At 71.4% G+C, this 54,941-nt stretch carries 55 protein-coding genes and 2 pseudogenes (1 of these 57 running past the window's edge); 32 read left to right on the forward strand and 25 right to left on the reverse strand.

All coding sequences use genetic code 11. The annotated features are described in order from the left end of the window. Positions 1-92: 92 nt before the first annotated feature. Positions 93-632, forward strand: a pseudogene (locus ACYVOO_RS18740) (HYD1 signature containing ADP-ribosyltransferase family protein); the annotation flags it as partial. Between the two features lie 2 nt (positions 633-634). Continuing rightward, complete coding sequence (locus ACYVOO_RS18745) at positions 635-925, forward strand: DUF6881 domain-containing protein (protein WP_461016780.1); 291 nt, start codon at positions 635-637, stop codon at positions 923-925. Positions 926-1,008: 83 nt separating this feature from the next. Here the strand turns inward: ACYVOO_RS18745 and ACYVOO_RS18750 are convergent, their stop codons facing one another. Together ACYVOO_RS18750 and ACYVOO_RS18755 are read right to left on the reverse strand one after the other, a co-directional pair. Next, positions 1,009-1,257: an acyl-CoA carboxylase subunit epsilon gene (locus ACYVOO_RS18750; protein WP_461016781.1), complete on the reverse strand. Its 249-nt coding sequence runs from the start codon at positions 1,255-1,257 to the stop codon at positions 1,009-1,011. 76 nt (positions 1,258-1,333) lie between these two features. Further along, positions 1,334-2,935, reverse strand: a complete 1,602-nt coding sequence (locus tag ACYVOO_RS18755; RefSeq protein WP_461016782.1) for an acyl-CoA carboxylase subunit beta — start codon at positions 2,933-2,935, stop codon at positions 1,334-1,336. Between the two features lie 204 nt (positions 2,936-3,139). On the opposite strand from ACYVOO_RS18755, the gene ACYVOO_RS18760 reads away from it, so the two are divergent. The 5 genes from ACYVOO_RS18760 to hutH all read left to right on the forward strand — a co-directional run bounded on the left by ACYVOO_RS18760 (position 3,140) and on the right by hutH (position 9,298). Beyond that, positions 3,140-4,045, forward strand: a complete 906-nt coding sequence (locus ACYVOO_RS18760) for a biotin--[acetyl-CoA-carboxylase] ligase (protein ID WP_461016783.1) — start codon at positions 3,140-3,142, stop codon at positions 4,043-4,045. A 260-nt stretch (positions 4,046-4,305) separates the two neighbouring features. Continuing rightward, entirely contained in the window at positions 4,306-5,397 is a 1,092-nt protein-coding gene (locus tag ACYVOO_RS18765; RefSeq protein WP_461016784.1) for an adenylate/guanylate cyclase domain-containing protein, read from the forward strand. Between the two features lie 65 nt (positions 5,398-5,462). Then, a complete protein-coding gene (locus ACYVOO_RS18770; RefSeq protein ID WP_461016785.1) occupies positions 5,463-6,269 on the forward strand; it encodes an enoyl-CoA hydratase/isomerase family protein in 807 nt (268 codons plus the stop codon). A gap of 101 nt (positions 6,270-6,370) precedes the next feature. Further along, positions 6,371-7,654, forward strand: coding sequence for a GGDEF domain-containing protein (locus ACYVOO_RS18775; protein WP_461016786.1), 1,284 nt, complete (start codon positions 6,371-6,373; stop codon positions 7,652-7,654). 99 nt (positions 7,655-7,753) lie between these two features. Continuing rightward, positions 7,754-9,298, forward strand: coding sequence for a histidine ammonia-lyase (hutH, locus tag ACYVOO_RS18780; protein WP_461016907.1), 1,545 nt, complete (start codon positions 7,754-7,756; stop codon positions 9,296-9,298). A gap of 54 nt (positions 9,299-9,352) precedes the next feature. Here the strand turns inward: hutH and ACYVOO_RS18785 are convergent, their stop codons facing one another. Continuing rightward, positions 9,353-9,658: a hypothetical protein gene (locus tag ACYVOO_RS18785; protein WP_461016787.1), complete on the reverse strand. Its 306-nt coding sequence runs from the start codon at positions 9,656-9,658 to the stop codon at positions 9,353-9,355. A gap of 150 nt (positions 9,659-9,808) precedes the next feature. On the opposite strand from ACYVOO_RS18785, the gene ACYVOO_RS18790 reads away from it, so the two are divergent. Both ACYVOO_RS18790 and ACYVOO_RS18795 read left to right on the forward strand, forming a co-directional pair. After that, positions 9,809-10,192, forward strand: a complete 384-nt coding sequence (locus tag ACYVOO_RS18790) for a hypothetical protein (RefSeq protein ID WP_461016788.1) — start codon at positions 9,809-9,811, stop codon at positions 10,190-10,192. A gap of 508 nt (positions 10,193-10,700) precedes the next feature. Then, the gene (locus ACYVOO_RS18795; RefSeq protein ID WP_461016789.1) at positions 10,701-11,951 is read left to right on the forward strand and encodes a L,D-transpeptidase; all 1,251 of its coding nucleotides are present in this window, start codon (positions 10,701-10,703) and stop codon (positions 11,949-11,951) included. Positions 11,952-12,075: 124 nt separating this feature from the next. On the opposite strand, the gene ACYVOO_RS18800 is transcribed toward ACYVOO_RS18795, so the two are convergent. The 7 genes from ACYVOO_RS18800 to mca form a co-directional block, all read right to left on the reverse strand. Next, entirely contained in the window at positions 12,076-12,609 is a 534-nt protein-coding gene (locus ACYVOO_RS18800) for a type 1 glutamine amidotransferase domain-containing protein (protein WP_461016790.1), read from the reverse strand. 137 nt (positions 12,610-12,746) lie between these two features. Beyond that, positions 12,747-13,115, reverse strand: a complete 369-nt coding sequence (locus ACYVOO_RS18805) for a hypothetical protein (RefSeq protein ID WP_461016791.1) — start codon at positions 13,113-13,115, stop codon at positions 12,747-12,749. A 246-nt stretch (positions 13,116-13,361) separates the two neighbouring features. Continuing rightward, the gene (locus tag ACYVOO_RS18810) at positions 13,362-13,634 is read right to left on the reverse strand and encodes a hypothetical protein (protein ID WP_461016792.1); all 273 of its coding nucleotides are present in this window, start codon (positions 13,632-13,634) and stop codon (positions 13,362-13,364) included. After that, positions 13,631-13,984 carry a DUF6247 family protein gene (locus ACYVOO_RS18815; protein ID WP_461016793.1) on the reverse strand — a complete coding sequence of 118 codons (354 nt, stop codon included), beginning with the start codon at positions 13,982-13,984 and terminating at the stop codon, positions 13,631-13,633. The genes ACYVOO_RS18810 and ACYVOO_RS18815 overlap by 4 nt, the downstream gene beginning before the upstream one ends. Before the next feature lie 116 nt (positions 13,985-14,100). Next, complete coding sequence (gene msrA / locus ACYVOO_RS18820; protein ID WP_461016794.1) at positions 14,101-14,766, reverse strand: peptide-methionine (S)-S-oxide reductase MsrA; 666 nt, start codon at positions 14,764-14,766, stop codon at positions 14,101-14,103. Between the two features lie 53 nt (positions 14,767-14,819). Next, positions 14,820-15,191, reverse strand: a complete 372-nt coding sequence (locus ACYVOO_RS18825) for a hypothetical protein (RefSeq protein ID WP_461016795.1) — start codon at positions 15,189-15,191, stop codon at positions 14,820-14,822. Positions 15,192-15,195: 4 nt separating this feature from the next. Beyond that, complete coding sequence (mca, locus tag ACYVOO_RS18830; RefSeq protein ID WP_461016796.1) at positions 15,196-16,065, reverse strand: mycothiol conjugate amidase Mca; 870 nt, start codon at positions 16,063-16,065, stop codon at positions 15,196-15,198. A 116-nt stretch (positions 16,066-16,181) separates the two neighbouring features. Here mca and ACYVOO_RS18835 point away from each other — a divergent pair, with 116 nt between their 5' ends. Continuing rightward, complete coding sequence (locus ACYVOO_RS18835; protein WP_461016797.1) at positions 16,182-16,604, forward strand: DUF4307 domain-containing protein; 423 nt, start codon at positions 16,182-16,184, stop codon at positions 16,602-16,604. Between the two features lie 133 nt (positions 16,605-16,737). Then, the gene (greA, locus tag ACYVOO_RS18840) at positions 16,738-17,235 is read left to right on the forward strand and encodes a transcription elongation factor GreA (protein ID WP_461016798.1); all 498 of its coding nucleotides are present in this window, start codon (positions 16,738-16,740) and stop codon (positions 17,233-17,235) included. Between the two features lie 159 nt (positions 17,236-17,394). On the opposite strand, the gene ACYVOO_RS18845 is transcribed toward greA, so the two are convergent. The 3 genes from ACYVOO_RS18845 to ilvA form a co-directional block, all read right to left on the reverse strand. Beyond that, the gene (locus ACYVOO_RS18845; RefSeq protein WP_461016799.1) at positions 17,395-18,195 is read right to left on the reverse strand and encodes an ABC transporter permease; all 801 of its coding nucleotides are present in this window, start codon (positions 18,193-18,195) and stop codon (positions 17,395-17,397) included. Continuing rightward, positions 18,192-19,280, reverse strand: a complete 1,089-nt coding sequence (locus ACYVOO_RS18850) for an ATP-binding cassette domain-containing protein (RefSeq protein ID WP_461016800.1) — start codon at positions 19,278-19,280, stop codon at positions 18,192-18,194. Before ACYVOO_RS18850 ends, ACYVOO_RS18845 begins: the two co-directional genes overlap by 4 nt. A 241-nt stretch (positions 19,281-19,521) precedes the next feature. Then, positions 19,522-20,814 carry a threonine ammonia-lyase gene (gene ilvA, locus ACYVOO_RS18855; protein WP_461016801.1) on the reverse strand — a complete coding sequence of 431 codons (1,293 nt, stop codon included), beginning with the start codon at positions 20,812-20,814 and terminating at the stop codon, positions 19,522-19,524. 364 nt (positions 20,815-21,178) lie between these two features. Here ilvA and ACYVOO_RS18860 point away from each other — a divergent pair, with 364 nt between their 5' ends. The 3 genes from ACYVOO_RS18860 to ACYVOO_RS18870 are packed head-to-tail and all read left to right on the forward strand — an operon-like array spanning position 21,179 to position 22,487. Continuing rightward, entirely contained in the window at positions 21,179-21,625 is a 447-nt protein-coding gene (locus ACYVOO_RS18860; RefSeq protein WP_461016908.1) for a MarR family transcriptional regulator, read from the forward strand. Positions 21,626-21,669: 44 nt separating this feature from the next. Continuing rightward, positions 21,670-22,242, forward strand: coding sequence for a sigma factor-like helix-turn-helix DNA-binding protein (locus tag ACYVOO_RS18865; protein WP_461016802.1), 573 nt, complete (start codon positions 21,670-21,672; stop codon positions 22,240-22,242). Beyond that, positions 22,239-22,487 (forward strand): hypothetical protein, encoded by a 249-nt coding sequence (locus ACYVOO_RS18870; protein ID WP_461016803.1) that lies wholly within the window; start codon positions 22,239-22,241, stop codon positions 22,485-22,487. Before ACYVOO_RS18865 ends, ACYVOO_RS18870 begins: the two co-directional genes overlap by 4 nt. A gap of 95 nt (positions 22,488-22,582) precedes the next feature. On the opposite strand, the gene ACYVOO_RS18875 is transcribed toward ACYVOO_RS18870, so the two are convergent. Continuing rightward, positions 22,583-23,734, reverse strand: a complete 1,152-nt coding sequence (locus tag ACYVOO_RS18875) for a cystathionine gamma-synthase (RefSeq protein ID WP_453347941.1) — start codon at positions 23,732-23,734, stop codon at positions 22,583-22,585. 198 nt (positions 23,735-23,932) lie between these two features. On the opposite strand from ACYVOO_RS18875, the gene ACYVOO_RS18880 reads away from it, so the two are divergent. From ACYVOO_RS18880 to ACYVOO_RS18920, 9 genes are all read left to right on the forward strand, one after another. Beyond that, a complete protein-coding gene (locus tag ACYVOO_RS18880; protein WP_461016804.1) occupies positions 23,933-25,105 on the forward strand; it encodes a hypothetical protein in 1,173 nt (390 codons plus the stop codon). A 288-nt stretch (positions 25,106-25,393) separates the two neighbouring features. Next, positions 25,394-26,791 (forward strand): hypothetical protein, encoded by a 1,398-nt coding sequence (locus tag ACYVOO_RS18885; RefSeq protein ID WP_461016805.1) that lies wholly within the window; start codon positions 25,394-25,396, stop codon positions 26,789-26,791. Between the two features lie 150 nt (positions 26,792-26,941). Then, entirely contained in the window at positions 26,942-28,003 is a 1,062-nt protein-coding gene (locus tag ACYVOO_RS18890; RefSeq protein WP_461016806.1) for a methyltransferase, read from the forward strand. Between the two features lie 127 nt (positions 28,004-28,130). Further along, positions 28,131-29,261: a methyltransferase gene (locus ACYVOO_RS18895; protein ID WP_461016807.1), complete on the forward strand. Its 1,131-nt coding sequence runs from the start codon at positions 28,131-28,133 to the stop codon at positions 29,259-29,261. Positions 29,262-29,356: 95 nt separating this feature from the next. Continuing rightward, complete coding sequence (locus ACYVOO_RS18900; RefSeq protein WP_461016808.1) at positions 29,357-30,376, forward strand: prenyltransferase; 1,020 nt, start codon at positions 29,357-29,359, stop codon at positions 30,374-30,376. Then, positions 30,373-31,545, forward strand: a complete 1,173-nt coding sequence (locus ACYVOO_RS18905) for a tocopherol cyclase family protein (RefSeq protein ID WP_461016809.1) — start codon at positions 30,373-30,375, stop codon at positions 31,543-31,545. The genes ACYVOO_RS18900 and ACYVOO_RS18905 overlap by 4 nt, the downstream gene beginning before the upstream one ends. Further along, positions 31,542-32,885 (forward strand): cytochrome P450, encoded by a 1,344-nt coding sequence (locus ACYVOO_RS18910; RefSeq protein WP_461016810.1) that lies wholly within the window; start codon positions 31,542-31,544, stop codon positions 32,883-32,885. Before ACYVOO_RS18905 ends, ACYVOO_RS18910 begins: the two co-directional genes overlap by 4 nt. A gap of 21 nt (positions 32,886-32,906) precedes the next feature. After that, complete coding sequence (hppD, locus tag ACYVOO_RS18915) at positions 32,907-34,076, forward strand: 4-hydroxyphenylpyruvate dioxygenase (RefSeq protein WP_461016811.1); 1,170 nt, start codon at positions 32,907-32,909, stop codon at positions 34,074-34,076. Positions 34,077-34,117: 41 nt separating this feature from the next. Beyond that, positions 34,118-35,449, forward strand: coding sequence for an NAD(P)/FAD-dependent oxidoreductase (locus ACYVOO_RS18920; RefSeq protein ID WP_461016812.1), 1,332 nt, complete (start codon positions 34,118-34,120; stop codon positions 35,447-35,449). Positions 35,450-35,488: 39 nt separating this feature from the next. On the opposite strand, the gene ACYVOO_RS18925 is transcribed toward ACYVOO_RS18920, so the two are convergent. The 9 genes from ACYVOO_RS18925 to ACYVOO_RS18965 all read right to left on the reverse strand — a co-directional run bounded on the left by ACYVOO_RS18925 (position 35,489) and on the right by ACYVOO_RS18965 (position 44,202). Beyond that, entirely contained in the window at positions 35,489-36,055 is a 567-nt protein-coding gene (locus tag ACYVOO_RS18925; protein ID WP_461016813.1) for a Uma2 family endonuclease, read from the reverse strand. Between the two features lie 110 nt (positions 36,056-36,165). After that, positions 36,166-37,608, reverse strand: coding sequence for a glycosyltransferase (locus ACYVOO_RS18930; protein ID WP_461016814.1), 1,443 nt, complete (start codon positions 37,606-37,608; stop codon positions 36,166-36,168). 71 nt (positions 37,609-37,679) lie between these two features. Then, the gene (locus ACYVOO_RS18935) at positions 37,680-37,841 is read right to left on the reverse strand and encodes a hypothetical protein (protein WP_461016815.1); all 162 of its coding nucleotides are present in this window, start codon (positions 37,839-37,841) and stop codon (positions 37,680-37,682) included. 148 nt (positions 37,842-37,989) lie between these two features. Beyond that, positions 37,990-38,793 carry an alpha/beta fold hydrolase gene (locus ACYVOO_RS18940; RefSeq protein WP_461016816.1) on the reverse strand — a complete coding sequence of 268 codons (804 nt, stop codon included), beginning with the start codon at positions 38,791-38,793 and terminating at the stop codon, positions 37,990-37,992. Positions 38,794-38,880: 87 nt separating this feature from the next. Then, positions 38,881-40,401, reverse strand: a complete 1,521-nt coding sequence (gene mhpA / locus ACYVOO_RS18945; protein WP_461016817.1) for a bifunctional 3-(3-hydroxy-phenyl)propionate/3-hydroxycinnamic acid hydroxylase MhpA — start codon at positions 40,399-40,401, stop codon at positions 38,881-38,883. A 34-nt stretch (positions 40,402-40,435) separates the two neighbouring features. Beyond that, on the reverse strand, positions 40,436-41,368 hold the full coding sequence (locus tag ACYVOO_RS18950) for an NADP-dependent oxidoreductase (protein WP_461016818.1): 933 nt from the start codon (positions 41,366-41,368) through the stop codon (positions 40,436-40,438). A gap of 58 nt (positions 41,369-41,426) precedes the next feature. Beyond that, positions 41,427-42,626, reverse strand: coding sequence for an alpha/beta hydrolase (locus ACYVOO_RS18955; RefSeq protein ID WP_461016819.1), 1,200 nt, complete (start codon positions 42,624-42,626; stop codon positions 41,427-41,429). Beyond that, complete coding sequence (locus tag ACYVOO_RS18960; protein WP_461016820.1) at positions 42,626-43,609, reverse strand: fumarylacetoacetate hydrolase family protein; 984 nt, start codon at positions 43,607-43,609, stop codon at positions 42,626-42,628. Before ACYVOO_RS18960 ends, ACYVOO_RS18955 begins: the two co-directional genes overlap by 1 nt. Next, positions 43,606-44,202, reverse strand: a complete 597-nt coding sequence (locus ACYVOO_RS18965; protein WP_461016821.1) for a VOC family protein — start codon at positions 44,200-44,202, stop codon at positions 43,606-43,608. Before ACYVOO_RS18965 ends, ACYVOO_RS18960 begins: the two co-directional genes overlap by 4 nt. Before the next feature lie 238 nt (positions 44,203-44,440). On the opposite strand from ACYVOO_RS18965, the gene ACYVOO_RS18970 reads away from it, so the two are divergent. The 7 genes and pseudogenes from ACYVOO_RS18970 (at position 44,441) to ACYVOO_RS19000 (ending at position 51,021) form a co-directional block, all read left to right on the forward strand. After that, positions 44,441-45,199: an IclR family transcriptional regulator gene (locus tag ACYVOO_RS18970; RefSeq protein WP_461016822.1), complete on the forward strand. Its 759-nt coding sequence runs from the start codon at positions 44,441-44,443 to the stop codon at positions 45,197-45,199. Positions 45,200-45,300: 101 nt separating this feature from the next. Then, positions 45,301-45,820, forward strand: a pseudogene (locus ACYVOO_RS18975) (ATP-binding cassette domain-containing protein); the annotation flags it as partial. Positions 45,821-46,018: 198 nt separating this feature from the next. Then, the gene (locus ACYVOO_RS18980; protein WP_461016823.1) at positions 46,019-46,162 is read left to right on the forward strand and encodes a hypothetical protein; all 144 of its coding nucleotides are present in this window, start codon (positions 46,019-46,021) and stop codon (positions 46,160-46,162) included. A gap of 172 nt (positions 46,163-46,334) precedes the next feature. Then, entirely contained in the window at positions 46,335-47,984 is a 1,650-nt protein-coding gene (locus tag ACYVOO_RS18985; RefSeq protein ID WP_461016824.1) for an asparagine synthase-related protein, read from the forward strand. Then, a complete protein-coding gene (locus tag ACYVOO_RS18990) occupies positions 47,962-48,240 on the forward strand; it encodes a PqqD family protein (protein ID WP_461016825.1) in 279 nt (92 codons plus the stop codon). The genes ACYVOO_RS18985 and ACYVOO_RS18990 overlap by 23 nt, the downstream gene beginning before the upstream one ends. Continuing rightward, positions 48,237-48,752, forward strand: a complete 516-nt coding sequence (locus ACYVOO_RS18995) for a lasso peptide biosynthesis protein (RefSeq protein ID WP_461016826.1) — start codon at positions 48,237-48,239, stop codon at positions 48,750-48,752. Before ACYVOO_RS18990 ends, ACYVOO_RS18995 begins: the two co-directional genes overlap by 4 nt. Before the next feature lie 190 nt (positions 48,753-48,942). Further along, the gene (locus ACYVOO_RS19000; RefSeq protein ID WP_461016827.1) at positions 48,943-51,021 is read left to right on the forward strand and encodes a thioredoxin domain-containing protein; all 2,079 of its coding nucleotides are present in this window, start codon (positions 48,943-48,945) and stop codon (positions 51,019-51,021) included. On the opposite strand, the gene ACYVOO_RS19005 is transcribed toward ACYVOO_RS19000, so the two are convergent. Both ACYVOO_RS19005 and ACYVOO_RS19010 read right to left on the reverse strand, forming a co-directional pair. Beyond that, positions 50,963-51,706, reverse strand: a complete 744-nt coding sequence (locus ACYVOO_RS19005) for a TetR/AcrR family transcriptional regulator (RefSeq protein WP_461016828.1) — start codon at positions 51,704-51,706, stop codon at positions 50,963-50,965. The two genes, ACYVOO_RS19000 and ACYVOO_RS19005, sit on opposite strands and share 59 nt — an antisense overlap. A gap of 5 nt (positions 51,707-51,711) precedes the next feature. Continuing rightward, positions 51,712-53,271 carry an MFS transporter gene (locus ACYVOO_RS19010; protein ID WP_461016829.1) on the reverse strand — a complete coding sequence of 520 codons (1,560 nt, stop codon included), beginning with the start codon at positions 53,269-53,271 and terminating at the stop codon, positions 51,712-51,714. A gap of 147 nt (positions 53,272-53,418) precedes the next feature. Between ACYVOO_RS19010 and ACYVOO_RS19015 the strand changes: the two genes are divergently transcribed. Further along, the gene (locus ACYVOO_RS19015) at positions 53,419-54,630 is read left to right on the forward strand and encodes a pyridoxal phosphate-dependent aminotransferase (RefSeq protein ID WP_453347968.1); all 1,212 of its coding nucleotides are present in this window, start codon (positions 53,419-53,421) and stop codon (positions 54,628-54,630) included. 152 nt (positions 54,631-54,782) lie between these two features. Then, positions 54,783-54,941 carry the start of an SCO4983 family protein gene (locus ACYVOO_RS19020; RefSeq protein WP_461016830.1) on the forward strand. The gene runs 258 nt beyond the window's last position, so the window shows 159 of its 417 coding nt (coding positions 1-159); its start codon is at positions 54,783-54,785; its stop codon lies beyond the right edge, outside the window.

Genomic DNA, 54,941 nt, shown 5'->3' on the forward strand with positions numbered 1-54,941 from the left:
GGAGCGAGGCGGGCACGGTGGAACCTGCACTGACTGTCTGACCTGTGGTTATGTCCATGCCTCCACAGTCCGCCGACCTTCCTCGGTTGGCAAAGCATTTGGATCCAGAATCGGGCCTCCACTACAACCTCCACCGCTACTACGACCCATCGACGGGCCGTTACGCGAGCCCGGACCCCCTGGGCCTCGAACCCGCGCCGAACCCGGCCACGTACGTTCACAACCCGCTGACGTGGACCGATTACCTCGGTTTGGCTCCTGAATGCGAGGAGACTCAGGTACCTCCTCTGAAGCCCAGCACGCTTCACCACTACACAAACGAAGCTGGTTATCAGGGAATCCTCGAAAGCGGGGAACTGCGGGCTTCCCTAAAGGCTGAAAACCCCAAGGATGCTCGCTTCGGAGACGGTCAGTACCTCTCCGATATTGAACCTGGGACGCGAACAGGAGGGCAACTTTCGCGAGCTTTCCTAGGTGTCCCTTGGGCAGGGGGAAAGTTCACGCACTTCATCGAGATCGACGTTAGTGACCTGCCTGTGCTGCAAGGAAAGGGGCGGCCTGATGTATTCTTGGTGCCCAATGATGGGCCTCTTGATATCGCAGGCCGAATAATCAGTCACGGGAAGAACTGAGCATGGAATATTGGAAGGTTATCTGGCATCACGAATTCGCCGATGAGCCTGTCGCCATCTACTCCGAGATCGGCGAAGACGGGTATGAAACCCGCAAGGTGGAAGAATTTCGCGACGGTTCTCTTGCGTGGGCTCGCGAAGGAGAGTCTCAAGGTGGGTCCGTGCTCAGTGAGATCCCGGTGGGTTCCATCGAGGATGTTCAGCAGCAGCCGGAATTTTCGGCGTTCGTGATTGATGAGAGGCGTTTCCAGGAGGTGTGGAGCAAAACCGGCGGCGTCAATGGTGCATGGTAAGCAAAGGGCCCGCGGCCACACGCCGCGAGCCCTTTCACACCGTCACATGTCCCGATCCCCCTCAAGGAACCGGGACCGCCCCGTCACCCCGGCCAGAATGCCGTGCGCCAGGCCTTCGGGCCAGCCACCGGGACGCGGCGGGGGATCGTGCGGGCAGGGTCGGACCACTCCGGGGGTTCGGAGGGGGGCGGGGACGTGTCCGCCGTCGCGGCGGTGCGGGCGCGGACCACCGCGAGGGCCGCGGCCAGTTCCTCCGGGGTGGGGTTGCCCCGGACGACCTTGATCGGCGGGAACGGCGGGTGTTCCCCTGTCGGCTCCATGGAGTCGAGCATCGTCGAGCGCCTCCTTAAGCCCTCGGCCCGTCCGGAACAGTCGCCCCGGACGGGCACCGGCATGGTCGTTGCAGCGTTACAGCGGGATGTTGCCGTGCTTCTTGGGCGGCAACTGCTCGCGCTTCGAGTGCAGCGTCCGCAGCCCCCGCGTGATGTGCCGCCGCGTCTCGGACGGCCTGATCACAGCGTCCACATACCCGCGCTCGGCCGCGGTATACGGGTTCAGCAGCGCGTCCTCGTACTCCTGCGTCAGCTCGACGCGCAGTTCCTCGCGCCGTCCCTCGTCCTCCTCGGCCGCCAGCGTCCTGCGGTGCAGGATGTTGACCGCGCCCTGCGCGCCCATGACGGCGATCTGGGCCGTCGGCCAGGCGAAGTTGAGGTCGGCGCCCAGGTGCTTGGAGCCCATGACGTCGTACGCGCCGCCGAACGCCTTCCGCGTGATCACCGTGATCAGCGGAACCGTCGCCTCCGCGTACGCGTAGATCAGCTTCGCGCCGCGCCGGATGATCCCGTCGTACTCCTGGTCCGTGCCCGGCAGGAACCCGGGGACGTCCACGAAGGTCACCACGGGGATGTTGTACGCGTCGCAGGTGCGGACGAAGCGCGCCGCCTTCTCGCTCGCGTCGATGTTCAGGCACCCGGCGAACTGCATCGGCTGGTTGGCGACGACGCCCACCGAGTGCCCCTCGACGCGCCCGAAGCCCGTGATGATGTTCGGCGCGAACAGCGGCTGCGTCTCCAGGAACTCGCCGTCGTCCAGGACGTGTTCGATGACGCTGTGCATCTCGTACGGCTGGTTCGCGGAGTCCGGGATCAGCGTGTCCAGCTCGCGGTCCTCGTCCGAGGTCTCCAGGTCCGCCTCCTCGGGGAAGGCGGGCGGCTCGGAGAGGTTGTTGCTCGGCAGGTAGGACAGCAGCGACTTGACGTAGTCGATCGCGTCCTTCTCGTCCCCGGCCATGTGGTGCGCCACGCCCGAGGTCGAGTTGTGCGTACGGGCGCCGCCCAGCTCCTCGAAGCCGACGTCCTCACCGGTGACGGTCTTGATGACGTCGGGACCCGTGATGAACATGTGCGAGGTCTGGTCGACCATCACGGTGAAGTCGGTGATCGCCGGTGAGTAGACCGCGCCGCCCGCGCAGGGCCCCACCACGAGACTGATCTGCGGGATCACCCCGGAGGCGTGCGTGTTGCGGCGGAAGATCTCGCCGTACATGCCCAGGGCGCTGACGCCCTCCTGGATGCGGGCGCCGCCGGAGTCGTTGATGCCCACGACCGGGCAGCCGGTTTTCAGCGCGAAGTCCATGACCTTGACGATCTTCTGCCCGAAGACCTCGCCGAGCGCGCCGCCGAAGACCGTGAAGTCCTGCGAGAAGACGGCGACGGGGCGGCCGTCGACCGTGCCGTAGCCGGTCACGACGCCGTCCCCGTACGGCCGGTTCTTCTCCAGGCCGAAGTTGGTGGAACGGTGGCGGGCGAACTCGTCCAGTTCCGTGAAGGATCCCTCGTCGAGCAGCAGCTCCACGCGCTCGCGCGCGGTCAGCTTCCCCTTCGCGTGCTGCTTCTCCACCGCGCGTTCCGAACCCGCGTGCGTCGCCTCCAAGGTGCGGCGCTCAAAGTCCGCGATCTTGCCCGCGGTGGTGTGGATGTCAGGGCTGTGCTCGTCACGCGGCTCGGACATCAGCGTGCGGCTCCTACTCGTCAGCGGGTGGCTACCGGCTCGTAGGTTATCGGCGCCACGGCGTTTTGCGGGTGCGGCGTTGGTCACCCTCAACCTTCCGTTTACCCGCCTCGGGCCCGCGAATGGCGCCCGTTCCCGCCGGGTACGGGCGGGTTCCGGATACGCCGCTCCACGCCCCGCCACCCCCGTCCTAGGGTGGGACGCATGACGCCGAACTCGTCCGACACCCCGGGCAATCGCTGGTCCGACCTCGACCGCCCCCCGCTCAACGCCGCCTCGCTGCGCCGTGCGCTGGTGCGGCCCGACGGCCTGTGGACGGGTCTCGACGTCGTGGAACGCACCGGCTCCACCAACACCGACCTCGCCGAACGCGCCCGCGCGGGCACGGCGGAGGAGGGTGCCGTACTCGTCGCGGAGGAGCAGACCGCGGGGCGCGGGCGGCTCGACCGCGCCTGGAGCGCGCCGCCCCGCTCCGGGCTCTTCTTCTCCGTACTGCTCAAGCCGGACGTCCCCCAGGAGCGCTGGGGCTGGCTGCCGCTGCTCGCCGGGGTCGCCGCGGCGAGCGCCCTCGCGCGCACGGCGGGGGTGGACACGGTGCTGAAGTGGCCGAACGACCTCCTCATCGACGTCGAAGGGGACGAGCGCAAGCTCGGCGGCATCCTCGCCGAGCGCACGGGCGAGGACGGGGTCGTCCTCGGCATGGGCATCAACGTCTCCCTGCGCGCCGGCGAACTGCCCGTCCCCACCGCGGGCTCCCTCACCCTCGCGGGTGCCCAGGGCAGCGACCGCGACCCGGTGCTGCGCGCCGTGCTGCGCTCACTGGAGGACTGGTACGGGCGCTGGTGCGCGGCGGACGGCGACCCGTCGGAGAGCCGCCTGCTGGAGGCGTACGCGGCGGGCTGCGCGACCCTCGGCCGTACGGTGCGGGCCGAGCTGCCGGGCGGGGAGGCGCTCGTCGGCGAGGCCGTCGCCGTGGACGGCGACGGGCGGCTCGTCCTCGCCACGGCCGAGGGCGTGCAGCGGCCCGTCGCGGCGGGCGACATCGTCCATCTGCGCCCGGCCGCGCCCGGCGAGTCCGGCGGCGGTACGAGCGGCGGTTCCGGCGGCTGACGGGGCGGCGGTACGAGCGGCGGACCGGGCGCCGGTCCGGGTGCCTAGAAGGCGCGCGCAGGCCCTTTCGGGCAGGTGGCGCGCTGATGACGGGGGCACCCTTCCGGGCAGGTGAGGAGTGAGCTAGCCCACAGCTGCCGTATTGTGGGCAACCGGCGGATGCGAGGGAGCCGTGGGTGACCCGGCATCCCCGGGACGGCTCGGCAATAGAACGGAAGGGCAGTGCGCAGGGACGACCGGACCTGGCGAGGGGCGGGGCAGTGACCGAGGACGAACCGGGCACTCCCGCGCGTGCGACAGAGTCCGAGGGCGTACAGGGCGGCGGTGGCCGTAAGGGCACCGAGGACGACCCCAGTGCGCTCCGGATCGAAGAACTGATCCTGGGCTCCGAGCGCCAGTACACGCCGTTCCAGGCGGCGCGCGCCGCCGGGGTCTCCATGGAGCTGGCGTCGCGCTTCTGGCGCGCGATGGGCTTCGCCGACGTCGGCCAGGCGCGGGCGCTCACGGAGGCGGACGTGCTGGCGCTGCGGCGGCTCGCGGGCCTCGTCGAGGCGGGGCTGCTCAGCGAGACGATGGCGGTGCAGGTCGCCCGTTCGACGGGGCAGACCACGGCCCGGCTCGCCGACTGGCAGATCGACTCCTTCCTGATGGGCCTCACGGAGCCGCCCGAGCCCGGCATGACCCGCAACGAGGTCACCTATCCGCTGGTGCAGCTCCTCCTCCCCGAGCTGGAGGAGTTCCTCGTCTACGTGTGGCGGCGCCAGCTCGCCGCCTCCACGGGCCGGGTCGTGCAGGCGATGGACGACGAGGACACCGTCGACCGCCGCCAGGCCATCGGCTTCGCCGACCTCGTCGGCTTCACCCGGCTGACCAGGCGCCTTGAGGAGGAGGAGCTGGGCGAGCTGGTCGAGGCGTTCGAGACGACGGCGGCCGACCTCGTCGCGGCGAACGGCGGGCGCCTCATCAAGGCCCTGGGCGACGAGGTCCTCTACGTCGCCGAGGACGCGGGCACGGCCGCCGAGATCGGGCTGCGCCTCATCGAGACCCTGGCGAACGACGAGACCATGCCCGAGCTGCGCGTCGGCATCGCCTTCGGCACGATGACGACGCGGATGGGCGACGTCTTCGGCAACACGGTGAACCTCGCCAGCAGGCTGACCTCGATAGCCCCCAAGGACACGGTGCTCGTGGACGGCGCGTTCCGGGCTGAGCTGGTCGCGGCCGGTGACGCGCCCGAGTCCGAGAAGGAGACCGAGGACCTCTCGGACTTCCCCTTCGCCCTCCAGCCGCTCTACCAGCGGCCGGTGCGGGGGCTCGGCGTGGTGGAGCCCTGGATGCTGGGGCGGCGCTAGAAACCGGGGCCTACCGGGGTGGCCTGGCCACCCACAGGCGTCGGACATGACCGTACGGTTGCCGTATGAGCGTCAGTGAAGAGCGTTACGGGGAATGGGTCGCGGTACGGACCGACAGCGAGACGCACGTCGCCGAGCTGGTCCTGGACAGGCCCAAGGCCATGAACGCCGTCTCCACCGAGATGGCCTTCTGCATCAGCGAGGCGTGCGCGGCGCTGGCGGCGGACAAAGAGGTGCGGGCCACGGTGCTCACCTCCACCCACCCGCGTGCCTTCTGCGTCGGCGCCGACCTCAAGGAGCGCAACGCGCTCAGCGACGCGGACCTGGGCAGGCAGCGCCCGTACACGCGTGCCGCGTACACCGGGGTGCTGGAGCTGCCGATGCCGACGGTCGCGGCGGTGCACGGGTACGCGCTCGGCGGCGGCTACGAGCTGGCGCTGTCCTGCGACGTGATCGTGGCCGACCCCGGGGCCGTGGTCGGGCTGCCCGAGGTCTCCGTCGGCGTCATCCCCGGCGGCGGCGGTACGCAGTTGCTGCCGCGCCGTGTCGGCGCTGCGCGCGCCGCCGAGCTGATCTTCACCGCGCGCAGGGTGGAGGCCGCCGAGGCACGCGAGCTGGGGCTCGTCGACCTGCTGGTGGACGAGGGCCGCGACCGCGAGGAGGCGCTCGCGCTCGCCACCCGTATCGCCGCCAACTCGCCGGTGGGGCTGCGCGCCGCCAAGCGGGCCCTGCGCACCGGCTGGGGCATGGACCTCCACGCGGGCCTGGACATAGAGGACGCGGCCTGGCGCACCGTCGCCTTCTCCGGCGACCGCGCGGAGGGCGTGGCGGCCTTCAACGAGAAGCGGAAGCCGCAGTGGCCGGGCGAGTGACGTCGGTGGCGGGCTCCCGGCCCGCGGGTGTGACGGATGGGGCGCGCGTGACGGGAGCAACCCACCCGGCATAGTGGGGCAAAGCCTCCTAACCTTGGCCTATGGGAGAGGAAGCGCGGCTTCGCGCTGTCGTGGCGCTCGCTCAGGCGATGGCCGCCGCGCACACGGCGCGCGAGGTCGCGCACGCGGCGGCCACCGGGGCGCGGGAGGCGATGGACGCCTCGTTCGCCGCCGTCTCGGTGTGGGAGCGGGCCCGCGGCAGGCTGCGCGTCCTCGTGAACGTGGGAGAGCTGGCTGAGGGCGAGGAGGAGTACCCGGAGGACGAGTCGTATCCGGTGCACGACTTCCCCGAGATCACCGAGTTCCTGCACGCGCGCTGGGCGGGCGGGGGCGGCGGTCCCCACGCCTGGGTGGAGGACGTGCACGACGAGGCCGCTGAGACTGCTGCGCACGCCGGGACGGCCGGGAACACCGGGCACGCCGGAACCGCCGGGCACACCGGGCCGGGCGCCGCCCACACGGCGCGGGCGGCGCCCGGCCAGGAGCCCGGGGCCAGTCCCTACGCCGCACGCGCGGACAGCGTCGGCAGCGCGGGCCGCCGCGCCGTGCTGCGCCGCAGGGGCCGCGGCTGCTGCCTCGTCGCCCCGATCGTGCTGCACGGCAGGGCCTGGGGCGAGCTGTATCTCGCGCGGGGCCCGCGCGAGCCCGTCTTCGGGAGCGAGGACGCGGACTTCGCGACCGTGCTCGCCGCGATCATCGCCTCGGGCATCGCGCAGAACGAGCGCCTCGAAGAGGTGCGCCGCCTCGCCTTCACCGACCCCCTCACCGGGCTCGCCAACCGCCGCGCCGTCGACGCCACGCTCGACGAGGGGCTGGAGCGGCACCGCGCCGAGGGCGCCGTGGTCAGCCTCGCGGTCTGCGACGTCAACGGGCTCAAACGCGTCAACGACCAGTACGGGCACGAGGAGGGCGACCGGCTGCTGGAACGATTCGCCGCGGTGCTGTCCCTGTGCGGCGCGATGCTGCCCGGCGCGCTGGCCGCGCGGCTGGGCGGGGACGAGTTCTGCCTGCTGGCGGTGGGCCCGGACGCCGACGAGGTGGTGCGCGTCGCCGACGAGCTGTGCCGGCGGGCGGCCGGTCTCGGTACGGGCGAAGGCGTCGCGTGCGGTGTCGCCTCGACGGGCGATCCCGTCGGGCCCGTGCGCTCTGCGCGCCGCCTCTTCCGGCTCGCCGACGCCGCCCAGTACCGCGCGAAGGCGGCCCGTGCCGCGCGGCCCGTGGTCGCGGGGCGGCACGGCGGCACGGACGATCCCGTCGTCCGCCTCGCCGACGCCCCCGCCGGGCGGCGGGGCGGGGAGCGGCGCCGCTTCCGCGGCGGCCGGTGAAGCGCGCCTCCGGCGGGGGCCGGGCGGCGAGGACGGGGGCCGACGGGGACCCGGCCGTGACAGAGAAGGATTCACTCTTTAGGGTGCCTGAATATGAGTATGCAAACTGTGGTGGTAGGGGCCTCGGGGACCACGCCCGAGGACGTCATCGCCGTCGCCCGTGACGGCGCCCGTGTCGAGCTGTCGGCGGACGCGCTCGCGGCCGTCGGAGCAGCGCGCCGGTTCATCGACGAGCTGGCCGCCAAGCCCGACCCCGTCTACGGCGTCTCCACCGGTTTCGGCGCCCTCGCCGTACGCCACATCAGCCCCAGCCTGCGCGCCCAGCTCCAGCGCAACATCGTCCGCTCCCACGCCGCCGGCATGGGGCCCCGCGTGGAGCGGGAGGTCGTGCGCGCGCTGATGTTCCTGCGCCTGAAGACCGTCGCGTCGGGCCGTACGGGCGTGCGTCCCGAGGTCGTGCGGACCATGGCCGACGTGCTCAACGCGGGCATCACCCCCGTCGTCCACGAGTACGGCTCCCTCGGCTGCTCCGGCGACCTCGCACCCCTCTCGCACTGCGCCCTGACCCTCATGGGCGAGGGCGAGGCCGAGGGCCCCGACGGCGAGGTGCGGGACGCGGGCGAACTGCTCGCGGAGCACGGGATCGCGCCCGTCGAGCTGCGCGAGAAGGAGGGGCTGGCGCTCCTCAACGGCACCGACGGCATGCTCGGCATGCTGCTCATGGCCTGCGCCGACCTCGGCCGCCTGTTCACCTCGGCCGACATCACCGCGGCCCTCAGCCTCGAAGCGCTCCTGGGCACGGACCGCGTCCTCGCGCCCGAGCTGCACGCCATCCGCCCGCACCCGGGCCAGGCGGCAGCCGCCGCCAACATGCTCAAGGTCCTGGAGGGCTCGCAGCTCACGGGCCACCACCAGGACGACGCGCCCCGCGTCCAGGACGCCTACTCGGTGCGCTGCGCCCCGCAGGTCGCGGGCGCGGGCCGCGACACCCTCGCGCACGCCCGTACGGTCGCGGAGCGCGAGCTGGCGGCGGCCGTCGACAACCCCGTGGTGCTGCCCGACGGCCGCGTCGAGTCCAACGGGAACTTCCACGGGGCGCCCGTCGCGTACGTCCTCGACTTCCTGGCCATCGCCACGGCCGATCTCGCGAGCATCGCGGAGCGGCGCACGGACCGGCTCCTCGATAAAAACCGGTCGCACGGTCTGCCGCCCTTCCTCGCGGGCGACGCGGGCGTGGACTCGGGGCTGATGATCGCGCAGTACACGCAGGCGGCGCTGGTCAGCGAGCTGAAGCGGCTCGCCGTGCCCGCCTCGGCCGACTCGATCCCCTCCTCGGCGATGCAGGAGGACCACGTCTCGATGGGCTGGTCGGCGGCGCGGAAGCTGCGTACCGCGGTGGACAACCTGACCCGCGTCGTCGCCGTCGAGCTGTACGCGGCGGCGCGCGCCGTCGAGCTGCGGGCCGAGGCAGGACTGACGCCGGGCGCCGCCTCGCGGGCCGTCGTACGGGCGCTGCGCGAGGCGGGCGTCCAGGGGCCGGGCGAGGACCGCTTCCTGGCCCCAGACCTGGCGGCGGCGGAGCGCTTCGTGCGGGACGGGCTGCTGGTCGCTGCGGTGGAGTCCGAGGTGGGCGAGCTGGCCTGACGGCGGGCGCTGGCGCGGTGCGGGTGGCGCTGACGTCAGGCGCCGGCGTCGGCGTCAGGCGCGGCGCAGGGAGCGCACGACGAGCGCGCCGCCCGCGCCCACGAAGCCGAGGCCGCCGAGCATGTACGGGGCGGCTTCGAAGCCGCCGGTATCGGCCAGCCGCGACTGCGAAGCGGCCCCGCCCGTCCCCGCGGCCTCGGCGTGGTCCGTCCGGGTGGTGGAGGCGGAGGAGACCGTCGAGGAGGTGGCGGAGGCGGCGGCGTGGTCCGGTGTGGCCTTCGCGGAGGGGACGAACCAGAGGGCGAAGAGCACGGCGCCCGCTGCGGCGGCCGTGACCAGCAGACGGCGGTGTGCGGACAAGGCGGAGTGCCCGGCTCCCGGCACGAAGAGCCCCTTCCGAGTGAGGTGGTCCTGGGGACACGCGGTGAACTGGCGGCGTGAAAGCCGATGTTACTGATAGCAGCGGGTCGTACGGAAGCGGAAGCCCGGCCGCCGCCTACGCTCCGTCCCATGAGTGCTGACGAGACATCAACTTCTTCACCGCACGTGCGGCTCCGTGTGGAACTGGTGGTCGAGATCGCCGATCCCGCCGAGCTGACGAGGGCGGCCCTCGCCCGTATCGAGGGCGACGCGCTGATGCCCGACGAGGAGCGCGAGCACGCCAGGGAGATCGTCGCGGCCGACGCGGGCGAGGCGATCGCGTACCTCGTGGACCCCGTCGACCTGGTCAACGGGCTCCCCGGCGTCGAGCTGGCCCACGCGAGCTGGGGCAGCGAAGGCACGCACTACGATCCCGACGACCCGGAGGGCCCCGACGGCTTCGACTTCGACGACCTGGACGACGTGGAGGACCCGGCGGCCGAGAGCGCGGTGGTGAACGCGGGACGCGGCTGAGCACGGGCGACGGCCGCCGGGACCGGCGACGGCCGCCCTGGCCTGTCCGGCCGGTACGGGCGGCACGCGGCTGTGACAGACGGCGGACAGATAGCGGACGGACGGGCGCGGGCCTCTGCGGGGGCCCGCGCCCGGCGCGTGGGGGCCCGGACCAGCGCGCGGGGGTGACGGGGGGAACGTGTGGCACGGTGGGGGAGAGCGCGACACGCGAGGAGCCGGGAACGTCCTGTGACGATCCCGTGACGGCTTCGCAGTGTCCCCGGGGGAATGTGAAAAGAGGCGCGGATCGGGGAATCCGAACCGGGTCCGCGCGCGTCCTACTCGGTATTCCACGCTGCCTGGGTACCCCTACTCTGGTGGCCGCGTGGCCTGGCCCACAGTTTTACGGAAAGTGGAACCGGTCATAGGCAGTTTGCGTTCTCTTGCGTAGAGCTGGGGTGCGCATGTCCGGTTTGATCCGGTAGGGGGCGTACGCAGCATATCGGGGAGACATGGGGTTTCAGAAGCAATGGAGAAGCGTGTGACGACGCTCGGTAAACACCGCAAGGGCATAGCGACAACCGCAGCGCTGCTCGGTGGTGTGCTGACGCTGAGCGGATGCGGCATGTTCGGTGGCGACGGCGGCGACTCCGGGGGGTCCAAGGCCAAGTCGGAGATATCCGACAAGAAGGACGAGTCGCAGGCCCGAATAAAGATCGCCTCCAAGGACGGCTCCGACGGCGCCAGCATCAACACCGGCGGCAATGTCACCGTCACCAAGGGCAAGCTCACGGACGTGAGCATGGAGACCGCCCAGGGCGGGACCGCTGTCGAGGGCTCGCTGTCCGCGGACGGCAAGTCCTGGAAGCCCAAGGAACAGCTTGAGCGGGCGACCCAGTACAAGATCACTGCTACGGCGAAGGACAGCGAGGGCCGCAAGGCCGTCGAGAACTCCTCCTTCACCACGGTCTCCCCGGACAACAGCTTCATCGGCACCTACGCGGGCGAGGACGGCCAGACCGTCGGCGTCGGCATGCCGGTCTCGATCACCTTCGACAAGGAGATCACCGACAAGAAGGCCGTTCAGTCCGCGATCAAGGTCAACTCGACCAGCGGGCAGGAGGTCGTCGGCCACTGGTTCGACGGCAAGCGCCTGGACTTCCGTCCCGAGGAGTACTGGAAGGCCGGTTCCAAGGTCACCCTGGACCTCGACCTCGACGGCGTGAAGGGCGGCCCGAACCTCACCGGTGTCCAGGACAAGAAGGTCACCTTCAACATCGGCCGCTCGCAGGTCAGCACCGTGGACGTCAAGAACCACACGATGACCGTCGTGCGTGACGGCAAGAAGCTGAAGAGCATCCCGATCTCCGCGGGCAGCGCCAGCAACCCCACGTACAACGGCAAGATGGTGATCTCCGAGAAGCACAAGGAGACCCGGATGGACGGCAACACCGTGGGCTTCGGACGCAAGGGCGAGGAGGGCTACGACATCAAGGACGTGCCCCACGCCATGCGCCTCTCGACCTCCGGCACCTTCATCCACGGCAACTACTGGGGCGCCCCGTTCGGCTCGGGCAACACCAGCCACGGCTGCGTCGGCCTGAAGGACAGCCAGGGCGCGAACGACAGCAGCACCGACGGCGCCTGGTTCTACGAGAACTCGCTGATCGGCGACATCGTCGACGTCGAGGGCTCCCCCGACAAGACCGTCCAGCCCGACAACGGCCTCAACGGCTGGAACATGGACTGGTCCGAGTGGAAGCAGGGCTCCGCGGTCTGAGCCGAGCCTGAGTCTGAGTCCTTGACGGCGACCGCCGCACACGGACACCACGCCGGGGCGGGTACGGGATCTTCTCCCGTGCCCGCCCCGGCGGTTTGTGCTCTGGAGCCCGGAGAGGGGCGCGTCAGGCGCCGAACGCGGTCAGCGCCGCCTCCTCGAACGCCTTCAGATCGTCCGGCATACGGCTGGTGACCAGCGTGTTCGGGCCGCCCGAGCAGACGACGACCTTCTCGTCGACCCAGGCGCCGCCCGCGTTGCGGATGTCCGTCTGAAGGCTCGGCCAGGAGGTGAGGGTGCGCCCGCGCACGACATCGGCCTCCACCAGCACCCAGGGCGCGTGACAGATCGCCGCGACGGGCTTCCCCGCCTCGAAGAAGCCCCGCACCAGGCCCACGGCACCGTCGTCCAGCCGCAGCGCGTCCGGGTTCGCGACCCCGCCGGGCAGCACAAGACCGTCGTACTCGGAGACGGACGCCTCGTCGACCGTCTGGTCCACGGGGAAGGTACCCGCCTTGTCGAGGTGCTGGAACGCCTGCACGTTGCCGGGGCGCGTCGACACCAGCCGTGGTGTCCCGCCCGCGTCGCCGACGGCCTGCCACGGGTGCGTCAGCTCCACCTGCTCGATTCCCTCGTGCGCCACGAGAAAGGCGATCCGCATCGCGGCCACTCCCTTCCGGTGCTCGGTGTGCTCGGTGTGCTCGTCGCTCGGTGTGACGGTTGACTGGCCGACGGGTCCCCTGAGGGGGCGGGGTCATGCGCGGGAGCCGTGCGTCGTGCGCCGTCCGCTGTCGGCCGTCAGAGCTGGCGCTCGATGCGGATGGCCTTCTTGAGGTCCTCGTGGGCCTCGCGGCCCCTGCCCTCGTGCTGTTCCAGGAGGGCCGCGGCTATCGCGTCCAGCTTGTGCTGGAGCGCGTGCTCGGCGCGGCGCTCGGAGTTCTTCAGCAGGGCGAGCAGCAGCAGGTTGACGGCGGTCATCAGGTCGCCGACGAAGATCAGCCAGTGTGCTGCCGCGCCCGCGAAGTGGATCACGACGAAGCCCGCGATCAGCAGGAGGCAGACCACGTAGAAGAAGGGGGAGGCCGTCACATTGGAGGCCGTCTCGGAGAAGTTGTCGAAGCGCCCGCGTCGGTAGCCGCCACGGGCGGCTGGATGCTGCATCGTCATGGGCCCCGGGTATCCCGCGCGGGCGGGATCATGGCCCGTCGCACTGTGGCGCGGGCCGTGCTGCGGGCGCCGTGCGGCCGCGGTGCGCGTACGCCCCGTGCGGGGCCCGTTCACCACCCCGCGACCACTGCCGCAGATCCCGCACCTTCCCGATCCAGTCCATGAGCGCGACTGTAACGGCGCGCACTGACACCGGCGCGGGACGGAGGGGGCCGTGGACCGGTGTACGGATAGGCCGGTTGGCCGTCACAGATTCTCGAAGGGCGGAATGACGCGGACAACGATGATCAACTGATCCCTGGGAGCGACGAGGAAATAGAACCAGCCGCCTGCCGCGTCCATGCGGCGCAGGCCGCCAGGGCGAGGGCCGTTGCCGAGGCTGGTGATGTCCACGCCCGTCGCCGCCAGTTCGGTGAGCTGACGCGTGAGGCGTTCCACCTCGCCGACGATCTCGTCCGGCACCCCCGCGGTGACGTGCTCGTCATCCGGGTCGTACTCCCACCGCCACTCTCCGATCACCGCCGTGGCCAGCCGAGAGCGGCGTGCGCTTCGTCCAGGATGTGACCGATCCCGGACGCCGCCTGCCGTGCTTGCGAGGCGTCGCCCTCGTCGGCGAGAGCCTCCAGTTCCCGGAAGCGTTCCGCCAACTGAGGCTGGCGGTGGATGTGCACATAGACCGCCCACTGGGCGATGAACCGCTGGAGGGGAGCGAGATCGGACCCCTGCCGTGACTGGTCGGCGGCCAGGTCCAGCTCGCGCGTGAACGCGGGCAGCGCGGCTGGGGCGATCTGTGCGACGGCCTCACGCAGCGCTGTGACAGAAGCGGGCGGCTGGGGGATCAGGGGCCGTCTGGCGGCGGAGGTGGTCATGGCTTCTCCCATGGGCGGGATTCTGCTCGCGGCGCCCAGCGTAGCGAGTGGGGAACATGTGCCACCGCCCGAACGAGTGAGGCAGCCGCGAGCACCGACCGTCTCTGTCGGCCGCGTCAGCCGTCCGCAGGGGCGATGCCCACCGGGCAGCTCACGCCCGTGCCGCCGATGCCGCAGTAGCCGCCCGGATTCTTGTCCAGGTACTGCTGGTGGTAGCCCTCGGCCGGGTAGAAGGCGCGGTCGTCGGCCGGGAGGATCTCCGTGGTGATCGTGCCGTGGCCCGAGCCGGTGAGGACCTGCTGGTAGGCGTCGCGGGACGCCTCGGCCGCCGACTGCTGGGCGGGGGAGTGGGTGTAGACGGCGGAGCGGTACTGGGTGCCGACGTCGTTGCCCTGGCGGAAGCCCTGCGTCGGGTCGTGGGACTCCCAGAAGAGCTTGAGGAGCGCTTCGTAGCTCGTCCTCGACGGGTCGAAGACGACGCGGACGGCCTCGGTGTGGCCGGTGAGCCCGGAGCAGACCTCCTCGTAGGAGGGGTTGGGCGTCGAGCCGCCCTGGTAGCCGACGAGCGTCGTGAAGACGCCGTCCGCCTGCCAGAAGACGCGCTCGGCGCCCCAGAAGCAGCCCATGCCGAAGTCGGCCGTCTCCAGACCCTCCGGGTAGGGGCCCAGCAGCGGGGTGCCGAGGACCGTGTGCCGTTCCGGGACCGTGAAATCGGGTTCCGGGCGGCCCTTGAGCGCTTCGTCGGGGGTCGGGATGTGGTTCTTGTGGCGGCCGAACAGCATGGGTCGCTCCTGTTCGTGCTTCGTGTGTACGGCGTGGGCCGCCGTACCGCTGGTCAGGTGTGACGGGTGCCGGAGCCCGGCTCAGGCTTGTCCCGCTCAGGCTTGTCCCGCTCCGGCTCGGTGGCCTTGGCCTCGGCCTCGGCGGTGGCGGTCGCCGTGGAGGTGGACGTGGACGTGGCGGTGGACGTCGCGGCGGCGCCCTCCGCCGCCGCGGGCGCCGGCACCTTCGCCCCGCCCGCCGCCGCGGCCGGTTCCTCGAAGTCCACCCTGTTCATGTGCCGGTTCATCGACTTCATCAGCATCCACACCGCGACGCCGATGACGGCGAAGACGAGAAAGCCGAGGACACCGGGCGTCACCTTGTTCTCGTCCAGCTCCTTCGCCAGGGGGACGAGCTGGACCATGGTCGTCTGCGTCGCGCTCATGACGTCAATTCTCCCGGATGCCCGCGAAGAGGTCATCCTCGGGGAGCGAGGTGGCCACGAGGGACTTCGCCAGCTCGTACTCCTCCGTCGGCCAGACCTCCCGCTGGATGTCCATCGGGACGCGGAACCAGCCACCGTCGGGGTCGATCTGTGTGGCGTGGGCGATCAGTGCCTTGTCGCGGATCTCGAAGAACTCCCCGCACGGGATGTACGTCGTCAGGCTGCGCTCGCGGCCCATCTTCTCCCAGCGCTTGAGCCACTCCCCGTAGGGCGACTCCAGCCCGCGCGCCAGCAGCGCCTCGTGCAGCGCCTCGGTGCGCTGACGGTTGAAGCCCTGGTTGTAGTAGACCTTCAGCGGCTGCCAGACGGGACCGGCCTCCGGGTACTTCTCGGGGTCGCCCGCCGCCTCGAAGGCCGCCATCGTGATCTTGTGGGTCATGATGTGGTCCGGGTGCGGGTAACCGCCGTTCTCGTCGTAGGTGGTGATCACCTGCGGCCTGAACTCACGGATCAGCTTCACCAGCCGCCCCGCCGCCTCGTCCACGTCCTGGACCGCGAAGCAGTCCTCGGGGAGCGGGGGCAGCGGATCGCCCTCGGGCAGGCCCGAGTCGACGAAGCCGAGCCACGCCTGCTTGACCCCGAGGATCTCGCGGGCCTCGTCCATCTCTTTCTTGCGGACCTCGTGAATGTGCTCCTCGACATATTTGTCGCCCTGGAGCTTCGGGTTGAGGATGGAGCCGCGCTCGCCTCCCGTGCAGGTCGCGACCAGCACGTCCACCCCCTCGGACACGTACTTCGCCATGGTCGCCGCGCCCTTGCTCGACTCGTCGTCGGGGTGGGCGTGCACGGCCATCAGTCGCATCTGCTCAGTCAAGACTCGTTCCTCGTCAACTCGTCACGGCCCCGGTGTCCGGGCTACGCGGGCGGCTTCTATAGTGACTGAATCGGCACCCTGATGTATTCCCGACCACCCCTTGGAGAGGACCGGCGATGGCTGACCAGGAGCCTCCCGAGGGGCGTTACGGGCGGTACGGGCGCTCGGGTGACGACGATGACGCGCGCACCGACCGCAAGTTGAAGATCATCGGCGGGGTGCTGGGCGTCGCGATGCTCGGGCTCATCGGCTGGATCGGTGTCTCGTACGTCTCGGGGCAGGACGTCAGCGGCGAGTTGATCAAGTTCAAGGTCGTCTCGGACACTGCCGTCGAGGCCCATCTGGAGGTCCGCAAGGACGCCGGTGCGGCAGGCGTGTGCACGCTGCGCACCCAGGAGGAGAGCGGCGCCGAGGTCGGCCGCAAGGACGTCCGGATCGGCGCGGGCGAGGACCGTCTCGACACGGTCGTCACGATCCGCACCACCAAGCCCGCGACCAGCGCCGAGCTGGTCGGATGCCAGTCGACGGCGCGTGGCTGACCAGTTACAGCCTGGTCCGACCTTCTTCCCTTTTCCGCCGGAATTGTTAGGCTCGTAGTTTCCGCCCGCCCATCAAGGCGCAGCCTCATGGGCAGGGCGTTGTTTATATTCCCAGTACCGACGAGGAGCACCTGTGACCCAGACCAGCGACAACGTCACCTGGCTGACCCAGGAGGCGTACAACCAGCTCAGGGCCGAGCTGGATTACCTGTCGGGTCCTGCACGCACCGAGATCTCCAAGAAGATCGAGGCGGCTCGCGAAGAGGGTGACCTCCGCGAGAACGGCGGGTACCACGCGGCCAAGGAGGAGCAGGGCAAGCAGGAGCTGCGTGTGCGGCAGCTCCAGCAACTGCTGGAGTCGGCGAAGGTCGGAGAGGCCCCGGCCGACACCGGTGTGGTGGCCCCCGGCATGGTCGTGACGATCGCGTTCGACGGTGACGAGGACGACACCCTCACCTTCCTGCTCGCCTCGCGCGAGTACGCGAGCACGGACGTCGAGACGTACTCGCCGCAGTCGCCGCTCGGCAGCGGTGTGAACGGCAAGAAGGTCGGTGCGGACGCGGAGTACGAGCTGCCCAACGGCAAGATGGCGTCGGTCAAGATCATGGATGCCAAGCCCTACCAGGGCTGAGCGACACCCCCTTCGGCCCCTTCGCGGGCCTCTTTCACGCCACGTGTGCCACGCACACCATGTGCGCCTCGCACACCATGAGGGGTCCCGGCTTCCGGCCGGGGCCCCTCAGTGCGTGTGCCCGGGCGCGTGGCGCGTGTGCCCGGGTGCGCGTACGCGTCAGGAGGCCGCCTTGTACTTGCGGACCGCCAGCGTCCGGAACAGCGCGATGATCAGGACGGACCAGATCACCGAGGCCAGGACGGGGTGCTGCATGGGCCAGGCGTCCGGCACGGGATAGCCCGGCGGTATGTTGCCGAACAGCTCGCGGCACGCCTGGACCGTCGCGCTGAACGGGTTCCACTCGGCGATGTGCCGCAGGAACGTCGGCATGTTCTGGGACGGCACGAACGCGTTCGAGATGAACGTGAGCGGGAAGAGCCAGATGAGCCCGCCCGAGGTGGCCGCCTCCGGCGTCCGCACGGTCAGGCCGATGAGGGCGCCGATCCACGAGAACGCGTAGCCGAGCAGGAGCAGCAGGCCGAAGCCCGCGAGCACCTTGCCGAAGTTCTCATGGGTGCGCCAGCCGACGAGCAGCGCGACGATCGCCAGCACGACGAGGGTCAGGGCCGTCTGCGCCAGATCGGCGAGGGTGCGTCCGGTGAGGACCGCGCCCCGTGCCATGGGCAGGGAGCGGAAGCGGTCGATGAGGCCCTTGTGCATGTCGTCGGCAATGCCCGCGCCCGCGCCCGCCGTGGCGAACGTGACCGTCTGGGCGAAGATGCCCGCCATCAGGAACTCGCGGTATCCGGAGGAGCTGAGGCCCGAGCCGGGGACGCTGATGGAGCCGCCGAAGACATAGCTGAACAGCACCACGAACATGACCGGTTGAATGACCCCGAAGAGGACCATTTCGGGGATCCGGGTCATGCGGATCGCGTTCCTGCGGGCGATGACCAGGGAATCGCTCACACTGCTCACTTCGCCTGCTCCTTCTTCCGCTGCTGCTTCTTGGCCTTCTTCTTGCCGCCCCGCGTGGCCCCGGCGGCCCCCGCCGCCGCCGCGGTCCCGTCTTCGCCCTCGCCGTTCTCGCCGTTCGGCGCCTTGTCCTCCTCGGCAGCGTGGCCGGTGAGGGAGATGAAGACGTCGTCGAGGGTGGGGCGGCGGAGGCCGATGTCGTCGATCTCGACGCCTCGCGTGTCCAGTTCGCGGATGACCTCGGCGAGGAGCTTGGCGCCGCCGGTGACCGGGACCGTCAGCTTGCGGGTGTGGGGCTCGACGGCGACGGCGTCCTTGCCGGGGCCGTGCAGGCTGTGGCGGTCCAGGACGGCGCGGGCCGTGTCGATGTCCTCGCGCTCGTGCGCGACGACCTCGATGCGCTCGCCGCCCGTCTGGGCCTTGAGCTGGTCCGAGGTGCCGCGTGCGATGACCCTGCCGTGGTCGACGACGGCGATGTCGTGGGCGAGGCGGTCGGCCTCCTCCAGATACTGCGTGGTGAGCAGCAGCGTGGTGCCACCGGAGACCAGTTCCTCGATGACCTCCCACAACTGCTGTCTGTTGCGCGGGTCCAGGCCCGTGGTCGGCTCGTCCATGAACATGACGGGCGGGCTGACGACGAGCGCGGCGGCGAGGTCGAGACGGCGGCGCATGCCGCCGGAGTAGGTCTTGGCGGTGCGGTCGGCGGCGTCGGCGAGGTTGAAGCGCTCCAGCAGCTCCACAGCGCGTTTCTTCGCGGCCCGCGCGGACATCTGATAGAGCTGCCCGACCATCTGGAGGTTCTCGCGGCCGGTCAGATACTCGTCGACGGCGGCGAACTGGCCGGAGAGGCCGATGGAGCGGCGCACTTCCGTCGGCTGCTTGAGGACGTCTATCCCGGCGACGACGGCCTTGCCGCTGTCGGGCTGGAGGAGAGTGGTGAGCACGCGCACCGCGGTGGTCTTGCCCGCGCCGTTCGGCCCGAGCAGGCCGAGCACGGTGCCTTCGGGTACATCGAGATCGACACCGTCCAGTGCCCTTACGTCGCCGAAGGTCTTCACCAGACCCTCGGCGTAAATGGCGCCTGGCATACAAGGACTCCCAGTGTTGTGGAGTGGCATCAGGTGAAATTTTAGGCTTGCCGGGAATATCCGGCATGCGAAAGGGGTGCGGCCCCAGTGGGGCAGCAGTATGTGGTGACGCGATGTATCGCGTCAAGGGATTCACGACAGTCGCGAATCCTCGGAAGCGAACGCCCGGGCGTGAACGCTCGGACGCGGGGGCTCCGGCGCCGGGCCGCCGCCCCGCCTACGCGGGGCGTCCCATGGCGGCTCAGCTCATCACCGTGTACCCCGCGGCACGCAGTGACGAGGCGACCTCGACGCAGTGCTCCGGTCCCTTGGTCTCCAAGTGCAGCTCCACCTCCGCCTCGTCGAGCCCGAGCCGCGGGTCGGTCCGTACATGGCTCACATCGAGGACGTTAGCGTCGGCCACTGACAATTCCCCGAGAAGCGCCGCCAGCGCCCCCGGCCGGTCCGTCAGCCGCAGCCGCAGCGACAGATAGCGGCCCGCCGCTGCCATGCCGTGCCGCAGCGTCCGCTGCATGACCAGCGGATCGACGTTCCCCCCGGAGAGCACGGCGACGACCGGACCCTCGAAAGCCCCCGGCTCGGCCAGCAGCGCGGCGACCGGGCTCGCGCCCGCCGGTTCCACGACGAGCTTCGCCCGCTCCAAGCACAGCAACAGCGCGCTGGACAGGGCGTCTTCGGACACCGTACGGACCTCGTCCACAAGGTCGCCAACGATTTTGAACGGCACGTCCCCGGGGCGTCCGACCTTGATGCCGTCGGCCATCGTCGAGACCGAGTCCAGCGCGACGGGCCTGCCCGCGGCCAGCGAGGGGGGATACGCGGCGGCACCCTCCGCCTGCACGCCGACGATCCGCACGTCGGGCCGCAGCGCCTTCACCGCGACCGCGATCCCGGCCGCGAGCCCGCCGCCGCCGATGCCGACGACGATGGTGCGCACCTCGGGGCACTGCTCCAGGAGCTCCAGGCCGAGGGTGCCCTGGCCCGCCACCACGTCGGGGTGGTCGAAGGGGTGGATGAAGACGGCGCCCGTCTCCCGCGCGTACTCCTGCGCCGCGCGCAGCGTCTCGTCGACGACCTGGCCGTGGAGGCGTACGCGCGCGCCGTAGTCCCGCGTCGCCGCGATCTTCGGCAGCGGGGCGCCCTGCGGCATGAACACGGTGGAGCGGACCCCGAGCAAGGTGGCCGCCAGCGCGACGCCCTGCGCGTGGTTGCCCGCGCTCGCCGCCACCACGCCCCGCGCGCGCTCGGACGCCGTGAGCCCCGCGATGCGCACATACGCGCCGCGCAGCTTGAAGGAGCCCGTGCGCTGGAGGTTCTCGCATTTGAGGTGGACGGGGGAGCCGACCAGGGAGGTGAGGTGGCGGCTGCCTTCCAGCGCGGTCATCCGGGCGACCCCGGAGAGCGTCTTCTGCGCGGTGCGCACGTCGTCGACCGAGACGGATGCGGCGACGGCGGGGGCGGCAGAGGTGGCGGGGGCGGAGGAGGCGGAGGTGGCGAGGGCGGGGGTGGTGCCCTCGGTGGGACTCGGGACCATGGCACCAGTCTGGCAGTACGGCGTACGGGAGGCGCGCGCAGCCTCTTGCTCGTCATCGGTTCGTGCAGTGGCGGTACGGGCGGGGGAGCGGGCGCGTACTCTGTGCCCCACACACATTGGTGTAGCGATGTGGAACCCTGGAACTCTTCGATCTTTCCCAAGACTTCCCAAAGAAGCGAGCATCCCGGCCATGCCCACGCACCCGGACATGACGACAGACATCATGACAAACGACGCCGAAGCAGACGCCGAAATCGACGTTGACGCCGGAGTCGGCGCCGCGCACCCGGCCGCGTCCCAGGCCCCCGAGCGCGGCACGGCCGCGACGGGCGAGGAGCACGCGGGCGGCCCCGTCCTCGACGCGATGCAGCACCAGGTCGCGGTCTTCGCGAGGCGTGCCGAGCAGACCCGCCTCGGCGGGGTCGGCCAGGCCCGCAACTCCATGGACCGCGCGGCGTATCTGCTCCTCAACAGGCTCGACCAGGAAGGCCCGATGGGCGTCAAGGCGCTCGCGGCCGGGATGGGCATCGACTCCTCCACCGTCACCCGCCAGGTCGCGCCCCTGGTCGACTCGGGCCTGGTCAAGCGCACCTCGCACCCCGAGGACGGCCGCGCCGTCGTCCTCCAGCTCTCGCCCCGTGGCGCGGTCCGTCTGGAGCAGGTGCGCGCCTCGCGGCGCGATCTGATGGCGCTGCTGACGGAGGAGTGGAGCGAGGAGGAGCGGGAGTCCTTCTGCACCCTGCTCACCCGCTTCAACACCTCGCTGCTGGGCATCCACCCGTCGACCACCCCGGGTACGCCCGCCTCTTGATTTGATCAGCGCGCCTGCCGTCCTATGGGCGGAGGAGGCGCGCAGTGCGAGAGCGGCGGGCACGACAAGAGCGCCGCCGAGCCCGGGAGTTCGAGGCATTCGTCGCGGGTGCGGCAGGCCGGCTGCTGCGTGCCGCCACGCTGCTCACGGGCGAGCCCTCCGGGGCCGCGCCCGAGGCGGAGCGGCTGCTCGTCGCCGCGCTCGCGCACACGTACGCGGACTGGGACCGCCTCCGTGGCGAGGACCCGTACGACCGCACCCGTCAGGAACTCGCCGCCCGCTTCGCGCACGGCGCCTGGCGCTACCGACGCGCGCGCGGCGGCCTCCTCGGTGTGCTGCCCCCGCAGGAGCGCCTCGTCGTGGTGCTCAGGCTGCACGAGGGCGTGGCGGAGGAGCAGACGGCGGCAGGGCTCGGGCTTCCCGTGGAGCGGGTGCGGGTGCTGTGCACGCGGGGGATGGCGACGCTGCTGAGCGGCCGGCCGGCGGCGGGCGCTGGACCTGGCGACGGCACGGTGCGGAGGCGTCCGCCCGACCGGGGGCCCGGGGCGGACGGGGCCGGGGGCGCCGCCGAGGAGCGTGGGCACGGCGCCGGACGTGATGTGGAGGGCGTGGCATGAGGCTGCCCGACCGCAAGGAGACCGAGGTACGGCGGCTGCTCGACGGCGGCCCGCTGCCGGTGCCGCCAGACCTGGCCGAGCGCGCCCTCGTCCGGGGCGAGCGCCTGCTGCGGCGGCGGCAGGTGGTGCTGCTCGTGACGTGGGCTGTGCTGCTGGGCGCGCTGCTCGCCTTCACCTTCTGGGCGCTGCTGGCCGAGCCCTGGACGGCCCCTCCCTCGCGCACGACGCCGCCGCTGGGCTGGTGACGGGCGGTACGGGTACGGGCTCGGTGACGGGTGGGCCGCCCGTACGGGGTCGTTCCGTACGGGCAGCCGTCAGGCCGGGTCCGTCACCGGATCCGTCAGGCCAGGGCCTGGGACAGGTCCGTCAGGAGGTCGTCGGCCGATTCGAGGCCGACGGAGAGGCGGACCAGGTCGGCCGGGACCTCCAGGGCCGAGCCGGCGGCCGAGGCGTGCGTCATCCGGCCCGGGTGCTCGATCAGGGACTCGACGCCGCCCAGCGACTCGCCCAGCGTGAAGAGCTCGGCGTTGTCGCAGACGCGCACCGCCGCTTCCTCGCCCGCCGAGACGCGGAAGGAGACCATGCCGCCGAAGGCCCGCATCTGCTTGGCCGCCGTCTCGTGGCCCGGGTGCGAAGGCAGGCCCGGGTAGTAGACCTGGGACACCTTCGGGTGGGCCCGCAGCATCTCGGCGACGCGGGTCGCGTTCGCGCTGTGCCGGTCCATCCGTACCGCCAGGGTCTTGATGCCGCGCAGCACCAGCCAGGCGTCGAAGGGCCCCGCGACCGCGCCCATGGCGTTCTGGTGGAAGGCGATGTCGGAGGCCAGCGCCTCGTCGTTCACGACGAGGGCGCCGCCCACCACGTCCGAGTGGCCGCCCATGTACTTCGTCGTCGAGTGGACGACGACGTCGGCGCCCAGTGCGAGTGGCTGCTGGAGGTAGGGGCTCGCGAAGGTGTTGTCCACCACGAGGCGGGCCCCGGCCTCGCGGGCGACGTCCGCGACGGCGGCGATGTCGGTGATGCCCAGCAGCGGGTTGGAGGGGGTCTCGACCCAGACGGCCTTCGTACGGTCGCGGAGCGCGGCCCGTACGGCGGCGGGGTCGGCGGAGTCGGCGACGGACCACTCGACGCCCCACCGCTCGGCGACCTTGGCGAAGAGGCGGAAGGTGCCGCCGTACGCGTCGTTCGGGATGACCACGTGGTCACCGGGGACGAGCAGCGTACGCAGGAGGCAGTCCTCGGCGGCCATGCCGGAGGCGAAGGCGAACCCGCGCCGCCCGCCCTCCAGCGCGGCCAGGTTCTCTTCCAGGGCTGTGCGTGTCGGGTTCGCCGAGCGGCTGTACTCGTAGCCGCCGCGCAGCCCGCCTACCCCGTCCTGTTTGTAGGTGGACACCTGGTAGATGGGCGGTACGACCGCGCCTGTCGCGGGATCGGCCGCCTGACCGGCGTGGATCGCGAGGGTTTCGAAGTTCTCGAAGCTCTGGTGGCTCATGGGCCCGAGACTAATGCGCCGTACGGTGGAGACAGGCCGCGCGCGTCCGATCCGCGCCGCCGTCGTACGCGGGCGGGGCACGGGGCACGTGTGCGCCCCCGTATCCGTTCCCTCTACGTCCCCGTATACGGCCCCGTAAACGTCCGCTTCCGTCCCGTATCCGCCCGTACAGCGCCCCCATCAGGGAGAACCACCGTCATGGAAGCCCTCCTTCTGCTGATCGTTCTCGCCGCAGTCGTCGGTGTCGTGATCGTTCCGGCCATGCGCCGCCGCAGGCTCCAGCGGGAGGGATCGCGGGGCCTGCTCCAGGCGTCCGACCCGACCTCGGGTCACGGCTTCGTGCCCGTCGAGCAGCTCGACGTACGGCTGCCGGGGCCCGACCGCGAGCTGGTCGACGCGCTGGAGGAGACCCAGCGGTCCCAGGACTGGCAGCCGGTCGCGCGGCTCCTCGCCTTCACCGGGGACGAGTGGGAGCTGCGCTGGCAGCGGGTGCAGTCGCTGGCGGGGGCCGCCGCGATGGAGCTGGCGCAGTCGCGGGCGGCGGGCGGCGGCACAGGTGACGCGGGTGCGGGCGGCGGTGTCTCGTTCAGCAAGGGCCCCGGTGTGCGGGACGCGCGCTGGCTGCGCGAGTGGCGTACGCGGGAGCCCCAGGACCCGGGCGGCGCGCAGGTGTACGCGCAGTTCCTGGTGTGGCAGGCGCTGGCCGACCCCTCCTCGGCCGACCACCGCATCGTCCTGGAGGAGGCCCGCAACGTCTGCCACGAGGCGGCGGCCCTCGCCCCCGCCGACCCGACCCCCTTCATCACCGAGCTGTTCATCGCCCGGCACCTGAGCTACCGGCGGGCCGACTTCGAGTCGCTGTGGTCCACGGTCCGGCGCCACGCGCCGCACCACATGGGCGCGCACCTGGCCGCGCTGCCCTACTGGTCGGCGAAGTGGAGCGGGTCCCGGGCCGACGCGGACGCCTTCGCGCAGACCGCCGCGGCGCAGGCGCCCGAGGGCACGCTGCTGCCCGCGCTGCCGCTGTTCGCGATGTACGAGCACCTGCCCGAGGTCAACATGGTGCGCGGCCTCTACCAGAGTGCGGAGATCGAGCGGGCCATCGAGGCGGCGGAGTTCGCCGTCGACCAGGTCGAGGACGACCACCCCGTACGGCCGCACGTCCTGCACCTGCTGGTCTGCTTCCTGGTGCGCGCCGAGCGGTACCAGGAGGCGATGGAGGCGCTGCACGCCGTCGACGGGTATGTGGGCGCGCTGCCGTGGGTGGACTCGGGCAGCCCGGCGGCGGAGTACGCGGCGTACCGGGCGCTGGCGGTCGCGGGCTGGGAGGCGACGGGCGGGGCGCCGGCGCAGCAGCCCCCGGCGTTCTGACCGCGCCCCCGCGCCCCTCGGTGCGCGGGTGGCGCTTTCGCGGCGCGGAAATGTGAGTGCACCGAGAGACGGGCACGCCGCGCGCACGGTCGGTCTTGCATGGCGTGAAGCCGGGTACACGCTGCGGGCCGGGCGCATTTATGCGCCCGTGAGGGCCGGTCTCGCTGGTCGCACGCGTCTCATCGGTGCCGTCGATCTCGCCGGTCTCATCGGTCTCATCGGTCCGCAGGCGGTCTGTGCCGGTCTGTGGCCGATCCGTGGCCGGTCCGTGGCTGTGCGGAGGGGTACGTGTCGAAGGTTCCCAACAGGGCGCTGCGGCAGCTCGTCGACGAGGCGGGGTGGGGGGCGGCCCAGGTCTCCCGCGCCGTGCGGCGCGTGGCCGCCGAGCACGACAAGCACAGCGGGGAGTTCACCTGCGACCCCTCCACCGTATCCCGGTGGTTCGGCGGCACCCAGCCTCATCCGCAGGCCGCGACGTACCTGCTCGAAGCGCTCTCCCGCAGGCTCCGGCGACCCGTCACCGCGCGCGAGGCGGGGCTGACCCGCGCGCCGGCGCCCGTACTCGACCTCTCCTGGGGGAGTGACCCCCTGCGGAAGCTCTCCTGGCTCACGAGCGCGGAACTCGACGCCGAGCAGCGCCGTCTACTGAGTTCCGGAACATTCAGCTACGCCGCGCTCGACCCCTCCACCGCATGTGCCCCACGCCTGGCACACCGAGGGGCCCGAGAGACCCGAGGGGACCGGACAGCTGGGGAACGCGAGCGCCGGGGCGCCGGACAGGCGGCGGTGGAGCAGCTCGACGCCATGACGCGGATGTACGCCGCTGCGGTCGCCCAGCACGGCGGCCCCCCTGTCCGCAGCTCGCTCGCCGCCTACCTCGCGCACACCGCGACGCCCTTGCTCAGGACATGGTCGGCGACGGAAGCGCACCCTCGGCTCATGGCTGCGACGGCGCAGCTCGTCCTGCTGCTCGGGAACACTTGCGTCGACGGGGGAGACGACGCGTCGGCGCAGCACTACCACCACACGGCGGCCCGTCTCGCGGACGACGCCGACGACGAGACCACCCTCGCGATCGCTCTGCGCACCATGGCCAGCCACGCCCACGACCTCGGTCACCACACGCCCGAGGTGCTGCACCTGGCAGAACACGCCACCCGCATGGCCCGGCACGCCCCGCCTCCGGCCAGGGCCTACACCCTGACCCAGCTCGCGGTCATGCAGGCCCACCACGACCGCCGAAGCGCCCTGGCCACCTTCACCCGTGCGGAACGCCTCTACACCAGCACGGCGCCCTCGGGCCCGTTCACCAGCTATCCCATAGGCGGACTGCATTACCAGCGCGCCGAGATGCTCGCCACGATCGGGGATTCCCGGGGTGCCACCCGTGCGCTGCTCGCCTCACTGGGCAACCGCGCCTCCGAGGAACGTCTGGCCTCCGCGCTCACTCGGGCCCGCCTCGGTGAAACCCTGTTCCGGCTGGGCCAGCTCGACCGTGCGCTCACGCACTGGCAAGCCTTCTGCGACCTCTCCCCGGCCCTTTACTCCGCTCGCGTCGTCCATCGCCTGCATCTGATGCGACGCCTTCTCGCTCCACACCGGAACCATCCGACCGCCGTCGAACTCCTCACCCGCGCTCCCGCGTTCCCGCCCTCATCACTCGTCGCCACTTTGCCTGACTCCTGACCCCTGATACCTGTGGAATCCTGCGGTATTTCACAACTTCACAAGTATGCAGTGCGTGCACGCGGCGGGCCCTCAGAAGGCATTCCCACGCCGCCGACCGGAACGTCTAATGGCTGCTGAGATCGCCCCCGGATCGGACGGTTGGTGGCAATGGGACGGCTTGGACGAGGGAAAAGCGGGACGACAGAAAGGGCGGCGGCGCCGGGTCCGCTGATGCAGCTCGCCAGTTCGTTCTGGGCGTTCAAGACCCTGGCCGCCGCGGTGGAGCTGGAACTCTTCACCTTTCTGCGTGACGGTCGGCAGGCCACGGTCAAGGAAGTCGCCGAGGAACTGGGCATTCACGGGCGGCCCGCCGACATGTTCCTCGCTGCGTGCGCGTCGCTGGGACTCCTCGAAAAGGAGGGCGACGGATACCGGAACTCCGCTGTGGCGGAGGAGTTACTCGTGGCGGGACGGCCGAGGTTCTTCGGCGGCTACGTACGGTTTCTGAGTCACCGGGAGTATCCGGCGTGGCACGACCTGACCACCGCGTTGCGCGAGAACCGGCCGCTGACCTGGGACCCGGAAAACCAGGAGTCGATCTTCTCGGCCGAGGACCCGGTGATGATGGAGCTTTTCTGGGAGGCGATGCACTCCCTCTCCACCTCGACCGCGCAGGTCCTCGCCGGCACATACGACTTCGGCGGGCACCGGAGACTGCTGGATATCGGCGGCGGTTCCGGCGCCTTTCCCCTGGAAGTGTGCGCCACGTACCCCGGTCTCTCCGCCACCGTTTTCGACCTCCCCCATGTGTGCCCCATCGCCGCGGAGAAGATCCGGCAGGCCGGGCTGGACGGTGCGATCGACACTGTGGCCGGGGATTTCCTGGCCGACGAACCCTTGCCTGCCGGGCACGATGTCGCCGTGCTCAGCATGATCCTGCACGACTGGGACGAGAGCACCGGACGAGCCCTGCTCCGGAAATGCTGGGAGGCGCTGGAACCCGGCGGCGTCGTCCTCGTCGTCGAGTGGCTGCTCAATCCGGAGCGCACCGGGCCGCCCGCCGCGGCTCTGATGGGTATGAACATGATCGTCGAGACCGTGGGCGGCCAGAACTACTCGGAGGCGGAGTACGCGGACTGGCTGACGGACGCCGGATTCCGCGAGGCGCGGGTGATGCGTTTTGACGCCATGGGCGCCAACGGGGCGATGGTGGCCCGTAAGCCGAGATGACCGGAATCCGGCTTGCTGCGGTCTGCTCCGGCCCTTTCTGACCTGCCCCGGCCCGCCCTGGCCTTTTCTGGCCTGCCCCGGTCTCAGGCTCACCGCGAATTCCCCCCTCTCCTGAAAGTGGTATGCCATGAACGCACTCCCGATCGCCGACACCTTCGCTTCCCGTGAGCCCGCTGAACTCCCGTCGCTGCACGAAGCCTCGCAGCCGACACTGACCAACGACCGGCTTGCACTGCTGCTGATGGGGCACGCGGCATTCCAGTATCTGCACGTGTCCTGCGAACTCGGCCTTTTCGAGCTGCTCGTCCGGCGTCCGGCGCTGGACCGTGCGGAAATCAAGAGGGAACTGGGGCTCGCCGACCGGGCGATGGACATTCTTCTGCTGGGGACGACGTCCCTCGGCCTGCTGACCAAGCGTGATGAGCGCTACACCGTCACACCCCTGATCACGGAAATCGTCGAGAACGGCCAGTGGAAGCACTTCACCGATGTGGTCGCCTTCGAGCACGAGATCGTGTCCGAGGGGCAGCGGGATCTCCTCGGCTCGCTGCGGAGCAACACCAACGAGGGAATCCGCCGTATCCCGGGTGAGGGGAACAGCCTCTACCGGCGGCTCGCGGAGAACCCGCGGCTCCAGGAGGTCTTCTACCGCTATATGCGTTCCTGGTCGGAGCTGGCCCACGAGCACCTGGCCAAGATCAATCTCGGAGGAGCCCGCACACTGCTGGACTGCGGTGGCGGTGACGCGGTCAACGCCCTCGCCCTCGCCGCCATGCATCCGGAACTCCAGGTGACGATCCTGGAAATCCCGGAGGCCGCCCCCTACGCGGCGGCGGCCGTCGCGGAGTCGCCCCACTCCGACCGCGTCAGCGTCCACGAATGCGACATGTTCACAGCGGACTGGCCCACGGGGGCCGACTGCGTCCTCTTCGCCCACCAACTGGTCATCTGGACACTGGAGGAGAACGTCACCCTGCTGTCCAAAGCGTATGACGCGCTGGCGGACGGGGGGCAGTTGGTGATCCTCAACTCCATGTCGCACGATGAGGGCGACGGACCGCTGTTCGCCGCGCTCGACAGCGCCTATTTCGCGTCGATGCCTGCCGAAGGCGGCATGATCTACTCCTGGGCGCAGCACGAACAGTGCCTGCGCGCTGCCGGGTTCACCGAGATGCGCCGTGTCTCAGGCGACGGCTGGACCCCGCACGGCGTCATCGTCGCGACGAAGCGACAGCGACAGGCCGGGCCCCGGCCATGACAGCCACACCGCACAGTCCCGGTCGCGCCGGACCCGCGCGGAGTTCCGGTGTCCGGGAGCCGGGGAGGCTCAGGGCGATGGTGCGGCTCGGGCGGGTGAAGTTCCTGTTACAGAGTTCCAGCGTGGTGGGGGCCGGGACCGCCGTCGCGGTGGCGGCGTCCGGCGGGTTCAGCCCGCGTATGTATCTGCTGGTTCTGCTGTTCGCCTGGCTGGGTCATCTCATGACCCACTACTGCAACGAGTTCTTCGATCTGGACGCCGACCGCGCGAACCCGTCACCCACCTCCTGGACGGGCGGCAGCCGAGTCCTCGTCGACGGGCTCCTGCCCCCGCGGGTCAGCCTGTCCGCTGCCTTCGTCCTGCTGTTCTGCGCCCTGTGCACGGCGATGGCCCTGCCCACGGCCGGGCAGCGCCTCGTCGCGGTCGCCGTCCTCGCCGTGTCCTGGTTCTACACGGCCCCGCCTGTACGGCTGAACTACCGCGCACTCGGTGAGGTCGCGTGCGCGACCGTCCTCTACGCACTCGTACCGCTCCTGGCCTTCCTGGCCCAGTCCACGCCCGTCACCCCGGAGCTGTTCGCCTACCTCGGCGTCGTCTTCGCGCTTCAACTGCTGCGCTGCCTGATCATGAACCTGCCCGACATCCCAGGCGATCAGCGGGTCGGCAAGACCACGCTGGCCGGTGTGCTCGGCCCGTCGAACGTCACCCGTGCCTACGCCGGAGGGAACGCGCTCGTCTACGCGGCCGTCGCGGTGGTCACCGTGACCGGCACGCTGCCCCCGGTCACGGGCGGAGCGCTGCTGGCGACGCTGCCGATCCCCGTCTGGGTGGCGTCGCGCCTGCGCACCGGGGTCCTCGGCGATCAGCGCGGTGCCGAACTGGTCACGTTCTGGTCCTCCATGCTCCTGCCCGCCACGTCCTGCGCGGTGATCGTCGGCATGACCGTCACCGCGTTCCTCGGCCGGGGGGCTCCGGGGCCGTGGCTCGTGGTGGCGACGGCGACGATCGCGCTGTTCGGCGCGTGGCTGGCCCGGACCGTACCGGCGACCGTCGGGCGGTCTCGCCGGGCGACCCGCCGGGACCGTCGGTCCGCGACGGGGGTGGGCGCGACGTGATCGTCAACGTGGCCCACCCGTACAGCACTCCGCGCCCTGCCGTGCGCAGCACCCGGCGCCTTGCCGTGCGCAGCGCCTCGCGCCGCATCTGGCGTCGCACCGGTGCCGACTGGCCCGGCGGTGATCCGATGCCCGCACACGGCGTGCCGACCGAGGGCTACCTGTGGCGGTTCACCCTCCCCGGCCGGCGCCAGGTCGTCACCGTCGGCTGCACGGTGAACCGAGACAGGCACGGCACCTGGTCCTCCGTCGTGCTGGCCAGGGAGCCGGGTGCCCTGCTGCGCCACGCGACCACGCAGGGCGGCCACGCGGACCCGGACGCCTTCGCCGTGTCGGCCGGTGACCTGCTGAGCTACCGCGATGGGCACCTGTCCGTGGCGTTCCCGGACGCCCGCCTGGACGCGCACATCAGCCCGACCGTGACCTGGCCGCGCGCGGCGCCGCCCCCCAACGGCGTCGCAGCGCTGCTTCCCCTGCTGCGCACCTACTGGCACCCCTACCTGCTGCAAGGCCGGGTCAGCGGACAGTTGACGGTCGCAGCAGAGACAGCCGGGGCAGCCGGGACACATGAGGCGACGGTGCTGACGGGTGCCCAGGTCTACACCGAGAAGGCGTGGGGCCGGGGGTTCCCCGCGCGGTCCTGGTGGGGGCAGGCCCACGGCTTTCCCCACGGCGACCTCTGCCTCGCCTACGTCGCCACGCCCGTGCCGCTGGCCGGGTCCGCCGTACTGGCCTCCTGCGTGATCCGCCTCGGCGACGCGGGCTGGCACGTGCCCGCGCTGGCCAACCGCGCCACGCGCCAGGAGGACAGCACCGGATGGCGCATGACCCTGCGGGGCGCCCGCTGTCGCATCCAGCTCGACGGGCGTCTGACGGAGCCGCCGCTGCCGATGCCGCTCCCGGCGCCCGCCGGGCGCGCGCTGGTCACCGCGCCACAGGCCCTGCGCAGCACGCTCCGGCTCCGCGTCCGCCGGGGTGACCGGACGCTGCTCGACACGGAGACCACCCTGGCCGGTCAGGAGTCGGGCCAGATGACCGGCCAGATGACCGGCCAGATGACCGGCCAGATGACCGGCCAGATGACCGGCCAGACGACCGGCCGGGCGACCGGCCGGGCGACCGGCCCGGAGCCGGGCGTGCCCCGCCGACCCGAGGAGATCTCGCCATGACCTACCTCTCCGACCTCTCAGGCTCCTCCGACAGCGCTGACACCGCCGACACCGCTCACACCACCGACCCCATTGACTCCTCCGACCCCGCTGCCGCGGCCGGTCTGCTGCGCCGCACCGGCCCCATCGACCCCGCACCCGAACTGGCCTGCCTGCCCCGCGAGCAGCCGGTCTGCCCCGTACAGGGACCAGACGCCGGGACGCCGTCGTACATCGTGACCGGCTACGACGACGTGGCCCGGGTCCTGACCGACGCGACGTTCAGCCGCGCGGCGGCCGACATGCCGGTGACAGGGTTCGAGAAGACGGGCGGGCAACTGCTCGACCGTGATCCCCCCGAGCACACCCAGTTGCGCCGCGTCCTCAACCCGGCCTTCAGCCGCGCGCGGGTCGCGACGCTCCGCCCAGCCCTCCAGCGGCTGGCCGACGAACTGCTCGACCAGCTCGTCGAACAGGGGCCACCGGCCGACCTGGTGGAGCACCTCGTGCTGCCCTTCCCGCTGACCGTGATATGCGACGTGGTGGGGGTGCCGCGCCCGCGACACCCCCACGTGCGCGCGCTCACCGCCGCGGCCCTGGACCAGACACGGCCCGACGAGGCGGGGGCCGCCGTCACGGAACTGACCGCGTTCCTGGACGAGTTGACCGCGGACCGGCGACGGCACCCCGCACCGGACCTGGCCACCGAGCTGACGCGGGCACGCGACGCGGGCCGCCTCACCCACGTGGAACTGGTCACCGCGCTGACGAGCCTGGTCAGCCTGGGCCACGAGACCACCATGTCGGCACTGGGGCGGGCACTCGTCATCGCCCTGCGCGAGCCCGCGCGGTACGCGGCGCTGGCCGATCCGAGCCAGGTGGACAGGCTCGTCGACGAGTTGCTGAGGCTGGCACCGGCCACCCAGTTCACGCTGGCGCGCATGGCCACTGAGCCCTGCCGCCTGGGCGGGACCGACGTTCCGGCCGGTGCGCTGGTGTTCCCGTGCCTGATCACGGGCAACCGCGACTCCGGCCGGTTCGGCACAGCGGACGGACTCGACGCCCCGGACGCCTCCGACGGGCCGAACGGACTCGACGGGCCCGGCGCCCCCGGCGCCCCCGGCGCCCCTGACGTCAGCCCCGACGTCCGCGCACGCTCCTACCCCCACCCCCACCTGTCCTTCGGCCTCGGGCCCCACTACTGCCTGGGCGCGCACCTGGCCCGTGAGGAACTCCGCGTCGTCCTCGGCACGGTCAGCAGGCGCATGCCGGGCCTGCGCCTCGCCGTGGACGAGGCGGCGCTGGAATGGGACCGGACATCCCTGGTCGAGGCGCTGCACACCATCCCCGTCACCTGGTAATCCGGCAGGAGGATCCCCACGATGCGGTCAGCATCCGACGCGACGACCCCGACCAGCACAAGCCGAAGCCGACCTTCCGAGAGCGGGGGCACCGCCACCATCGACGGGGCCCTCATCGGTATCGACCACATCCGGATGCAGGTCGGCAACGCACGCCAGACGACCCACTTCCTCAGCACGGCCTTCGGAATGACCCTGCGCGCCTACCGAGGCCCCGAGCACGGCTACCGCGACCACGCCGAGTACCTGCTCGAAGCGGGCCGCGTCAGGCTGCTCGTCACCGGGCCAGCGGCGCCCGGCTCGGCCGCCGCCGCGTGGGTACAGGCCCACGGCGACAGCGTCAGCGACATCGCCTTCGCCACCCGCGACGTCGACCGCCTCTACGCCCACGCGACGGAGAACGGCGCGCACTCCTACGAGGCACCCCGCGACCGCACCGACGACCACGGCACCGTACGCACAGCGGCGATCGGCACCTACGGGGAACTGCGGCACACGTTCGTCGACCGCAGCCGCTATCCGGGGGAATTCCTCCCCGGCTTCGTCGGGACCGGCCCGCTGCCCTCCCAGGCGCCACCCGTGTTCGAGGACATCGACCACACCGTGGGCTGCGTCGCCCAGGGCGAACTGGACGAGTGGATCCGGTTCTACGAGGCCGCGCTGGGATTCTCGTCGTTCGCCGAATTCACCAGCGACGACATCTCCACCGAATACTCAGCGCTGATGAGCACCGTCGTCGCCGACGGCACCGGCCGCATCAAGCTGCCGCTCAACGAGGCGGCACCAGGGCGTCGGCGGTCGCAGATCGACGAATTCCTGGAGTACCACCACGGCCCGGGCGTGCAGCACATAGCCCTGAACACCCCGGACATCCTGGCCAGCGTCGACATCCTGCGGGAGCGCGGCGTCACCTTCCTGTCCATTCCACCGGCGTACTACGACGATCCGGCGCTGGCCGACAGGTTCGGCGACATCCGCGTACCGGTGGCCGAGTTGCGCAGCCGCGGAATTCTCGTGGACCGCGACGAGGAGGGCTATCTGCTCCAGATCTTCACCACGCCCCTTCTCGACCGCCCCACGATGTTCCTGGAACTCATCGAACGCAACGGCGCCACCGGATTCGGCAAGGGGAACTTCAAGGCGCTCTTCGAAGCCGTCGAGCGGGAGCAGGACCGGCGGGGAAATCTGTGATTCCCCTGCCCGTGGATTCTTCGTCCGGCCCGCCAGGAGTCGTGATCGGCGCGAGCCTGGCCGGCTGCCTCGCCGTCGGCTGCCTCGCCGACGTCACGGGCGAGGTCCTGCTCGTCGAGCGGGACAGGCTGCCGACCGCGCCACGGCCGCGGCCCGGCATCCCCCAGGGCCGGTTCCCCCACCTGCTGCTCCCGGCCGGTGTCCGCGGCCTCGACGCACTGCTGCCGGGCATCATCCAGGAGCTGACCGCCGCGGGCGCGGCCCCGGTCTCGATACCGCGGCAGGTCCACGTCCTGACCCCGTTCGGCTGGTTCCCGTCCTTCTCGTCCTCCTCTTCCTCCTCCGAACTCGGGGCTCTCGCGTGCTCACGGTCCCTGCTCGACCACCATGTCCGCGCCCGGGTGCTGCGCGATCGTCGTGTCACGGTGCTCGACCACACCGCCGCGACGGGCCTGGGTATCGCCGGGGGCCGGGTGCGGTCCGTGTTCGCTCGGGAGCGGGGCACCACCACGTCGACGGAGATCCCGGCGGCCGTCGTCGTCGACGCGGGCGGCCGCCGCTCGCTCACCCCGGAGTGGCTCGGACAGGCGGGCTACACGGGCCGTCCTCCGCAGCAGATCGACGCGGGCGTCAGCTACGCCGTTCGCGCGTACCCGCCGACGCCCGGCCATGAGCACGCCAAGCACGTCGTCCACCTTCAGGCGGCGCCGCCCGACGAGCTGACCTTCAGCATTCTCGTCCCCGCCGAGGACGGCACCCGCCAGGCCGGTATCGGCACGGTGCGCCCGTGCGCCGCGCCTCGCACGGACGACGAGTTCACCCGGGCGCTGTCCCGGCTGCGCGACCCCGCGGTGGGCGACGCGCTGCCCCCCGGCGGCGCCCCCGCCGGTTCCGTCCGCACCTTCCACCCGGGGCCCAGCCGCTGGAACCGGTTCGACCGCTGGCGGGACTGGCCGGACGGGCTGATCGTCCTCGGCGACGCGCTCTGCACGCTGAACCCCGTCTACGGGCAGGGCATGTCCGTCGCCGTTCAGCAGGCGCTCGCCCTGCGGCACGCGCTCCGCACGCCGAAGCCCCGGTCGAACGTCTACCGCCGCATCCGCCGCGACCTCGCCCGCGCCGTCAGGCCCGCCTGGACCATCTCCGGCACCGAGGACTGGCGCTTCCCCCACACCACAGGCCACACCAGCCCCTTCAGCGCCCTGACCCACCGGTTCCTGGACCACTTGCTGTCCACCGCGATGACGGACCCCGCCCTGGCCCGCCACCTGGCCGAGGTCTTCGCCCTCACCCGACCCCCCACCTCCCTGGCGAGCCCCACCGTCCTCCGCGCGGTGGCCGCGAGGCGGGTCAGGGGACCGGCGCGGGGGTGAGGGCGCCCTCATGCTCCAGCGCTGTCGGACAGGGAACCGTCAAAGGGCTCCCAGGTCCACGCTGACGGAGAAGGACGCGGCAGCCTTGATCGCGCCGGTGAACATCTCGCCGTCCCGGTAGGCCTTGGTGGCCGGGTCGAGGACGTAGGTGTAGGTGATGGGGACACCGGTGACGGCCTGTTCGATCCGCCAGTAGAAGGGGATGCCGGACTTGGCGTACTGGTCCACCTTCACGATCCGGTCGGTGGTCTCCGAGCCGGGGGACACGACCTCGACGACCAGGAGTACGTGTTCGGGGCGGGTGGGCGTGAGGTCGATGGTCTCCGCCCGGTAGACGGTGACGTCCGGACGCCGGTTGGTGAGTGGCACGTCCTGGAGGCGGACGTCGAAGTCCGTGTCGGCGTTCCAGCCCGGGCCCGCGGCGGCGTCCAGGGCATTGGCCAGGATCCGGGCCAGCCTGTTGTGCCGGTTGGACGCGCTCGGGCCCACGACGACCATCCCGTCCACGACCTCGATGCCCGCACACTGCTCCTCGGACCAGGAGTCGTACTGCTCCGCGCTGATCTGTGTGTGCATCCACGCGGGCACCACCATCTCGGCGGTCATGGTGTCCCTCTTTCGAGGAGCCCTGACAGGTCCGCCGCTGCTGGTCGGCGACGCTGGGCTCAGCCTACTGCTCCGTGCTGCCGGGGCGCCCGGTTCGGAAGGCGGCGCGGTCAGGCCACGGTCGACGCGGACGGGCTGTGTGCCGTCGGCGTGGTCGGGGGAGCCGTTTCCGGCTGCGTGGTGTCACCGGTCCGGGCGACCTCGACGTGGCTGCGGGTTCCCCAGTGGCTGATGCGGTGGCAGGTGGCCAGCGCGTAGAAGTACAGGGGGCGCAGGACCACCGCGCGCCAGGCCGTGGCCAGCGGTGCGAGTGCGAAGAGCAGGAGCATCTGGCGGAGGCGCATGTCGGTGCGGTGGACGGTGAACAGGCGCAGGGCCATCAGGTAGCTCATGGCGCCGCCGATGAGCAGCCCGGCCGTGACGAAGGCACCCGCGTGGGCGCGGAGGCCGGGGTCGGCGAGGACCGCGACGGGGATCGCGATGCCGAGGGCCATGTGGACGTACTCGGCGATCGTGGACCAGAAGACGATGCCGGTCAGCGGCATGTACCGCAGCCACCACAGGTGCCGGACGGTGGTGCCGCGCATCCAGCGCATCTGCTGCCGCAGATAGTGGGACCAGCGCTCAGGGGCCAGGGTGAAGACCAGCGAGGACGGCTGGTGGACGGCGTCCCCGGCGAGGAGCCCGTAGAAGGTGAGCATCGAGTCGTCGTTCATCTGCATGGGGCGGCCGCGGAACGTCTCGTGCTCGTACACCCCGGCGGCGTCGCGGACGATGTCCGCGCGGTAGAAGGCGAGCGTGCCGGAGTTGATGGTGACGCGGCCCAGTACGGACTGGGCGCTGCGCAGCCCTCGGGTGAAGGGGAGGTAGAGGAGGTTGGTCATCCGGGTCAGGGTGTTGGTGTCGTGGTTGAGGACGACGACCTGTCCGGCGACGGAGGCGACCTTCGGGTCGGCGAAGGGTTTCAGGCCCTCGGCGACGGCCTCGGGGTCGAGGACGGAGTCGCTGTCCAGGGTCACGAAGACATCGGCGTCGTCGGTGGCCAGCACATGCATCTGCGCGTGCCGCTTGCCCCGGTTGGGGGTGCGGTCCCAGGTGACGTCCACGCCGCGGGCCCGCGCGCGGTCGAGGAGTTCGGCGCGCACGTCGTCGTATGTCATCGGGGTGCCGTCCGCGTGGACGGAGCCGTCGTCGACGACCCGGACGCGGCCGACCGGCCTGGACTGGACGAGGACGGAGTGGAGGCAGGCGCGCAGGGCGTCGGGGTCCTCGTTGTAGACGGGGACCTGCACCGTCACCCGCAGCCGGTCGAGCGCCGCCTGCTCGTCGGCCGAGGCTTTCCTCGGGCGGTCCAGCCAGGACAGCGGCGCCCACCACAGCAGCAGGAAGGACACCAGCCACGGCACCGCCATGCCGCTGGTGCCACCGGCCAGCGCCGCGACGGTGGAGTAGACGTGCGCGATGCCCCACGCGAGGAAAGCGCACAGCGGAACCGCGCCCAGCACGACGGCCCAGAGGGAGGACACGTGCCAGGCGCGCGGCAGCGGCGCCACCCCTGGCCACCGCTTCGGTACACACCGCCGCCCCGCGGAAACCGCTCTCGCAGAGCCTTCCGAGGTGCCGGTCACCGCTCCAGCGGGCCTTTGCCGCGCCGGAACGAGGCCCTGGTCAGCACCACACCGGCCAGCACGGCGACAACGCTGAGGACCACCAGCCACATCTGGCCCGTCGCCAGCCCTGTCGCCGCGAGCGTGCCCCCAGGTCCCGTGATCGATCCGTACGGCATTGCTCCTCCTCGGGGCGCGAATGTGCGTTGTTGTTATTTATAGGCAATCAGGGGCAAGTCGGGGCACTTCGGTGCCTCCATGTGGGCGTACGGGCCGCGCGCCGCCGGGCCCGCCCGTCCCCCACGCTCACGTCGGCCGCGTACCCGCTCAGGGGAGTACGGCCGGTGCGCCGTCGGGCGAGGTGTTCGCGTAGCGGCCGAGGAACTCGCGGATCTCCCGGGCGACCAGCTCCGGGGACTCGTACGGGGCGAGATGCCCCGCGTCCGACAGGAAGACCAGCCGGCCCCCGGGCATCGCGCGGACGTCGGCGATCAACTTGTTCTGCGGGGCGATGGTGTCTCTGCCGCCGATGACGTAGCACGTCGGCACGGCGATCCCGGACAGTTCCCCGTACATGCTCGTGTAAGCACCGCCACCGGGTCCGAGCCAGCTTCGCCAGAACCGCTCCGTGACGGCTTCCGTCATCGTGCGCACGACGTCGGTCGTCCTGCTCGGGTCCAGCGAGATGGCCCCGACGGCCTCCGTGATGGCTTCGACGTCACGGAAGGACCCGTAGAACCGCTCGATGACGGGATCGCCCGCCTCCGTACCGCCCGCGTTCCACGGCATGAGCGCCATGGCCGCGAGCACCTGTCCGGGCCGGTCGAGCGCGATCCGCACGCTGAGCGCGCCGCCGAAGGAGAGACCGGCGAGGGCGAAGCGTTCGAGGCCCAGCTCGTCGCAGGCGTCGGTCACCGTTGCGGCGATCCGCGCGAGGCTCGATCCGTCGGCGGGCGCGTGGCGGGAGCCCGCGTGGCCCGGCAGGTCCATGAGCACGAGGCGATGGCCGTCGAGCAGGGGTGCCACCCCGGACCAGCACTGGAGCGAGCACCCGAGTCCGGGCAGCAGAACGATCGGGACCGGCCCGTCTCCCCGCTCCTCGTAGTGGATACCGTTGTCCGTCCTCGGCATGGGATTCCTCCGTGTGTGACGTCATCCGGGGCTGTCATCCGTCGTCGGGCGCCGCGCGAGCGGGTATCGCGAGCGGGCGTCACGCCGCTACCGCAGCGACAGGCTCGCGCGCAGTGAGGCGAGCAGATCCACCACCTCGGGGAGCCCGGCAGCGGTGCCGTAGACGTAGAAGTCCGGGCGGACCAGCACGGCCACGGCGCCGGACTCCGTGAGCCAGTCGCGCAGCGCCCCGCCCTCTTCCTGGACCCCCTCGGCGCCGACCACGACGGACCGCAGCCCGATCGCGCGCTCCAGGTCCGCGATGGCCGCTGCCGTCGCCGCGTCCGGTTCGACCACGCTGGACAGGGTGAACCCGCGGCCGAGCACGTCGTCGGACCGCTCGGTCTTCCCGCCGCCCGTCCGCAGAAGGGGCTGTACGGCCAGGCGACCGGCCAGCGGCTGCCCGTCCCGGAAGCCCGCGCCGACGGGCGGCTCGAACGGCGGCGGAAGTTCCGTCGCCGACCGCATCTCGTCACGACGTCGCGCCGCACGCACGGGGTCGGTCTCGCAGACGACGGTCCCTACCCGCACCGACTCCTCGATGTAGTCGATGACCTGCGGCCTCCGCGAGAGCGTGTACAGGTCCAGCAGCTTCGGGTCGGCGGCGCCGGTCAGCACGAGGTCGAGCATCCAGCCGAGGGTCGCGGCGTCCCGGATACCGGAGCTCATGCCCTGTCCGAGGAACGGCGGCATGACGTGCGCGGCGTCACCGGCGAGCAGGACGGAGCGGTGGCGGAACGTATCGGCCACGAGGGCCCTGAACTGGTAGACGGTCTGCCGGATCAGCTCCCCCTCCCGCGGGCCGATCCACGGCCCGAGCAGCTCCCAGACGCGTTCCGGCTTCACCATCTCGGCGGGATCGTCGCCGTCGACGAGCATGAACTCCCAGCGGAAGTACCGCTGGGCCACCCGGCCCATGTGGTTCGGCCTCGCGGGGTCGAGCACCTGGCCGGTGTCCGGGATGTCCAGGGCCGGGGCGCCTGGCCGGGGCCGGACGTCGACGACCAGCCAGTCACCCCGGAAGCCGAGGTCCTCCGTCGGAATGCCGCAGAGCGTGCGTACCGCGCTGTTGGCGCCGTCAGCGCCGACCACATGGCGCGCCGTGACCTCGCCGCCGTCCGCCAGCGTCGCCACCACGTGGCCGTCCCCCTGGCGCAGGCGGGCCAGCTCCGCTCCGAAACGCACGTCCACCGTGGACGCTCCGCGGACCGCCGCGTCCAGGACCTCTTCGAGTTCCGGCTGGTAGAAGTGGTACGACGCGTCCCACCCGGAGGGCGCGGCCCATTCCCTCGGCAGCCGGGAGAGCACGCTTCCGTCGGGATCGAGGAATTCATACGCGCGAGCCGGCTCGGCGATGCGCCGTACCTCGTCGGCGATTCCCAAGGACTGGAAGACGCGCATGATCTCGTGGTCGAAGTGTCCGGCCCGTGGCGTCTCGTAGTGCCCGGCCCGCCGTTCGCACACCAGCACGCGGTGCCCCGACGCACCCAGGAGAGCAGCCAGGGTCTGACCGACCGGGCCGTACCCGACGATGAGGACATCCGCGTCCACGGCATCGGCAAGCTTCATGTGTCCCAACCCTTCGATTGCGCCGGAGAGCGCCTCAGGCGGCGTCGATGTCCAGGACGATCCGGCCGCGGGCGCGGCTGTCGTCGTGGAGCGTCCGCCAGGCGTCGGCGGCCCGCTCCAGCGGGAAGGAGCGGTGCACGGGGACGGACAGCCGCCCGGACTCGGCGAGCGCGGCCACCTCCGTCAGTTCGTCGGCGTTCGCGCGTGCCCACACCAGTTGGCCGCCCTGTTCGGGAGCGGTGATGTCGGCCACGGAGGCGACCCGCGCGGGGTCCTTCAGGACCTTCCGCGAGACGGCCACCGCGTCCCCGCCGTAGAAGTCGAGCGCCGCGTCGACGCCCTCCGGCGCGAGGCGGCGCACCCGGTCGGCCAGTCCTTCTCCGTAGGCGACCGGTGTGGCGCCGAGTTCACGCAGGTAGTCGTGGTTGCGCTCACCGGCGGTGCCGATGACGTGGGCGCCCCGGACGGCGGCGAGCTGCACGGCGAGCGTGCCGACGCCGCCCGAAGCCCCGTGGATCAGGACGGTGTCGCCCTCGCCGACGCCGACGCGCTTGATGGCCTGGTGAGCCGTCAGCCCGTTCAGCGGCAGGCATGCCGCGTGCGGCCAGTCCCAGGACGGCGGCTTGCGTGCCAGCGTGCGGGCCGGGGCCGAGACCAGTTCGGCGTAGGTGCCGTTCTGCGCCCAGTCCTTGAGTACAAACCCGATCACCTCGTCGCCGATCTCGAACTCGGTGGCGCCGAAGCCGCGGGCCTCGATGACACCGGACATCTCGAAGCCCGGGATGAGGGGGAAGTGGGTCACCATGATGCCGTCGAGATTGCCGATGGCGATCTTCTCGTCGGCCGGGTTCACTCCGGCTGCCTTGACCCGGACCAGGAATTCCCCGGGCGCGACCTCCGGCGTCGGCCGCTCGGTCAGCTCCAGCGCTTCCGCGTCGCCGTAATGCCGGATCGTGATTGCTTTCATGATTTCCTCAGTGGTTCTGTGAGCTGTGCGGAATGGGGGGCTGGGGGGATTTTCCGGGTCATCCACGGCGGAGCCGGGCACGGAACCAGTCGCAGACGTACTCCGTGCGCTCGGCCGAGTGGTTGTACATGGTGTGGTCGCCGTCGTCCCAGACCCGCAGGGCGGAGTGCGCCGACAGGCCGAGGAACACCTTCTGCTGGGCGAGGCTGACCAGCGGGTCGTTGCCGCCGTGCAGCACGAGCATCGCGGCGCTCGTGCGGTCGGCCGCCGGGTCGAGCCACAGGGTGCGGAGGACGGCCGCGGCCTCGTCGTCGGTCTCGACGCCCAGGAGCGCCCGCGACTGTTCGCGTGCGGTACGGAACGGCAGCGGCTCCGGCCTCGCACCGGCCCCGTTGACGCAGCACGCGCCGAAACGGCTGTTGCGCACGGCGGCACGGGCGGCGAGCAGTCCGCCGAAGCTGTTTCCCCACACCCCGTACGGGCCGTCGCAGCCGGTACGGGCACGCACCGCGTCGAGCGCTGCACTGAAGGCCCCGTCGACGTGCCCGTCGAGGTGGAGTCCGCCGGTCATGCGCGTATCGCCCTGGCCCGGCGCCTCGAACAGGACGGCGGACAGGCCCCGCCTGGCCAGGGCTTCGGCCTGCCGGTGGAAGGCCGGGCCCCAGCCGCTCTGCCCGCCGACGATGACCACGGCGGGGGCGGGGCGAGCGCCGGGGCGAGCGCCGGAACGGCTCACGAACCAGGCCGTGCAGTGGCTCTGCCGGAACGGGACCGACAGCCGTTCCACGCGGAACTCGGTGTCCAGCTCGGCCGCGGCCTCGTAGGCCCGGATGAGCCGGGCGTAGAGCGCGCGTTTGGCCGGGTGGTCGGTGTTGAAGGCCATCTGCGCGAAGACCAGGGAGGCCGTTGCCCGGCGATAGCACGCGACCGCGGTCTCGGTGTCCCCGCGGTCGGCGGCAGCCTCCGCGCGGGCCGACTGCGCCTCGGCCAGGCGGGTCGCGACCTCGTGCCACGGTTCGGAGACGTCCGCATGCGCCAGGTGGACGGCGTCCGCGTGGTCCATGCCGTAATCGAGCATGCGGGAGAGCGGCATGGCACGCAGCAACGCGGCCCGGAGCTTGGCCGGGTCCTCCGCTGAACTGGCCGGGTCCTGTGCCGATTCGGCCGGGGCCTTCGCCGATCTGGCCGGGTCCTGTGCCGGTACGGCCGGGGCCTTCGCCGATCTGGCCGGGTCCTGTGCCGGTACGGGAGCGTCCATCAGTGCCCGACTCCGTCGGTGGACCGCGGCCGTGTCCCGTCCTCCTGCCCCGTCGCGCCCGGGGTCCGCAACGGAACGACCGGTGCCGCCTCGGTGACGGTGTTGCGCAGCTCGCCGAGACCTTCGACCGCCGCGACGACCTCGTCGCCCGGCCGCAGCCAGGGGTAGGCCGCCGAGCCGTGCGTGCGGGAGAGCTCCAGGACGCAGCCGGTGCCGCAGGTGCCGGAGCCGATCACATCGCCGGGCCGCACTTCGGCGCCGCGCGAGGCGTAGGCGATCATCTCGCCGAACGACCAGTGGATGTCCGACCACAGGGCGCGGGAATAGGGGACACCGTTGACCGTGCAGGTCATTTCGAGACGGAATCCGTTGCCCTCGCGACGGTCGGCGATCTCGTCCGGGGTCACGAAGTACGGGCCGAGGCTCGTCGCGGTGTCCTTGCCCTTCACCGGCCCCAGCGACAGCTTCATCTCGCGCTGCTGAACGTCCCGGCCGCTCCAGTCGTTGAGCACGCAGTAACCGGCGATGGCGTGCTCGGCGTCCTTGGCGGTCAGGTCCCGGCCGCCGCGCCCCACCACCGCGGCGACCTCCAGCTCGAAGTCGAAACGCTCCGCACCCGGCGTCATCGGCACCGGCCCGCAGCCCGTCACCGCGTAGGGGCTGGAGAAGTAGAAGACGGGCAGCTCGTACCAGTCCGGTTCCATGTCGAGGCCCCGCCAGGCGCGCCCAGCGCGGACATGCTGTTCGAAGGCGTAGAAGTCGCGGACGGTCGGCGGCGTCGCGATCGGCGACAGGGGGACGATGTCCGGAAGCGGCACCGTCGCACCGCTCCGCAGCGCGGTCCGTCCGGCGGCGAGCAGCTCGGCGTCGCCGGCCTCGATGAGAGGCAGCAGGTCCGCCAGGCCGTCGACGGCCCGGACCAGGTCACCGTCCACCACGCCGACGCGTGAGGACGTGCCGTCCGCGTAGCGAACGAACTTCACCGCCCCACCTCCTTGGCCGTCGCACCATCGGCTGCCACATCGGCTGCCACCGCTTGTTCGCGCGTCCAGGCGCGATAGCTCTCCTCGGTGAAACCCGTCGCGCCGTGGCGCTCGACCGAAGCCCGGATGGCGTCCAGCAGCTTCTCGGGGTCCGTCTCGATGTCGATGTGCTCGACGAAGGGCTGCCGTGCCACGAGCCCGGTCCGCCAGTAGACCTCGCACCGGTTGCCCTCCGGGTCGTAGAAGTAGACGCCGACGGCGTTGCCGTGCGAGACGATCATGTCGAGCCGGACGTCGTGCTCCCGGAAGCGCCGGTGGAAGCCGAGGACGTCCTCGAAGCGTGCGCACCGGAACGAAACCTGCTGGATGAGCCTGCTGCCGACCGGCGCGTCCCGGCCCTCGGCCAGGAGCAGCTCGTGATGCTCGGTGTCCGGCCGGGCGGACAGGAACCAGATGCCGAGCCGTTCGTCGTGGTCGGTGACCGTCAGCCCGAGGACTTCGGTGTAGAAGGCGAGTTGCCTGCTCACGTCGTGACAGCGCAGGCCCACATGGCCGAGTTCCGCGATGGACGGCGTAAGCGTCGGAGTCGTCACGCCGCTCCTCCTGGAGAGTGTTCTGCTGGGCAGATCATGTTCTGTACGGTAGCCCGGCTCCGGTAGCGCGTCAATGGAGATCTGTTCCGCTGAGCAGCAGCTGCTCTGCTCAGCAGAACACTGCGGACCGATTCGCGGGGTCCGCCGGGACGTCGAGGAGGAGTGCGGTTATTCTGGCTGGCGAAATGCGGTTCAATCACCAGAACAGCCGCAGTGGCGACGGCGAGATGGAGGGGGTGTGGCGGTGTCGGCGGCCTACCCGGTGGAATCGATCGACAACGCGGCGCGGATCCTGCTGATGCTGGTGGACAGGCCGTCGTTGCGAGTCGCCGACGTGTCGGCCGAGCTGGGGGTGGCCAGATCGACCGCTCATCGGATGCTGACCACCCTCCAGGCCCGCGACCTGCTCCGCCAGGACGCCGGGACCAAGGGCTACGGGCCCGGACCGGCCCTGGCCAGGCTCGGCATCGCCGTGATGGGGGCGGTCTCCCTCCGCGACGAAGCGCGTCTCCTGCTGGAAAAGCTCGTCGAGGACACCTCCGAGACCGCGCATCTGCTCGTGCTGGAAGGCACGGAGACCGTCTTCATCGAAGGCGCGGAGAGCCAGCAGGTGATCCGCGCCGGGCTGCGTACCGGGCAGCGGGGCCCGGCGCACGCGTCCGCCGCCGGAAAGGCCCTGCTCGCCGAGCTTCCCCGCGAAGAGCTGCGGCGTCGCTATCCGGGCGCGCGGCTGCGCGGCGGAACCGAGCACGCGGTGAGCACACGCCGGGCGCTGGAGGCCGAGCTGGAGAAGGTGCGGGAGACCGGCTACGCCACCAACATGGAGGAGAGCGAACGGGACCTCTGCGCGGTGGCCGCGACGGTACGGAACCGGCAGGGCGTGGCCTGCGGCGCGCTGTCCGTATCCGGCCCGGCGAGGCGGGTCGACGCGCGGCTCGACCTCCTCAGCGCCACTGTCACCGCCGCCGCCACGGAACTGGGCACGCGGCTCGGTTAGGGCGCGTCCTCGAAGTCCCGCCCGCGGGGACATCGCGGCCGTCCGCCCCGCGATCCACGCGATCCACGCGATCCACGCGGCGGGCGGGCCTCCGCCTGCTGGACGTCTGGCACGTCCGGGACTGGCCGGTCGCGCAGCTCCGTGCCGCCATCGGCTACGTCGGACAGGACGCCCCCGGTACTGTCCGCCAGCCTGCGCGAGGATCTTCTGACCGGCGCTCCGCACGCCGACGAGCGGTACCCCGGGCAGGCGCTGCGCGCCGCGCGCCTGGCCTGGACACCCGCGCCGGCCACCGCGGTACGAGTCTTTCCGGAGGCGAACGCCAACGCGTGGTCCTCGCCCGTGCGTTGCCGCGTCGCCCCCGGCTACTGCTGTTGGACGAGGCCACCTCACAACCGGACAAAGGCCGACGAGGCCGCGCTGCGCGACGCCGTAGTGGAGGAGGCGCGCGCCACCACCGTCCTCGTGGTGGCGCACCGGCTGTCCACCGTGACCATGGCCGACCGCATCGTGGTCATGGACGCGGGACAGGTCAGGGCCGTGGGAACGCACGCGGAAGTCGTCGAAGCGGACCCGCTCTACGGGGAGCCGGCAGCCACCCGGTTCCTCGCGGCCGGCTGATCCACCCCGCGCGTCCCAGCCGCGCCCCCACTCCCCGGGCGACGTGTACCGGCTCCCTGAACCCCCGGTCCGCCTCGGGCCGTGGCGAGTGTTTCAGGAAGTTCCGCGCCTGGGCGCCCGTTGCGTAGCGGGTGCCGGGCGCGGCGCGCCACGATGGGAGAGCCGGACGACACCCTAGCGACCAGCAGGGAGATGATCATGGAATGTGATACCGGCAAGGAAGTGACCGTGAAGCGGGTCTACGTAGAGCCCGAAGTCGAGGAACTCGGCACGGTCGAGGAACTGACGGCCCACGGCAGCATCCTCCTCCCCGACAACCCGACACACCGCACGCTGCTGTGAGTCCGATCCCTCCCCGGGCATGCCTGCCCGGGGAGGGCGCCGCTGCGCTGGACGGCTGGTTTCGCGTGGAGGGGAGCGCCTGGTGGCCGGCACGGGGTCTGTTCTGGTCGGGGACTACACGGGCTGCCTGGGCCGGGTGCGTTTCGGTGAGGCCGACTCCGGTTTTTCCTTCATGAGTGCGTCATTCGGGCAGCGCCCGGCACCGTCCGGGGCGGGCCGTCTCGCGGTGCAGTGGCAGGCACCGGACGCCGCAGAGATACCGGCCCCCGGGGACGGGGAGCGGCTGCTGCTGTCAGGGGTCGTCACGGGCCCGGTGACGACGGACTGGGCGCGGCGGATCGCCTCCGCCCTCAAGGAGGGGCGCTACGCGGAGCTGGCACGGCTGCCGGGGGAACTGGCGGGCTGCCTGGTGACGGAGCACAAGGTCTTTCTCTTCCGGAGCGCCACCAGCCGCGAAGGCCTGCTCTACCGCAGGGACGGTGCGCTGCTGCGGTGGTCCACCGACCCCACCGATCTGCTCGACGGCCCGGGCGAGTTCGGCCACGAGGCGATCTGGCGCTCGTGCCGTGGCGACGAGGTGTTCGTCTACCGCGACCTCACGCCGGTTCTGCCCGGCCAGATCGTGGTCGTCGACCGGGACCGCGCGACCGTCGTGGAGTACGACCCCATCGTGCCGCTGGACCTGCCCCGGCACACCTCCATGCCGGAATACGCCGAGATCGCCTACGACTTGATCCTGCGCGCTGTGCGCCCCTACGCCGCCCGCGGCCGGATCGGCATCCTCCTCAGCGGCGGCCTCGACTCCGGCGCCGTCCTCACGGCGCTGGTGGAGTCCGGCGCCGACGTGGTCGCCTACCACCAGGCCACCGACGACCCCCTCGCGGACGAGTCCGGCTACGCACGGGAGATCTGTGAGCACCTGGGCGTCCCCTTCGTGCCGGTCATGATGGACCGCGACGAGGGCTATCTGAACGAGAAATGGGAGTTCCCCCACCCCTTCAACAACATCGCCTTCCGGTGGGTGGAGCAGATCGCCGACCGTATCGAGCGCGACGGAATCACCTTTCTGACCTGGGGCCGCGACGGTGACATGGTCTTCGGCCCCACGCGCTACGGGCTGCACGACGTCCTGCGCGGCGATCTCCGCCCGCGGGAGAAGACGGCGCTGTGCCGGGGTCTGCTGTGCTCACGCTTCGAGCTCTCCCGCGTCCTCCGCAGCGCCCTGCCGTCCTCCTCGGTCCTGGACGACCTCGTGCCGACCGGGGACAACGCGCGGGCCACCGACTTCCTCACGCCGCGGCCCGGCGTGCCGGACGACCGGTTCGACGACGAGTACGCGGCCCGGGACCACTGTGTGGAGCTGACCGTCTGGCGGCCACGGGGCATCCAGCTCTGCAACCCCCTGGGCTCCAAGGACCTCAAGCGCTTCGCCGCCCGCATGCCGAACGCCTACCGGCTCCTGCCCTATCAGGGGAGGCTGATCACCAAACCGGTGCTGCGGCTGCTCCTGTCCACCCGGCTCCCCGAGAGGATCTGGCGCCGCTACGGACGGCTGTGGCTCGACTCGCCCCACAAGGACTACGTCCTTCACCACAGCCGGACCCTCGCAGGCCTCATCGGCCGCCCGGATGCGCACCTCGTCCGGATGGGCATCGTCGATCCGCAGCGGCTCGCGGGCGTGCTGGCCGAACCGGCGAGCCTGCGACGGAACGCCGAACAGTTGATGTGCGCCGCCATGACCGAGCTGTTCCTGCGCGGCGACGCGCGGCGGACCTCCGCCACGCGGAAGGGGTCTTGCGATGTCCCTCGTGCGACTGGCTGAACACGCCGTCTTCGACGACACCGACGACGCGGGCGTCATCCTCGACACCCGGCACGGCGTCTATCTGACGCTGAACTCGACCGCCACCCTCATGCTCAGGGCCGCACTGCGGAGCGACACCGTGGAGGATGCCGTCGGCTGCCTGCGCGAGCAGATCGACGCCACGGACCAGACCCTGGAGTCCGGACTCGCCAAGCTCACCGGCCAACTCCGCGACCGCGCGCTGCTGGCCGCCGCACACCAGGACACGCGATGAGCGCCGCCACCACGCCGGACTGGGAGTTCTTCCTCACCGACCTCGACCCCGCCACCGCTCCGCCACGCGTCCCCGTCCCGTTGCGCGCCTACGCCCTCGCGCACACCGCCCGCGCACTATGGCTGTACCGCCGACGCGGCTGGGCGGGGGCGCACCCGTATCTGCGGCACCTGCGCCCCGGTCCCGGGGCGGCGGCGCTGGCCGCTCTGCCGGCCGGTACCGCGCTCCGGCTTGCCCGCAGGGAGGTCTTCGCCTCCCAACTGGTCCACCGCGCGCTGCTCCCCGACGGTCTCTGCCTGCCGCGGTCCCTCGCCCTGGCCACCCATCTGTCCGCGCTCGGACTGCCCGCCCAGGTGACCATCGCCCGCCTGCGCACCGTGGCCATGCCGAAGAACAGCTTCCACTCCTGGACCGAGCTGTACGGCACCGTGCTCAACGACAACCCCGACGTCCAGCTCGGTTACACCGTCCTGCAACGCGTCGCCTCGGAGGCGTCCGGGCCGGCAGCGTGACCCGAGGGGCGAGGCCATGCCCCGGGAGGACGTGAGCTGACAGCGGTTCGACGACAACGCGGTCCTTCACCGCGCGGTGGCTCCGTAGCATGCCGAGTGCCCTGAGTGCCCTGACGCCGGACCGCACGACGACGCCTGGGCCACCCCGGCAAGCTGGGCCGGAGGGTTCGGCCCGTGCGACGATGCGGATATGAACCGCCTGGCCAGCTCGCAGTCCCCCTACCTGCTCCAGCACGCCGACAACCCCGTCGACTGGTGGCCCTGGTCGCCGGAGGCGTTCGAGGAGGCGCGGCGGCGGGGGGTGCCCGTGCTGCTGAGCGTCGGGTATTCGGCGTGTCACTGGTGTCACGTCATGGCACACGAGAGCTTCGAGGACCAGGCGACCGCCGACTTCCTCAACGCGCACTTCGTCTCCGTCAAGGTGGACCGCGAGGAGCGTCCCGACGTCGACGCCGTCTACATGGAGGCCGTCCAGGCGGCCACCGGGCAGGGCGGCTGGCCCATGACCGTGTTTCTGACGCCCGAGGCCGAGCCGTTCTACTTCGGCACCTACTTCCCGCCCGAGCCCCGGCACAGCATGCCCTCCTTCCCGCAGGTCCTGGAGGGCGTGCGGGCCGCGTGGGCGGACCGCAGGGACGAGGTCGCCGACGTGGCCACGCGCATCGCGCGGGACCTGGCGGGGCGCGGCATCCAGTACGACGCGCCGCGTCCGCCCGGCGCGGAGGAGATGGGCTCGGCGCTGCTCGGGCTGACGCGCGAGTTCGACGCCGTACGGGGCGGGTTCGGCGGGGCGCCGAAGTTCCCGCCGTCCATGGCGCTGGAGTTCCTGCTGCGGCACCACGCGCGCACCGGCTCGGACGGCGCGCTCCAGATGGTGCTGGCGACCTGCGAGGCGATGGCGCGCGGCGGCATCTACGACCAGCTCGGCGGCGGGTTCGCGCGCTACTCCGTGGACGCGGAGTGGGTGGTTCCGCACTTCGAGAAGATGCTCTACGACAACGCGCTGCTGTGCCGCCTGTACGCGCACGTCTGGCGTGCCACGGGCTCCGACCTCGCGCGCCGCGTCGCGCTGGAGACCGCCGACTTCATGGTCCGTGAACTGGGCACCGCACAGGGCGGGTTCGCCTCGGCCCTGGACGCCGACAGCGCCGAAGCCGCTCCCGGCGCCGACGGCACCGCGCACAAGAAGGAGGGCGCCTACTACGTGTGGACCCCAGCCCAGCTCGCCGAGGCGCTCGGCGAGGAGGACGCCGCCTTCGCCGCCGCGTACTTCGGCGTGACGGACGAGGGCACCTTCGAGGAGGGCGCCTCGGTGCTCCAGCTCCCCGACACGGAGGACGGCGAGGGGCTGGCCGACGCCTCGCGCGTGGCCTCGGTGCGCGAGCGGCTGCTGGCGGCGCGCGCCGCGCGCCCGTACCCGGAGCGGGACGAGAAGGTCGTCGCGGCCTGGAACGGGCTGGCCGTCGCCGCGCTCGCCGAGACCGGCGCGTTCTTCGAGCGGCCCGACCTGGTCGAGGCCGCGTCCCGCGCCGCCGAGCTGCTGGCCACGCTGCACACCCGCGAGGACGGCCGTGTCCTGCGCACCTCGCGCGACGGCGCCGTCGGCCCCAGCGCGGGCGTACTGGAGGACTACGCGGACGTCGCGGAGGGCTATCTCACGCTGTACGCGGTCACGGGCGAGGCCCCGTGGCTGGAGCGGGCCGGGAAGCTGCTGGACGGGGTGCTCGCCCACTTCACCGCGCCCGACGGCACCCTCTACGACACGGCCGACGACGCGGAAGCGCTCATCCGCCGCCCGCAGGACCCCACCGACAACGCGACCCCGTCCGGCTGGACCGCCGCCGCGAACGCGCTGCTCACCTATGCCGCGTACACCGGCAGCGCCCCGCACCGCGACGCCGCCGAGCGGGCGCTCGGCATCGTGCGCGCGCTCGCCGGACGCGCTCCGCGCTTCATCGGCTGGGGGCTCGCGGCGGGCGAGGCGGCGCTGGACGGGCCCCGCGAGGTCGCCGTCGTCGGGCACGCGGACGACCCGGCCACCGCGGGACTGCACCGCGTCGCGCTGCTGTCGACCGCGCCCGGCGTGGTCGTCGCGACGGGCGAGCCGACCGGGACCACGGACACGGGTACGGGCACGGGAGCGGGCGTTCCGCTGCTGCGGGACCGGCCCCTGCTGGAAGGGCGCCCGGCCGCCTACGTGTGCCGGAACTTCACATGCGACGCGCCGACGGCCGACCCGCGGATCCTCCAGCAGACGCTGCGGAGCTAGCCGCGCCGCCCGGGGCCGCCGAGGAACCGGCCGCCGAGGAGCCGGACGCCGCAGGGCCGGACGCCGACGAACTGAGGCCCCGCTCCAGCACGTCGAGGGAGCGCCGCACGACCTCCACCAGGTCCTCCTCGGCGCCGTACTCGCCGTAGTAGAGCATCGCCTCGGTGAGGCCGCCGAGCACGGCCCCGGTGTAGACGCGCAGTTCCAGGTCCTCCAGCGGCCGTCCCGTGCGCTCGGAGAGGGCGCGGGCCACGAAGCGGCTCGTGGTGCCCGCGCTCTCCGTCATCCGGGCGCGGATGGCGGGGACCTCGCAGGCGAGCCGGATGCGCTGGTACGTCTCGGCGGGCTCCACCTCGTACGCCTGCTCCAGCACCTCCATGATCGCGTGGCGGAGGGCGATGATGGGCGGTTCGTCGGCGGGGCGGTCCTTGAGTGCCTGCTCCATCAGCGGGTCGTACTCGTCGGTGAGGACGATGTCTTCCTTCGTCGGGAAGTAGCGGAAGACGGTGCTGGGGGAGACCTCCGCCTCCTCCGCGATCTGGTCGACGGGTGTCGCGTCGTACCCCTGCTCGGCGAAGAGCCGGTACGCGGTCATGCGGATCGCCTGTCGGGTCCGGATCTTCTTCCGCTCCCGGAGTCCCAGCTTGGGCGCGGGCGGAGGGGTCTTGGTGCGTGCGGGGGCCATGGATCTCATTGTCGGGCATCACCGGGCGACCGGGCCATGTCCGCGTCGCCCCGTGTGCCGGTGCCTTCCGCCGGTGCGCCCTGCCTCCGGTTGGGCAGCAGCGTCCCCGTCAGCAGCGCCGCGGCGAGCGCGGCGAACCCGCACACCGCGAGGACCTGGCCCATCCCCTCCACGAAGGCGGCGTCGGCCGAGGCGCGCAGGGACGGGAGCGCCAGCCGGTCGGCGACGAGGTGCGCGGCGATCACCGAGTCGCCCGCTGCCTCGGCCGCGGGGCCCGGCAGTCCGCCCGTGTCCAGCCCGCTCCGGTACGTGCCGGACAGCAGGCTGCCCAGCAGCGCGACCCCGAGCGCCGTGCCCGTCTGCCGGACCGTCATCAGCAGCCCGGAGCCGCTGCCCGCGCGGTCCCGGGGCAGTGCGGCCAGCGCCGCGTCCATGGCGGGCACCATCGCGAAGCCGACGCCCGCGCCCGTGACGGTCAGCCAGGCCGCCGTCAGCGCGTAGCCGTCGGACACGTCCGTGCGGGCGCCGAGGAAGGCCGCGAACGCGAGCACCACGAGCCCGCCGCTGACCACGGGACGTGCCCCGTAACGCGCGGCGAGGGGACCAGCGCCCCGCGCGGCGACCACGATGCCCGCCATCAGGGGCAGCAGGCGCAGGCCCGTGCCGAAGGCGTCGTAGCCCAGGACGGCCTGGAGGTACTGGGGGAGGATGAAGAGCTGGCCCGCGAGGACGAACGTGCCCAGCGTGGCCGCGACGGCGTTCCAGCGGAACCCGGGGTGGGCGAGGAGGCCGAGGTCGAGCAGCGGGTGCGTCGCGCGCCGCTCCAGCAGGGCGAGCCCGGCGAGCAGTACGGCGGAGGCGGCGAAGGCGCCGGTCACCAGCGGGTCGCCCCAGCCCCGTTCCGGTCCCTCGATGATGCCGGAGACGAGCGCCGCGAGGCCCGTGACGCCCAGCACGGAGCTGAGTACGCCGACGCGCGGCGCGGACGGGTCGCGGGTCTCGGGGAGCAGCAGGGCGCAGGCGGCGATGCCGACGACCGCGAGCGGCACGTTGACCAGGAAGACCGAGCCCCACCAGAAGTGCTCCAGCAGCCAGCCTCCGATGATCGGCCCGAGCGGCATCCCGCCCGCGACGGCCGCGGTGATGACGCCGATGGCCTTGGTGCGCTCCCGCTCGTCCTCGAAGAGGGAGGGCAGCACGGAGAGCGCGAGCGGCGTCATCAGGGCCGCGCCCAGGCCCATGCCCGCGCGGGCCGCGATGACCTGCGCCGCGCTGTCGGCGAGGGTGCCCGCCAGCGAGCCGGCGAGGAAGACGGCGAACCCGGCGAGGAGCATCCGGCGCCGCCCGAAGCGGTCTCCCAGCAGCCCGGCCGGAAGCATGGTGGCGGCGAAGACGACGACGTACGCGTCCACGATCCACTGCAACTCGCCCGTGTCGGCGCCGAGCTGGCCCGCCATGTGGGGCAGGGCGACGTTGAGGATCGTCAGGTCGAAGCCGAGGACGAGCATGCTGGAGCCGAGGGCCGCGAGGGCCCACCAGCGGCGGCGGGCGGGGTGCCGGGTCATGACGTCCTCCAACAGTGAGAGTCAAATGACAGTAACTCTCAAAAAGGAGGCGGCGTCAATATGCTCTCCCGTCCTGGTGACCGGGCCTGTGCTCCGGGTGACCCAAAACACGAGGCGCCCCGCGATACGCGCCCGTAAGGTGGCGATATGCAGGTGATCCAATCGACCAAGCTCGCCAATGTCTGCTACGAGATCCGTGGCCCGGTTCTTGAGGAGGCGATGCGACTTGAGGCGGCGGGGCACCGCATTCTCAAGCTGAACACCGGCAATCCGGCGGCCTTCGGCTTCGAGTGCCCGCCGGAGATCCTGGAGGACATGCTCCGCAACGTCGGCGAGGCCCACGGCTACGGCGACGCGAAGGGCCTGCTCTCCGCGCGCCGCGCGGTGATGCAGCACTACCAGACGGTGGGCATCGAGCTGTCCGTCGAGGACATCTACCTCGGCAACGGCGTCTCCGAGCTGATCCAGATGTCCATGCAGGCGCTGCTCGACGACGGCGACGAGGTGCTCGTCCCCGCGCCCGACTACCCCCTGTGGACCGCCTCGGTCTCGCTCTCGGGCGGCACCGCCGTGCACTACCGCTGCGACGAGCAGGCGGACTGGATGCCCGACCTCGCGGACGTCGAGCGCAAGGTGACCGACCGCACCAAGGCGATCGTCATCATCAACCCCAACAACCCCACGGGTGCGGTGTACGACGAGGAGGTGCTGCGCGGGCTGACGGAGATCGCCCGGCGCCACAACCTGATCGTCTGCTCCGACGAGATCTACGACAAGATCCTCTTCGACGGCGCCACCCACACCCCCACGGCCACCCTCGCGCCCGACCTGCTGACCCTCACCTTCAACGGCCTCTCCAAGGCGTACCGCGTCGCGGGCTACCGCAGCGGCTGGCTGGCCGTGTGCGGCCCGAAGGCGCACGCGCAGAGCTATATAGAGGGTCTGACGATCCTCGCGAACATGCGGCTGTGCGCCAACATGCCCGCGCAGCACGCGGTGGCAGCCGCGCTCGGCGGACGTCAGTCGATCAACGACCTGGTGCTGCCGGGCGGCCGTCTGCTGGAGCAGCGCGATACGGCGTACGAGCTGCTCACGCAGATTCCGGGGGTCTCCTGTGTGAAGCCGAAGGGGGCCATCTACGCCTTCCCCCGGCTCGATCCGAAGGTCTACAAGATCAAGGACGACCGCGAGATGGTGCTCGATCTGCTTCGCTCGGAGAAGATCATGATCGTGCACGGCACCGGTTTCAACTGGCCGGAGCCCGATCACTTCCGCATCGTCAACCTTCCCCCCGCGCAGGAGCTGGCGGACGCCGTGACCCGGATCGGCACCTTCCTGGACGGCTACGGTCAGCCCTGAACCGATCGGGCTACCCGCCCGTAGTGGGGCGTACGCGGATACGGGACGGGCGCGGGGCGGACGTTTTCGAAAACCGTTTCGTGAACGAGGACAACTTTAGACGGAGTCTAAGTTAGGATGGTTTCCTGAAGCCGTGACTCAGGAGGCGATCCATGTACGAGCCGATCCGCACCAAGTCGGTCCACACCATGGCCGACTCCGCCGTCCATGAAGTTCCGCAGCGCTCGCGCGAGGAGGAGCTGGACATCCGGCTCGCCGGACACCTCACGGCGCTGCTCACCGTGACCGACGAACTGCGGGTGCTCCTGCCG

Source organism: Streptomyces daliensis (assembly GCF_054782395.1).

What these genes read in the sequence shown, in the direction of transcription:
- ACYVOO_RS18860 (WP_461016908.1), top strand. Translation starts at nt 21,179, where the DNA reads ATGCAGCACCAGGTCGCGGTCTTCGCGAGGCGTGCCGAGCAGACCCGC.
- ACYVOO_RS18790 (WP_461016788.1), top strand. Translation starts at nt 9,809, where the DNA reads ATGAGTGCTGACGAGACATCAACTTCTTCACCGCACGTGCGGCTCCGT.
- ACYVOO_RS18745 (WP_461016780.1), top strand. Translation starts at nt 635, where the DNA reads ATGGAATATTGGAAGGTTATCTGGCATCACGAATTCGCCGATGAGCCT.
- ACYVOO_RS18750 (WP_461016781.1), bottom strand. Translation starts at nt 1,257, where the DNA reads ATGCTCGACTCCATGGAGCCGACAGGGGAACACCCGCCGTTCCCGCCG.
- ACYVOO_RS18995 (WP_461016826.1), top strand. Translation starts at nt 48,237, where the DNA reads ATGAGCGCCGCCACCACGCCGGACTGGGAGTTCTTCCTCACCGACCTC.
- ACYVOO_RS19010 (WP_461016829.1), bottom strand. Translation starts at nt 53,271, where the DNA reads ATGACCCGGCACCCCGCCCGCCGCCGCTGGTGGGCCCTCGCGGCCCTC.
- ACYVOO_RS19000 (WP_461016827.1), top strand. Translation starts at nt 48,943, where the DNA reads ATGAACCGCCTGGCCAGCTCGCAGTCCCCCTACCTGCTCCAGCACGCC.
- ACYVOO_RS18910 (WP_461016810.1), top strand. Translation starts at nt 31,542, where the DNA reads ATGACCTACCTCTCCGACCTCTCAGGCTCCTCCGACAGCGCTGACACC.
- ACYVOO_RS18940 (WP_461016816.1), bottom strand. Translation starts at nt 38,793, where the DNA reads ATGCCGAGGACGGACAACGGTATCCACTACGAGGAGCGGGGAGACGGG.
- ACYVOO_RS18755 (WP_461016782.1), bottom strand. Translation starts at nt 2,935, where the DNA reads ATGTCCGAGCCGCGTGACGAGCACAGCCCTGACATCCACACCACCGCG.
- mhpA (WP_461016817.1), bottom strand. Translation starts at nt 40,401, where the DNA reads ATGAAGCTTGCCGATGCCGTGGACGCGGATGTCCTCATCGTCGGGTAC.
- ACYVOO_RS18880 (WP_461016804.1), top strand. Translation starts at nt 23,933, where the DNA reads ATGGAAGCCCTCCTTCTGCTGATCGTTCTCGCCGCAGTCGTCGGTGTC.
- ACYVOO_RS18835 (WP_461016797.1), top strand. Translation starts at nt 16,182, where the DNA reads ATGGCTGACCAGGAGCCTCCCGAGGGGCGTTACGGGCGGTACGGGCGC.
- ACYVOO_RS18895 (WP_461016807.1), top strand. Translation starts at nt 28,131, where the DNA reads ATGAACGCACTCCCGATCGCCGACACCTTCGCTTCCCGTGAGCCCGCT.
- ACYVOO_RS18925 (WP_461016813.1), bottom strand. Translation starts at nt 36,055, where the DNA reads ATGACCGCCGAGATGGTGGTGCCCGCGTGGATGCACACACAGATCAGC.
- ACYVOO_RS18980 (WP_461016823.1), top strand. Translation starts at nt 46,019, where the DNA reads ATGGAATGTGATACCGGCAAGGAAGTGACCGTGAAGCGGGTCTACGTA.
- hppD (WP_461016811.1), top strand. Translation starts at nt 32,907, where the DNA reads ATGCGGTCAGCATCCGACGCGACGACCCCGACCAGCACAAGCCGAAGC.
- ACYVOO_RS18815 (WP_461016793.1), bottom strand. Translation starts at nt 13,984, where the DNA reads ATGACCACCTCCGCCGCCAGACGGCCCCTGATCCCCCAGCCGCCCGCT.
- ACYVOO_RS18800 (WP_461016790.1), bottom strand. Translation starts at nt 12,609, where the DNA reads ATGCGGATCGCCTTTCTCGTGGCGCACGAGGGAATCGAGCAGGTGGAG.
- ACYVOO_RS18770 (WP_461016785.1), top strand. Translation starts at nt 5,463, where the DNA reads ATGAGCGTCAGTGAAGAGCGTTACGGGGAATGGGTCGCGGTACGGACC.
- ACYVOO_RS18875 (WP_453347941.1), bottom strand. Translation starts at nt 23,734, where the DNA reads ATGAGCCACCAGAGCTTCGAGAACTTCGAAACCCTCGCGATCCACGCC.
- ACYVOO_RS18950 (WP_461016818.1), bottom strand. Translation starts at nt 41,368, where the DNA reads ATGAAAGCAATCACGATCCGGCATTACGGCGACGCGGAAGCGCTGGAG.
- ACYVOO_RS18890 (WP_461016806.1), top strand. Translation starts at nt 26,942, where the DNA reads ATGGGACGGCTTGGACGAGGGAAAAGCGGGACGACAGAAAGGGCGGCG.
- ACYVOO_RS18955 (WP_461016819.1), bottom strand. Translation starts at nt 42,626, where the DNA reads ATGGACGCTCCCGTACCGGCACAGGACCCGGCCAGATCGGCGAAGGCC.
- ACYVOO_RS18985 (WP_461016824.1), top strand. Translation starts at nt 46,335, where the DNA reads ATGAGTGCGTCATTCGGGCAGCGCCCGGCACCGTCCGGGGCGGGCCGT.
- ACYVOO_RS18760 (WP_461016783.1), top strand. Translation starts at nt 3,140, where the DNA reads ATGACGCCGAACTCGTCCGACACCCCGGGCAATCGCTGGTCCGACCTC.
- ACYVOO_RS18990 (WP_461016825.1), top strand. Translation starts at nt 47,962, where the DNA reads ATGTCCCTCGTGCGACTGGCTGAACACGCCGTCTTCGACGACACCGAC.
- ilvA (WP_461016801.1), bottom strand. Translation starts at nt 20,814, where the DNA reads ATGGTCCCGAGTCCCACCGAGGGCACCACCCCCGCCCTCGCCACCTCC.
- ACYVOO_RS18850 (WP_461016800.1), bottom strand. Translation starts at nt 19,280, where the DNA reads ATGCCAGGCGCCATTTACGCCGAGGGTCTGGTGAAGACCTTCGGCGAC.
- ACYVOO_RS19015 (WP_453347968.1), top strand. Translation starts at nt 53,419, where the DNA reads ATGCAGGTGATCCAATCGACCAAGCTCGCCAATGTCTGCTACGAGATC.
- ACYVOO_RS18935 (WP_461016815.1), bottom strand. Translation starts at nt 37,841, where the DNA reads ATGCCGTACGGATCGATCACGGGACCTGGGGGCACGCTCGCGGCGACA.
- msrA (WP_461016794.1), bottom strand. Translation starts at nt 14,766, where the DNA reads ATGCTGTTCGGCCGCCACAAGAACCACATCCCGACCCCCGACGAAGCG.
- ACYVOO_RS18775 (WP_461016786.1), top strand. Translation starts at nt 6,371, where the DNA reads ATGGGAGAGGAAGCGCGGCTTCGCGCTGTCGTGGCGCTCGCTCAGGCG.
- ACYVOO_RS18795 (WP_461016789.1), top strand. Translation starts at nt 10,701, where the DNA reads ATGGAGAAGCGTGTGACGACGCTCGGTAAACACCGCAAGGGCATAGCG.
- ACYVOO_RS19005 (WP_461016828.1), bottom strand. Translation starts at nt 51,706, where the DNA reads ATGGCCCCCGCACGCACCAAGACCCCTCCGCCCGCGCCCAAGCTGGGA.
- ACYVOO_RS18870 (WP_461016803.1), top strand. Translation starts at nt 22,239, where the DNA reads ATGAGGCTGCCCGACCGCAAGGAGACCGAGGTACGGCGGCTGCTCGAC.
- hutH (WP_461016907.1), top strand. Translation starts at nt 7,754, where the DNA reads ATGCAAACTGTGGTGGTAGGGGCCTCGGGGACCACGCCCGAGGACGTC.
- ACYVOO_RS18805 (WP_461016791.1), bottom strand. Translation starts at nt 13,115, where the DNA reads ATGACGATGCAGCATCCAGCCGCCCGTGGCGGCTACCGACGCGGGCGC.
- ACYVOO_RS18825 (WP_461016795.1), bottom strand. Translation starts at nt 15,191, where the DNA reads ATGAGCGCGACGCAGACGACCATGGTCCAGCTCGTCCCCCTGGCGAAG.